This is a genomic window from Noviherbaspirillum sp., assembly GCF_036563305.1.
Lineage (GTDB): Bacteria > Pseudomonadota > Gammaproteobacteria > Burkholderiales > Burkholderiaceae_D > Noviherbaspirillum.
Window position 1 is genome coordinate 56613 of the sequence record NZ_DATCMQ010000016.1, and the last position, 55829, is coordinate 112441.

The window sequence follows — 55829 nt, forward strand, 5'->3', positions numbered from 1 at the left end:
CAGCATCAGGAACATGTAGGCCAGGAACAGCGTGGACATTTCTGCCGGCTGCTTGCGGAATAGCGCAAAGCCCTGCTTTACCCAGAGCCAGCCGGAGCGTGCGGCGGTTTTTTCCATTGTCAGAACAGGTCCGGCACCGGGTTGTCGATACGCTGGCGCAGGATACGCTCGAAGTGCGTCGGATCGTGCGGCGTCAGCATCTCGGCTTCGCGCGGCAGGTGGAGGTCGTACAACCGCGACAGCCAGAAGCGCAGCGCGCCTGCCTGCAGCATCGGGCGCCAGGCATCGGCTTCCGCCGCCGTGAACGGCCGCACCGCGTGATAGGCGTCGAGCAGCGCGCGTGCCCGCGGCTGGTCGATGGCGCCGGTGGCAAGGTCGATGCACCAGTCGTTGACCGTCACCGCAACGTCGAAGATCCAGGTATCGCAACCGGCAAAATAGAAATCGAAGAATCCCGTCAGGCGTTCGCCGTCGAACATGACGTTGTTGCGGAACAGATCGGCGTGGATCGGTCCGCGCGGCAGTTCACGGTAGGCGGCGCTGCCGGCGAATGCTTCCTGGTTGTGGATCTCTGCACGCAGCAGGTGCCGGTTGTCTTCCTGCAGGAAGGGCAGCACCGCCGGCGTGGTCGCCCGCCACCAGTCGAGACCGCGCAGGTTGGGTTGCCGGATGCCGAAATCCTGTCCTGCCAGGTGCATGCGGGCCAGCATGGCGCCGACCGCCGCGCAGTGGACCGGGCGCGGCGCAAGCTGCGAAATTCCCTCGAGCTTGGTGACGATGGCGGCCGGCTTGCCATGCAGCGCGTGCAGGATTTCGCCGTCGCGGTTGGGGACCGGCGCCGGCACCAGCACATCGCGGTCGGCCAGATGGCGCATCAGGTGCAGGTAGAACGGCAGCTGTTCGAAGCCGAGCTGTTCGAAGATCGTCAGGACATACTCGCCGGTCCCGGTCGTCAGGAAGAAGTTGCTGTTCTCGATGCCGGACGAGATGCCCTTCACGGCGAGCGCCTCGCCGAGGTCGAACTGTGCGATCCAGTCTGTCAGGTCGTCCAGGCTGACCGGAGTGAATACTGCCATGTGCGGAAATCCGGGTGATTTGAGTGGGGCTTGGTTCTGGGCTTACTTCGCTTCCTGCGCTGCCGGCGGGGCGGGCGTCGCCTCCTGCGCCGCCCGTTCCGCCTGGGCTTCCTGCGGATCGCGGTGCGGGATCAGGTCGAAGGTCTTGACCTCCCACTGCGCGGCGCGCGCCGTATTGCTTTGCGCCTCGCCCGGCAGCGCGCTGCCGGCCTGGTCGTTCGGCTTGAGGTAGTAGGTGCTGCCGCCGGTCGTCACCTTGACTTCGGTGACCTTGCCGCCCGGTCCGCGTTTTTCCTCGATGCGCTTCTGCTGCTCCGGCTGGCGGATGGTCACCGCCGGCTCTTCGCCCTCTTCGAGCTTTTCCATCTGGGGCGGCGGCGGGGCGTCGGCGCCGGGCTGCTTCTGCGCCAGCGCCGGAGTGGAAATTGCATAAGCGGCAATGCAGGCCGCAGCCAGTGCCGGAAGCGATAGGGAGCGCATGTTCATGTTCTTTTCTTGTGTGTAGGAAGGCGGCCGGGGTGCGCAGGCTGTCGCAGGCCCCGCAGGCATCTGCAGGGCGCGGGTCGGCCGCACCATCACGCGCATTTTAGCAAACCGCACCTCGCGCAAGCTGCGCCGCTACAAATACGCGCCGCTTTGTCTGCCGGTGTCGGAACCGAGCAACTCGCTGTTGGCCTCGTAGAAAGCGAAAATCGCGTCGACGACGTTGGCCGGTTCGTCGATCAGCTGCACCAGGTCCATGTCCTCCGGCGCGATCATCCCGTCGCCGACCAGGCGTTCCCGCATCCAGCCCAGCAGGCCGCGCCAGAACGCGGTGCCGACCAGGATGATCGGAATGCGTCGGGTCTTGCGTGTATGGATCAGCGTCAGGGCCTCGAAGAACTCATCCAGCGTGCCGAAGCCGCCCGGCATCACCACGTACGCGTCCGCGTATTTGACGAAGGCAACCTTGCGGGCGAAGAAGTGGCGAAAGCTGACGGAGATGTTCTGCCACGTATTGCTGGCCTGTTCGTGGGGCAGTTCGATGTTGAGGCCGACCGACGCCGACCGGCCTTCGAACGCACCCTTGTTGGCGGCTTCCATGATCCCGGGTCCGCCGCCGGAGACGACGGCGAGCCCTTCGTCGGACAGGCGGCGCGCAATATCGAGGCAGGTCTGGTAGTAGGGATTGTCCGGCTTGATGCGGGCCGAACCGAAGATCGATACCGCCGGCTTCAGCTCCGACAGGCGTTCGGTCGACTCGATAAACTCTGCCATAATCGTGAGCATATGCCATGACTCGCGCGCCTTCTTCGCGGTCGCGCGTTCCAGGTCAGCCAACTGCCGCAGGCGCGGCACGTTTTTTCCTTTAGACACCATATGAATAGAACCCTGTTGTTAGTGGACGGCTCCAGCTACCTGTACCGGGCATTCCATGCGATGCCGGACCTGCGGAACGCGGAAGGGGCGCCGACCGGGGCGATCTACGGCATGATCAACATGCTGCGCAGGCTGCGTAATGACTATCCGGCAGCATACCTCGCATGCGTATTCGACGCAAAAGGCAAGACCTTCCGCGACGACCTTTACCCGGAGTACAAGGCGAACCGGCCTCCCATGCCGGAAGACCTTGCGCGCCAGGTCGAGCCGATCCACGAGGCGGTGCGGGCAATGGGCTGGCCGATCCTGATGGTCGAGGGCATCGAGGCCGACGACGTGATCGGCACGCTGACGCGGCAGGCCGTCGAGCACGGCATGCAGGCCGTGGTGTCGACCGGCGACAAGGACATGGCGCAGCTCGTCAACGACGACGTCATGCTGATCAACACGATGAGCAACGAGAAGCTCGACCGCGCCGGCGTCATCGAGAAGTTCGGCGTGCCGCCGGAACGCATCATCGACTACCTGACGCTGATCGGCGATACGGTCGACAACGTCCCCGGTGTGGCCAAGGTCGGTCCGAAGACCGCGGTCAAGTGGCTGACGCAGTACGGCTCCCTCGACAACATCATCGAGAAGGCGGGCGAGATCGGCGGCGCCGTCGGCGAGAACCTGCGCAAGGCGCTCGACTGGCTGCCCATGGGCCGGCGACTGATCACCATCCGCCAGGACTGCGACCTGGTCCAGCACATGGTGTCGATTCCCGAGTCGCTGGTTGCCAGGCCAATGGACAAGGACGCCATGGTCGACTTCTTCCGCCGCTACGGTTTCAAGACCTGGCTGCGGGAGCTGGCGGGCGACGCGACCGCGGCACCGGCGGCCGGCACCGAGGCGCAGGGCGGCCTGTTCGACGCAGCCGCCGCATCATCGGCGCCGGCCGCACCGGCGGTCACCGAGTACGAGACGGTGCTCAACGACGAGCAGCTGGACCGCTGGCTCGGCATGATCAGCGAAGCCGAGCTGACCGCCGTCGATACCGAGACCACCTCGCTCGATCCGATGCGCGCGCAGCTGGTCGGCATCTCGCTCTGCTGCACGCCGGGTCGCGCCGCCTACATCCCGGTGGCACATCGCTACCCGGACGCGCCGAAGCAGCTCGCGCGCGACCATGTGCTGGAAAGGCTGCGGCCCTGGCTGGAGGATGCGGCCAAGCCCAAGCTCGGCCAGAACCTGAAGTACGACAGCCATGTATTCGCCAACCACGGCATCCAGCTGCGCGGCATCGTGCATGACACGCTGCTGCAGTCCTACGTGTTCGAGTCGCATCGCCCCCATGACATGGACAACCTGGCGCTGCGCCACCTGAATCGAAAGACCGTGACCTACGAGGAAGTGTGCGGCAAGGGGGCGTCGCAGATCTGCTTCGACGAGGTGGCGATCGACCGCGCCACCGCCTACGCGGCGGAGGATGCCGACGTCACGCTGCAACTGCACCAGGCGATGTGGCCGCGGGTGGCCGGCAACCCCGGCCTCACGCATGTGTATGCCAACATCGAGCTGCCGACCTCGGTGGTGCTGCAGAAGATCGAACGCAACGGCGTGCTGGTCGATGCCGAGCTGCTGGCGACGCAATCGCACGAGCTCGGGACGCGCATGCTGGAAATCGAGAAGCAGGCCTACGAGCTGGCCGGCCAGCCGTTCAACCTGAACTCGCCAAAGCAGATCTGCGAGATCTTCTTCGATCGCCTGCAGCTGCCGGTGGTGAAGAAGACGCCGTCGGGCACACCGTCCACCGACGAGGAAGTGCTGCAGAAGCTGGCGGAGGACTATCCTCTGCCGAAGCTGCTGCTCGACTACCGCAGCCTGTCGAAGCTGAAGTCGACCTATACCGACAAGCTGCCCAGGATGGTCAATCCGAACACCGGGCGCGTGCACACCAACTACGCGCAGGCGGTGGCAGTGACCGGCCGCCTCGCCTCCAACGATCCCAACCTGCAGAACATCCCGGTACGCACCGCGGAGGGACGGCGCATCCGCGAGGCGTTCATCGCGCAGCCCGGCAGCGTGATCGTGTCGGCCGACTATTCGCAGATCGAGTTGCGGATCATGGCCCACATCTCGGGCGACGAGAACCTGCTGCGCGCGTTCGCCGAGGGCGAGGACGTGCACCGCGCAACCGCCGCCGAAATCTTCGGTGTCGCGCCCGCCGAGGTGAGCAGCGAGCAGCGGCGCTACGCCAAGGTGATCAACTTCGGCCTGATCTACGGCATGAGCGCGTTCGGCCTGGCGAGCAACCTTGGCATCGAGCGCTCCGCCGCGCAGATGTACATCGACAAGTACTTCCAGCGCTACCCGGGGGTCGCGCAGTACATGGCCGACACCCGCACCCGGGCCAAGGCGCACGGCTACGTCGAAACCGTCTTCGGTCGCCGGCTCTGGCTCGCCGAGATCAACTCGCCGAACGGACCCCGCCGCCAGGCGGCCGAGCGGGCGGCGATCAACGCGCCGATGCAGGGCACCGCAGCCGACCTGATCAAGCTGTCGATGATCGCGGTGCAGGATTGGCTGGAGCGGGAGCGGATGGCGACGCGGATGGTGATGCAGGTGCACGATGAACTGGTGTTCGAGGTGCCCGAGGCGGAACTGCCGGCCCTGCGCGAAACGCTGCCGGCGCTCATGCGCAGCGCGGGGCAGCTGAAGGTGCCGCTGATCGCCGAGGTTGGCGTCGGGCGCAACTGGGAGGAGGCGCACTGACATCGCGCGTAGGCAAAGTCTGCTATTTTATGGCGCTGCTGTAGAGGGTCCCTTGAGCCACTTTCCGGAGAAACGCATGCAGATCGTAAAAGAAGATTTCGACAGCCTGGTAGGCCAGTCCACACTGGGCGGCAACACCGACCGCCGCGGCTTCATCAAGACCGCCCTCGGCACCGGCTTTGCCGCCGCCGTGCTGCCGGTCGCCGCACAGAACGTGATCAAGACGGATACCAGTGGCCTCGCCACCGGCGAGACCACGATCACGGTCAACGGCCAGAAAGTCCCGCTCTACCACGCCAAGCCGGAAGGCAAGAAGGACCTGCCGGTGGTGCTGGTCATCTCCGAGATCTTCGGCGTCCATGAACACATCGCCGATGTCGCCCGCCGCTTCGCCAAGCTCGGCTACCTGGCGCTGGCGCCGGACCTGTTCGTGCGCCAGGGCGATGCGACCAAGTACACCAGCATCCCCGACCTGATGAAGGAGATCATCTCCAAGGTGCCCGACGCCCAGGTGATGGCCGACCTCGATGCCGCGGTCGCATGGGCAAAGGACAACGGCGGCAATACCGACAAGCTCGGGATCACCGGCTTCTGCTGGGGCGGCCGCATCACCTGGCTGTACGCGGCCCACAATCCCAAGGTCAAGGCGGGTGTGGCCTGGTACGGCCGCCTGGTGGGCGACAAGACCGAACTGACGCCAAAACATCCGGTCGATATCGCCGCCAGCCTCAAGGCACCGGTACTCGGCCTGTACGGCGGCAAGGACGCCGGCATCCCGCTGGAAACCGTGGAGCGGATGAAGGCCGAGCTGGCGAAAGGCAGCAGCAAGTCGACGTTCCATGTGTTCCCGAATTCCGGTCATGCGTTCCACGCCGATTACCGGCCCAGCTATGTCGCCGCCGATGCCGAGGAAGGCTGGAAGCGCTGCGTCGCCTGGTTCAAGCAGCATGTGGAGGCCTGAGGCGCCGGCAGATCCTGCGTGAACCGACCCCGTCCCGATCCCGGCCTGCGCCGGGATTTTTTGTGCCCGGGACGGGCCGCATGGCAGACGGGTTTGCTGAAAACGCGAGTCTGTGCTTTAATTTGCAACTTTGTTGCATTTGTCTGGAGTTCAAAATCGACACCGCGCTGCTATCCATCCTATTTGCGACCGCCATCGCCGGCGCCTTGAGCATTTCGGCCGCCGCCATCCTGTCGTTCTCGCTGCTGTCGCGGATGGTGGAGCGGATGGTCAGCCTTTCGGTCGGCATCCTGCTCGCCACGTCGCTGCTGCACGCGCTGCCGGAAGCCTTCGAGTCGGACGCGGATGCGCATACGCTGTTCGCCGTCCTGCTGGCCGGCCTGCTCGGGTTTTTCCTGCTCGAGAAGTTTGCGATCCTGCGCCACTCGCACCACTATGAAGGCGACGGTCACGGGCATGAGCACGGGCATGACAAGCACGAGGCCGGGCGGGCGGGATGGATGATTCTGGTGGGCGACGGCCTCCACAATTTCACGGACGGCATCCTCATCGCCGCGGCCTTTCTCGCCGATCCGCATCTCGGACTGATCACCGCGCTCGCCATCATCGCGCATGAAATTCCGCAGGAGATCGGCGACTTCATCATCCTGCTGAATGCCGGATTCAGCCGCGCCCGCGCCTATGTGTACAACCTGGCCTGCAGCCTGATGGGCGTGGTCGGCGGCCTGGTGGGGTACTTCACGCTGGACCAGGCGACGCAGTGGATTCCCTACGTGCTGGTGTTCGCGTCATCCGGTTTCATCTATATCGCCGTCAGCGACCTGATGCCGCAGATGCAGCGCCGCGCGACGCTGCGCGACACCATCCCGCAGATCATCTTCATTACCGTCGGCGTCGGCCTGGTGCTGTTCCTCACCGGGATGACGCACGGCCACTGATCAGGCGCCGCGCGCCACCGGCCGGCGGCTGTCGGCGCACCATTCGCTCCATGAACCGGGATACAGCGCCGCGCCGCGCAGGCCGGCGACCTCCATCGCCAGCAGGTTGTGGCAGGCCGTGACGCCGGAGCCGCATTGGGCGATCGCCTTTGCCGGGTCGTCCACCAGCGCCGAAAATTCCCTCCTCAGCTGGCCGGCTTCCTTGAAGCGGCCGTCGGCCTGAAGGTTGTCCTTGAAGAACCGGTTCTTCGCGCCGGGAATATGGCCGCCAACCGGGTCCAGGGTCTCGTTCTCGCCGCGGAAGCGGTCCGGCGCCCGGGCATCGAGCACGACGCGCGACGGCTGTCCGATATTGGCCAGCACCTGGCCGGCGTCCACGGTGGCGACCAGCGGCGCCTGCAGTGCGATGTCGCCGGGCGCGGGCGCCACGGGATCCAGCGACAGCGGCAGGCCGAGCGCCTGCCAGGCCGGCAGTCCCCCGTCCAGCACCGCCGCCTGTGCATGCCCGACCCACCGCAGCATCCACCAGAGGCGGGCGGCGAACATGCCGCCCTGCGCATCATAGGCGACCACCTGCGCGTCGTGCCGCACGCCCCAGCGGCGCAGCGTGTCGATGAAATCCTCGCGACCGGGCAGCGGATGGCGGCCGCGGAAGCTGCCGTCGGCGGCAGGGCGCTTGTCCGAGAGTGCCGTGTCGAGGTGGGCGAAGCGCGCGCCCGCGATATGGCCGGCGGCGTACGCGCGCGATCCGGCATCCGGGTCGGCGAGATCATGCCGGCAGTCGATCACGACCCAGTGCGGGTCCTCCAGGTGGGCGGCGAGCTCAGTGGCGGAAATCAGGGTGGTGTACGGCATTCATACCTCGGTGGCGATCGGGTCGTTGGCCTTGGCGACGGTCGGCCTGGCGGCCGGCACGGCGGGCGTGCGGGTATTGTAATAGGTGGCGACGCTGCCGCTGGCGAGGATGATGGCGATGCCCAGCCAGCTCATCCAGCCGAGCACGTCGCCCCACAGCAGGATGCCCCACATGCTCGCGAATATGATGCCGCTGTACTGCAGATTGGCGGTCACCAGCGTCTTGCCGAGGCGGTACGCCCGCGTCATGGCGATCTGCGCGACGGTGGCGGTGAGGCCGATCGCCAGCAGCAGGCCCGCGCCGCGCAGGTCATGCGGCAACCAGCCGCCGGCGCCCGCGGTGCCGTCGACCAGCGAGCCGGCGAAACCGGCGACGACGCCGATCAGTGAGAAATAGAAGACCACCCGGTACTCGGGTTCGCCAAGCTGCCCCAGCTTGCGCACCTGCAGGTAGGCAAAGGCCGACAGGACGCCGGAGCCCAGCCCGACCAATCCCGCAAACCACTGTTCGGCATCGAACGAGGGGCGCAGCAACAGCGTGACACCGGCAAAGCTGCACAGGATGGCGATTGCCAGGCCCCACTCGAAGCTGCGCCGCCCCTTGCGCAGGCCGGCCGCAAGCAGGATGCCGGCCATCCAGATCGGCGCCATGTAGTTGAGCGTCATGCCGGTCGCGATCGGCAGCCGGCCGATCGCGTAGAACCACATCCAGAGCGCCGTGACGCCGACCGCGCCGCGCCACAAGTGGTCCCTGGCATGCACGGTGCGAAAGCTGCCGCCGCGCACCAGGATCAGGCCGGCAAGAAACAGCACGCCGACCAGGTTGCGGTACATGACGATCTGCGAGATCGAATAGCTGTCGGAGGCAAGCTTGACGCCGACCCCCATGATGGAAAACAGGAAAGCGGCAAACAGCATCCAGAGTGATTGCATACGACGGGGATTGGAAGAAACCGGGCAGGAAGCTGGAGATGATACCCGGGTTGCGGGAAGGCGGCAGGCGGGGCGCTTCGGTGCAAAAAAAACGGGCAGCCTGGCTGCCCGTCCGCGTCGCTACGCATGCGGTCGCCGAGGCCGGCCCGCCGGCCGCGGGCATCCGGCGTCGGCCGCCGCGTTCAGAGCGCAATCCGCTTGCGGTACCACTCGTGGAAATGCTGCATCCCGTCTTCCATGGGGGATTGGTACGGGCCCGCCTCGCTGACCCCGCGCTCGAACAGGATGCGGCGGCCCATGTCCATGCGGGCGCCGATCTCGTCATCCTCGACGCAGGTCTCCATGTAGGCATCGCGTTCCGCTTCGACGAACTCCCGCTCGAACAGCACGATCTCTTCCGGGTAGTAGAACTCGACCACGTTCGTGGTCTTGCCGGTACCGTTCGGCCACACCGTGGATACCGCCAGCACGTGCGGGTACCACTCGACCATGATGTTCGGATAGAGCGTCAGCCAGATCGCGCCGTACGGCGGCGGCACGCCGTTGCGGAACTTGAGGACCTGTTCCTGCCACTTGCGGTACTTCGGCGAACCGAACTTCGACAGCGCGCTGTTGACGCCCACCGTCTGCACGCTGTAGTTGTCGCCGAACTCCCAGCGCAGGTCGTCGCAGGTGACGAAGTTGCCGAGTCCCGGATGGAACGGTTCAACGTGGTAGTCCTCGAGGTAGACCTCGATGAAGGTCTTCCAGTTGTAGTCGCACTCGTGCACCTCGACGTGGTCCAGCATGTAGCCGCTGAAATCCAGGTCCTTCGTCACGCTCAGGTTCGCCATCATGCCGGCGACGTCCACACCGTTCTGCTCGAACAGCAGACCGTTCCAGCCCTGCAGCGGGGTCCTGGCCAGGTTCATGCAAGGCGTGTCGCCGAAATGCGGCGCGCCGATCAGCTCGCCCTTGAGGTCGTAGGTCCAGCGATGCAGCGGACAGACGATGTTGCGGGTGTTGCCGCGGCCGTCCAGCATCTTGGCCTGGCGGTGCCGGCACACGTTGGACATCAGTTCGATGCCCTGCGTCCCGCGCACCAGCATCCGTCCTTCCTTTTCCCACGGCAGCGTCGCATAGTCGCCGGCGTTGGGCACCATCAGCTCGTGGCCCACGTAGCGCGGGCCCTGGCGGAACAGTTGTGTGATTTCCTTTTGCAGCAGCGCGTCGTCGAAGTAGACGCCTACGGGAAGTTGCGCGTTGGAACGCGCCATTTTGGCAAGTTGCGCCAGATCGGACATCCCCACCCCCAAATTAATTTGCACCAACCTAAGAGAGAAAGAATCCGCAAAAACCAGTATTCAACGAATGAAACGGAAATTTTGGACAGAACCGGGGATTATAACCCAGGCATTGCTTCAGAGTCCGTGGGGAGGGCCGTCGCGCGGCAGCGGGATAAAAGCCTTGGCAGGCATGTCAGACCTTTCGGGAAGGGGGGCGGCTGCGGCGAGGCATGCCGGTTCCGAAAATATACCGGAAAGGGCAAAGGGCGGCTCCTGGAGGCGACAGGGAATTGTCACTTTCTCAAGCCGCATTGACCGGAATCACATCGGCGGTCATTTTGCGGGGCCCCGGCGACCTCCCTGGTTTCTGGCACTCAACCGAGGATACGGATTGCTCTAAAATAGCGCGCTAAACTTCATCACCCCACTATGTCAAAGAAAATTACGGCTGCAGAACAGCCCGCCTCCTTCGAGGACGCGATGGCCGAACTCGAAAAGCTGGTCGCCCAGATGGAGGCGGGTGAGCTGCCGCTGGAAGCCTCGGTCGCGGCCTACAGGCGCGGCTCGGAACTGGTCAGGTTCTGCACGGCACAGCTCGACAAGGTAGAAAGCCAGGTCAAGGTGCTGGAAGGCGAGATGCTGAAGCCTTTCAATGCGGAGCCGCCGGCGGAGGGAGGGGAATGACGGCGGGGCAGCCATTCGCCGAGTGGATGAAGGCAGTCCAGTCCGGCATCGAGCATGCGCTCGACGGATTCCTTCCGCCCGTTTCCGAGGCGCCTGCGCGCCTGCACGCGGCGATGCGTTATGCGGTGCTCGACGGCGGCAAGCGGGTCCGTCCGCTGCTGGTCTACGGTGCCGGGGAGCTGTTCGGCGCCGATTCTGCCGTGCTGGCGCGCGCGGCGGCGGCCGTCGAGATGATCCACGCGTACTCGCTGGTGCATGACGACATGCCGTGCATGGATGACGACGCACTGCGCCGCGGCAAGCCCACGGTGCACGTGGAATTCGACGAGGCGACCGCGCTGCTGGTCGGCGACGCGCTGCAGTCCCAGGCGTTCCAGGTGCTGTCGGAAGGGGAAACCCTGGCCGATCCGGAACGCCAGCTGGCGATGCTGCGCCTGCTGGCACGGGCGGCCGGCGCCGGCGGCATGTGCGGCGGCCAGGCGATCGACCTCGCCAGCGTCGGCTTGACGCTGGCGCTTGGCGAACTGGAACGCATGCACCAGCTGAAGACCGGCGCGCTGCTGCGCGCCTCGGTGCTGCTCGGCGCACTGGCCGGCAAGCGGCTCGAAGCAGCCGAGGTGGCGGCGCTGGAAGCCTACGCGGAAGCAGTGGGCCTGGCCTTCCAGGTGGTCGACGACGTGCTCGATGCGACCGCCGACTCGGCCACGCTGGGCAAGACCGCCGGCAAGGACGCGGCGGACAACAAGCCGACCTATGTCTCGATACTCGGCCTGGCCGAGTCGAAGGCGCTGGCGGAGAAACTGCGGGACGATGCGCATCGCGCGGTCGTGCCGTTCGGAGAGAAGGCACGCCGGTTGCGCGAGATCGCGGACCTGGTCGTGCAACGGAAAGCCTGACATGGACCTGCTGAAAAATATCGATGCGCCCGCCGATCTGCGAGCACTGAGCCGCGCGCAACTCAGGCCGCTGGCCGACGAACTGCGCGCCTTCGTGCTCGATTCGGTGTCGAAGACCGGCGGCCACCTGTCATCGAATCTCGGCACGGTGGAGCTGACCATCGCGCTGCACTATGTGTTCAACACCCCGGAAGACCGCATTGTCTGGGATGTCGGCCACCAGACCTATCCCCACAAGATCCTGACCGGACGACGCGACCGCATGCATACGCTGCGGCAGCTGCACGGCATTTCCGGGTTCCCGCGCCGGGACGAGAGCGAATACGACACTTTCGGCACCGCGCATTCCTCGACCTCGATCTCCGCGGCGCTCGGCATGGCGCTGGCCGCCCGCGCCAAGGGCGAGAACCGGCATGCGATCGCGGTGATCGGCGACGGCGCGATGACGGCGGGAATGGCCTTCGAGGCGCTCAACAACGCCGGCGTCTGCAACGACGTCAACCTGCTCGTGATCCTCAACGACAACGACATGTCGATCTCGCCGCCGGTCGGCGCGCTCAACCGCTACCTGGCGCGCCTGTTGTCGGGCAAGTTCTACGCCGCCGCCAAGAACGTCGGCAAGCAGGTGCTGCCCGGCCCGATGCTGGAGCTGGCCAAGCGCCTGGAGGAGCATGCGAAGGGCATGGTCATGCCCGCCACCATGTTCGAGGAGTTCGGTTTCAACTACATCGGCCCGATCGACGGTCATGACCTCGATGCGCTGGTGCCGACCCTGCAGAACCTGAAGAACCTGAAGGGGCCGCAGTTCCTGCACGTGGTCACCAGGAAGGGACAGGGCTACAAGCTGGCGGAGGCCGACCCGGTGCTTTATCACGGCCCGGGCAAGTTCAACCCGGCCGAAGGCATCAAGCCGGCCACGGCGGGCAAGCTGACCTACACCCAGGTGTTCGGCGACTGGCTGTGCGATATGGCGGCACACGACAAGCGCCTGTTCGCGATCACGCCCGCGATGCGCGAGGGTTCCGGCATGGTGCAGTTCGAACAGCGCTTCCCGGACCGCTACTTCGATGTCGGCATCGCCGAGCAGCACGCGGTCACCTTCGCCGCCGGCCTGGCCTGCGAAGGGCTGAAGCCGGTGGTCGCGATCTACTCGACCTTCCTGCAGCGCGGTTACGACCAGCTGATCCACGACGTCGCACTGCAGAACCTCGACGTCACGTTTGCGCTCGACCGCTCCGGCCTGGTCGGCGCGGACGGTGCGACACATGCCGGCAACTACGACATACCCTACCTGCGCTGCATCCCCAACATGGTGCTGATGGCGGCGTCCGACGAAAACGAATGCCGCCAGATGCTGACCACCGCCTACCAGTACCCGGGACCGGCGGCGGTGCGGTATCCGCGCGGGGCGGGCGTTGGGGCCGCGGTGGCGAAGGAGCTGACGGCGCTGCCGCTCGGCAAGGGCGAGGTGCGGCGTGAAGGCAAGGGCATTGCGATCCTGGCCTTCGGCACGATGCTCGCGCCCAGCCTCGCTGCGGCGGAGGAGCTTGATGCAACCGTCGCCAACATGCGTTTCGTGAAGCCGCTCGACGCGGCGCTGGTCAGGCAACTGGCGCAGAGCCACGATGCCATCGTCACGGTGGAGGAGGGCGCCCTGATGGGCGGCGCGGGCTCCGCGGTGGCCGAAGCGCTGGCCGAGGCCGGCATCACCAGGCCGCTGCTGCAGCTCGGCCTGCCCGACAAGTTCATCGACCACGGCGACCCGGCCCTGCTGCTGTCGATGTGCGGGCTGGACGCGGGCGGCATCGCCGCCTCGATCCGCAAGCGTTTCGGCAAGGACGAGCCGCGGCTGGTCGTCAACAACTGAAGCGGACGCCGTCGCCCGCTGGCGCGGGCGGGCGTCCCTTCTTCCCGCAGCGCGCCGCAGGGTGCTTCAGGCGTCGCGCTTCCTGTCTTTCTCCCACAGCACGTCGCCGCCCCCTGCGTAGCGGTTCAGCACGCGTGACAGCACGAACATCAGGTCGGACAGCCGGTTGGTATAGCGGCGCGGGTTGTCATGTATCGCCTCGCTGTTGCCGAGGCTGACGATCGCGCGTTCCGCGCGGCGGCAGATGGTGCGGCAGACATGGGCCAGCGCCGCGGAACGCGCGCCGGCCGGCAGGATGAAGTCCTTCAGCGGCGGCAGGTCGGCATTGTATTTCTCGAGGAGGCCGTCGAGGCGGGCCACGTGGGCGTCGGTGATCAGCTGATAGCCGGGAATGCAGAGTTCGCCGCCCAGGTCGAACAGATCGTGCTGGATGGAGACCAGTTCCTCGCGCAGGTCGGGTGGCAGCGTCTCGCACAGGAGCAGGCCGATGTGGGAATTGAGTTCGTCCACGTCGCCCATTGCATGCACCCGCAGGCTGTCCTTCGGCACGCGGCTGCCGTCGCCCAGTCCGGTGCTGCCGTTGTCGCCGGTGCGGGTGGCGATCTTCGAAAGTCGGTTTCCCATGGTCGCGAAAGAGTCGTAAAAGCGCCAAGCATACGGCAAAAGACCGGGGCGGGCTGTCGCCGGGATGCCAATGCAAGGCCGGAGTAGAATCGCTGGAAGATGCTGCGGAAAAGGCGGCACAGGAAGCGTCACAAGAAGCGGCAGCAGGTGCCGTACCCACGGCGGGATTGGCATGAACCAACGGAGACGAGCATGGACCAGGTGACCAGCATCGGCGCATTGCGCAAGCCGCTTCCCGAAGAACTCCGGCTGGCGCTTGCGGCGCTGTTCGAGGACCGCTTCTCCACTGCCGCCGCGATCCGCGAGCATCACGGCCGCGACGAGTCCTCCTATGACCCGATGCCGCCGGACGCCGTCGTGTTCGCCCAGGACACCGAGGAAGTCGCGCAGGCGGTGAGCCTGTGCGCCGCCCATGGCGTTCCCGTCATTCCATATGGCACCGGTACCTCGCTCGAAGGCCATGTGCTTGCGCTGCGAGGCGGCGTCACCATCGACCTGTCCCAGATGAACCGGGTGCTGGCCGTCCATGCCGATGACCTGACCGCCACCGTCCAGGCCGGCGTCACCCGCAAGCAGCTGAACCAGGAAATACGGGACACCGGGCTGTTCTTCCCGATCGATCCCGGCGCCGACGCCTCGCTCGGCGGCATGGCGGCTACCCGGGCGTCCGGCACCAATGCCGTCCGTTATGGCACGATGCGCGAGAACACCCTGGCGCTGACGGTGGTCACGGCCGACGGCAATGTCATCAAGACCGGCACCCGCGCCCGGAAGTCCTCCGCGGGCTACGACCTGACCCGCGTCTTCGTCGGCAGCGAAGGCACGCTGGGCATCATCACCGAGGTCACCGTGCGGCTGTATCCGCAGCCGGAGGCGGTGTCGGCGGCAGTCTGTTCCTTTCCGTCCACCGCGGCAGCGGTGAACTGCGTGATCCGCACCATACAGATGGGTATCCCGGTGGCCAGGGTGGAATTCCTCGACGAGAACAGCGTGCGCTCCATCAATGCGCACGACAGTCTGGCGCTGCCGGAAAAGCCGCTGCTGCTGTTCGAATTCCACGGCAGCGAGCACGGCGTCCGCGAGCAGGCGCAACTGGTCCAGGACATCGCCGCGGAACACGGCGCCGACGGCTTCGAATGGGCGACCCGCCCAGAGGACAGGACGCGCCTCTGGACGGCGCGCCACAATGCGTATTTCGCGATGCTGCAGATGCGTCCGGGCGCCCGGGCCATCTCGACCGATTGTTGCGTGCCGATCTCGCGCCTGGCGGAATGCATCCTCGACACCCAGGCGGACTGCGAGAAGCAGCAGATGGTGTACGCGATCATCGGTCACGTCGGCGACGGCAATTTCCACGTGCTGATGATGATCGACCCGCATGACCCGGTGGACGTCGCGAAGGCCGAGGGCGTCAATGCGCGCATGGTGGCGCGGGCGCTGAGCATGGACGGCACCTGCACCGGCGAGCATGGGGTGGGCATGCACAAGATGGACTTCCTGCTTCAGGAGCATGGCGCGCCGGCGATCGACATGATGCGCCTGCTCAAGCGGGCATTCGACCCCGCCAATATCATGAACCCGGGCAAGATCGTCCGCTGGTAGGATGTGGGCTGCGGCTTACCGTAGCCCGGCGTCTTCACTTTCTCCTGTTCCCATGGCAATTCGTCTTCCCCCGGTACACGCACTGTCCGCTTTCGAAGCGGCGGCCCGCCATGGCTCGTTCGCGCTCGCCGCGGAAGAGCTGTGCATCACGCCGTCCGCGCTGTCGCACCGGATCCGGCTGCTCGAGGATTTCCTCGGCGAACGCCTGTTCGTGCGCGACGGCCGCAGCGTGACTTTGTCGGAATTCGGCCGCCGCTACCTGGACGTGGTGCGCAACGCGCTGCGCACGCTGTCGGACTTCCCGTTGCCGCACCGAAGCGCGCCGGCGCAGCCGCGCATCAAGGTGACGGTGCCGCCCACCTTTGCCCGCTGCCTGCTGGTGCCGCGCCTGGCCGAGTTCGCCGCGCTGCATCCGGACATCGTGGTCGAGCTCTTCCTGTCGGTGCCGCTGTACGACCTCGGCCTCGGCGAGAGCGACGTCGAGGTTCGCTTCGGTGCCGGCCGCTACCCGGACATCGTCACCGAAAAGCTGTTCGAGGAGCCGACCTTCGCCGTCGCCAGTCCCACCTACCTGGAGCGCATCGGGGGCATGCAGGCGCCGCGTGACCTGTCGCGCGCGACGCTGCTGCGCTCGGCCCTGGAGCCATGGCAGCCCTGGTTCGAAGTGGCAGGACTGGACTGGCCCGAGCCTTCCGCCAGCCTGCGCCTGGACGACCTCGGCCTGCTGCTGGAGGCGGTGCGCAACGGGCTGGGCGTCGGACTCAGCCGCAAGCATTTCGTGCAGGACCTGATCGCGCGCGGCGAGATCGTCCACCTGTTCCCGGAAGTGCAGCTGAAAACGCCGCCGCACGCCTACTACGTGGTGTACGAGCAGGCGGTGCGGCGCCGTCCGGAAGTCGCCGCATTCGTCGACTGGATGCTCGGCGCCTTCCGCCGGCTCTAGGTTGACAAGCTGGCAAGTGCGCGCCCGGGTGAAAATTATTCACCGCGCGTGCACAAGCTTTTCAGGCCGCGACGGGCCTGGCCGCCCCTGCGCGCAGGCGGATTTCGCTACACTCTCAGGCTCGACGAGGACCGCCCATGAATGCCCCATCCCATCCCGCCCAGCCGTCCTTCACCCTTGAGCGCCAGCGCCAGGTGGTGGATGCGCTGAACCGACTGCTGCCGGAAGGCTGCGTGTTGTTCAATGAAGAAGACACCCGGCCCTACGAATGCGACGGCCTGTCCGCCTACCGGCAGCTGCCGATGGTGGTGGTGCTGCCGCAGACCGAGGCCCAGGTGGTCGAGGTGCTGAAAACCTGCCGTGCGCTGCAGGCGCCGATCGTACCCCGCGGCGCCGGCACCGGCCTGTCCGGCGGCGCCATGCCGATCGCCGACGGGGTGGTGCTGTCGACCGCAAAGCTGAACAAGATCCTGAAGGTGGACGCCTATTCCCGCACGGCGGTGGTGCAGCCCGGCGTGCGCAACCTTGCCATCTCGGAGGCCGCGAATCCGCACGGGCTCTATTACGCGCCGGATCCGTCGTCGCAGATCGCCTGCACCATCGGCGGCAACGTCGCCGAGAATTCCGGCGGCGTGCATTGCCTGAAGTACGGCCTCACGGTGCACAACGTGCTGCGGGTACGGATGGTGACGATCGAGGGCGAGATCGTCGAACTCGGCGGCGGCGCGCTCGACGCGCCCGGCCTCGACCTGCTGGCCGTGTTCATCGGCTCGGAGGGCATGCTTGGCGTCGTCACCGAGGTCACGGTGCGGCTGGTGCCGAAACCCCAGGTGGCGCGGGTGATCATGGCGTCCTTCGACGACGTGGTGAAGGGCGGCGACGCGGTGGCCGAAGTCATCGCCGCCGGCATCATTCCCGCCGGACTGGAGATGATGGACAAGACCTCGTCGCGCATGGTGGAGCCGTTCGTGAAGGCCGGCTACGACACCGAGGCGGAAGCCATCCTGCTGTGCGAGTCCGACGGCATCCCGGAAGAGGTGGAGGAGGAGATCGCGCGCATGAGCGAGGTGCTGAAGGCCTCCGGCGCGACCGCGATCGCGGTCTCCCAGAACGAGGCGGAGCGCCTGAAGTTCTGGTCCGGCCGCAAGAACGCCTTTCCCGCTGCCGGCCGCATCTCCCCCGACTACTACTGCATGGACGGCACCATCCCGCGCAAGCGCCTGGCCGAAGTGCTGATCCGCATCACCGAGATGGAGGGCAAGCATGGCCTGCGCTGCGCGAACGTGTTCCATGCGGGCGACGGCAACCTGCACCCGCTGATCCTGTTCGACGCCAACCAGCCGGGCGAATTCGAGCGCGCCGAAGCCTTCGGCGCCGACATCCTCGAACTCTGCGTCCAGGTCGGCGGCACCATCACCGGCGAGCACGGGGTGGGCATCGAGAAAATCAATTCCATGTGCGTGCAGTTCTCGCCGCAGGAGCTGGAAGCCTTCTTCGCGGTCAAGCGGGCGTTCGATACCGCTTTTCTGCTCAATCCGGATAAGGCGATCCCGACCCTGCACCGCTGCGCGGAGGGCGGAAAGATGCGGGTGTCGGCCGGGCTTTCGAAGTTCGCCGACCTGCCACGGTTTTAAGGGAAACAGATGGAACAGGCATTGCAAGAATTTCGCGACGTGGTGGCCTCGGCCGGCGCTGCCGGGAAGCCGCTGCGCGTCCGCGGCGGCGGCACCAAGGACTGGTACGGCCAGCAGATGGACGGCGAGATCCTCGACACGCGCGAATACAGCGGCATCATCGACTATGAGCCGACCGAGCTGGTGATCACCGCGCGCTGCGGCACCCCGCTGGCGGAGATCGAGGCGGTGCTGGCGCAACGCAACCAGATGCTGGCGTTCGAGCCGCCGCACTTCGGCCCCGGCAGCACCATCGGTGGTGTCGTGGCGGCCGGCCTTTCCGGTCCGGGCCGCCAGGCCTCGGGCGCGGTACGCGACTTCGTGCTCGGCGCTGCGCTGATGAACGGCAAGGGCGAGACCCTGCGCTTCGGCGGGCAGGTGATGAAGAATGTCGCCGGCTATGACGTGTCGCGCCTGCTTGCCGGTTCGCTCGGCACCCTCGGCCTGATCCTGGACGTGTCGCTGAAGGTGCTGCCGCGGCCATTGCGCGAGACCACGTTGCGCTTCGAGCTGAGCGAGGCCCGCGCGATCGAGCAGCTGAACGCGTGGGGCGGCCAGCCGCTGCCGGTGTCGGCCAGCGCCTGCCATGGCGGCGTGCTGATCGTGCGCCTGTCCGGCGCCGAGGCGGCCGTCCGCGCGGCAAAGCAGAAGATGGGCGGCGAGGAGGATGCGCAGGCCGGCCAGTTCTGGGGCGGGCTGCGCAACCAGGACAATGTGTTCTTCGCGGACGGCGACCTGCCCCTGTGGCGCCTCTCCGTGCCGTCGGTTGCGCCGCCGCTGGCGCTTGACGGCGAGCAGCTGATCGAGTGGGGTGGTGCGCAGCGCTGGCTGCGCACCGGTCTCGATGCCGGCACGATCCGTTCCGCCGCCGCGCAGGCCGGCGGCCATGCCACCCTGTACCGTGGCGGCGACAAATCCGCCGGCGTGTTCCATCCGCTGGCGCCGGCCGTCGCGAAAATCCACCGCAACCTGAAGAATGCCTTCGATCCGTCCGGGATCTTCAATCCGGGCCGGATGTATCCCGACCTGTAAGCATGCAAACCAATCTCGCTGATTTCATCAAGAACACCCGCGAAGGCGAGGAAGCCGACGCGATCCTGCGCAAGTGCGTGCACTGCGGCTTCTGCACGGCGACCTGCCCGACCTACCAGCTGCTCGGCGACGAGCTCGACGGCCCGCGCGGCCGCATCTACCTGATGAAGCAGGTGCTGGAAGGGAAGCCGGCGACGAAGAAGACCCAGGTCCATCTCGACCGCTGCCTGACCTGCCGCAATTGCGAGTCCACCTGTCCGTCCGGCGTGCAGTACGGCCGCCTAGTCGACATCGGCCGCAATATCGTCGAGAAACAGGTGCGCCGTCCCTTGTCCGAACGCATCGTGCGCACCGTGCTGAAGGAGGCGCTGCCGCGCAAGTGGCTGTTCCGCCCGGCGATGAAGGCGGGCCAGATGGTACGGCCGCTGCTGCCGGCGGTATTGAAGAACAAGGTGCCGGCACCGCAGGAGGCCGGCCGGTGGCCGCGCACCGCGCATGCGCGCAAGATGCTGCTGCTGGACGGCTGCGTGCAGCCGTCGATGGCCCCCAACACCAATGCCGCGACCGCCCGCGTGCTCGATGCCCTCGGCGTGCAGCTGGTGGTGGCGCCGAAGGCCGGCTGCTGCGGCGCGATCCGGTTCCACATGAACGATCAGGAAGGCGGCCTCGACGACATGCGCCGCAACATCGACGCCTGGTGGCCGGAAGTCGAGGCCGGCGCCGAGGCCATCGTAATGACCGCCTCCGGCTGCGGCGTCACGGTCAAGGACTACGGCCACCTGCTGGCCCACGATCCGAAGTATGCGGAAAAGGCGGCGCGCATTTCCGCCCTGACGAAAGACCTGAGCGAGATCCTGCCGTCCTTCACCGCGGAATTGCAGAAGAAGCTGGCCGGGAAGGCCGGTCCGCGGGTCGCCTGGCATCCGCCGTGCACGCTGCAGCACGGCCAGCAGATCCGCGGCAAGGTGGAAGACGTATTGCGCGCCATCGGCGTCGACGTGCAGTTGTGCGCGGACAGCCACCTCTGCTGCGGCTCGTCCGGCACCTACTCGGTGCTGCAGCCCGACCTGGCCTACCAGCTGCGGGACAACAAGCTGAAGAACCTGCAGGCGACGAAGCCCGACATGATCGTTTCGGCAAACATTGGCTGCCAGACCCATCTGCAGTCCGGGACCGACACCCCGGTCGCGCACTGGATAGAGCTGGTCGACCGGGCGCTTGCCGCCGATGCATTCGCGGCGTGAATACGCGTCATGGCCATTGGTGATTGGAAGGCAGGGAAGCCGGCACCACCTGTTCCCTGCAGCCCATTAACCAGGAAACCAGCCATGAGCCTGTTGTCCATTGCCGTCGTCGGCGCGCTCGCCGCCTTCGCCGCCGCAGAAGCCCTCGCATTCGCGATCCTCAAGGAGGCGCGCCCTGCCATGCGGCGCGTGCGGGCGGAATAAAAAAAGGGCGCCGACGGCGCCCCATTCTTCGTTGCCGCGGGATGTCCTATTCCGCCAGCAGCTTCTCGATGTCCGCAGCCAGTTCCCTCGGCGCGGTCTGCGGCGCGTAGCGCTTGTACACCGTGCCGTCCTTTTTCACCAGGAACTTGGTGAAATTCCACTTGATCGCTTCGGTGCCCATCAGGCCGGGCGCCGCCTTCTTCAGGTGGCGGTAGAGCGGGTCGGCATGCTCGCCATTGACGTCGATCTTGGCGAACATCGGGAAACTGACGCCGTAGTTCTTCTCGCAGAACGCCCCGATCTCGTCGGCGCTGCCCGGTTCTTGCGCGCCGAACTGGTTGCACGGGAAACCAAGCACCTCCAGCCCCCGCTGGCGGTACTGGCCGTACAACTCCTCCAGGCCCTTGTACTGCGGGGTGAAGCCGCATTTGCTCGCGGTATTCACGATGAGCAGGACCTTGCCGCGGAACGCGGCCAGGTCGACGGGCGCGCCCGCCAATGCCGGCAGGCTGAAGTCATGGACGGTGGTCATCAGACAATCCCCAGGTGTTCGGTGCCCTTGTTCAGGTCGCGGCCCTTTGCATCCTTGCTGTTGAGCTTGATCGACAGCCGCAGGTCGTTGACCGAATCCGCGTTGCGCAGCGCATCCTCGTAGGAAATCTTGCCGAGTTCATACAGGTCGAACAGCGCCTGGTCGAAAGTCTGCATGCCGAGCTCGCGCGACTTCTTCATGATTTCCTTGATCTCGTGCACCTCGCCCTTGAAGATCAGGTCGGAAATCAGCGGCGAGTTCAGCATCACCTCCACCGCCGCGCACCGGCCCTTGGTGTCCTTCAACGGCACCAGGCGCTGCGAAATCATGGCCTTGAGATTGAGTGACAAATCCATCAGAAGTTGCGCGCGCCGCTCTTCCGGGAAGAAGTTGATGATGCGGTCGAGCGCCTGGTTCGCACTGTTGGCGTGCATGGTGGCCAGGCAAAGGTGGCCGGTCTCGGCGAAGGCCACTGCATAGTCCATGGTCTCGCGGTCGCGGATCTCGCCGATCAGGATCACGTCCGGCGCCTGGCGCAGTGTGTTCTTGAGGGCGGCGAACCAATCCGCGGTGTCGACCCCGACCTCGCGCTGCGTGATGATGCAGTTCTTGTGCGGATGCACATACTCGACCGGGTCCTCGATCGTGATGATGTGGCCGTAGCTGTTCTCGTTGCGGTAGCCGATCATGCCGGCCAGCGTCGTCGACTTGCCGGAGCCGGTGGCGCCGACCATGATCACCAGGCCGCGCTTGGTCATCGCCACTTCCTTCAGCACCTCGGGCACGCCCAGGTCTTCCAGCTTCGGAATGGTCGTCGTGATGGTCCGCAGGACCATGCCGACCTTGCCCTGCTGGACAAAGGCCGAGACCCGGAAACGGCCGAGGCCGCCCGGGCTGATCGCGAAGTTGCACTCCTTGGTTGCCTCGAATTCGGCTGCCTGCTTGTCGTTCATGACCGCACGCGCCAGTTCCACCGTATGAGTGGCGCTCAGCGGCTGGTTGGAGACCGGCGTCATTTTGCCGTCGATCTTGAAGGCCGGCGGAAAGTCGGCGGTGATGAAGAGGTCGGAGCCGTTCTTGCTGAGCATCAGCCGCAGCAGGTCGTGCATGAACTTGGTGGCCTGGTCGCGTTCCATTCGCTGTCCTTGAGAACGCGCGGCCGTTGCCGCGCGGGTGTGGGCTTGTGACGGAGGCCGGGAATCAGCCCAGGAAGTTTTCCGGGATCTTCGCGGCCGAGCGTGCGGCCGCAGCCGAAATCACGTTGCGGCGCACCAGCTCGGTGAGGTTCTGGTCCAGCGTCTGCATGCCGACGTTGCTGCCGGTCTGAATCGACGAATACATCTGGGCGATCTTCGCTTCCCGGATCAGGTTGCGGATGGCGGGCGTGCCGAGCATGATCTCGTGCGCGGCCACGCGGCCGGTGCCGTCCTTGGTCTTCAGCAGCGTCTGCGAGATCACCGCCTGCAGCGATTCCGACAGCATCGCGCGCACCATTTCCTTTTCCTCGGCCGGAAACACGTCGACGATACGGTCGATGGTCTTGGCGGCGGAAGAGGTGTGCAGCGTGCCGAACACAAGGTGGCCGGTCTCGGCCGCGGTCAGCGCCAGGCGGATGGTCTCGAGGTCGCGCAGTTCGCCGACCAGGATCGCGTCCGGATCTTCCCGCAGCGCCGAGCGCAACGCATTCTGGAAAGAGATGGTGTGCGGTCCGACTTCACGCTGGTTGACCAGGCACTTCTTCGACTCGTGCACGAATTCGATCGGGTCCTCGACGGTCAGGATGTGACCGTACTCGGTCTCGTTCAGGTGATTGATCATGGCGGCCAGCGTGGTCGACTTGCCGGAGCCGGTCGGGCCGGTCACCAGCACCAGGCCGCGCGGCTTGAGCGCCAGCTCGGCGAAGATCTTCGGCGCATTCAGTTCTTCCAGCGTCAGCACCTTGGATGGAATCGTCCGCAGCACGGCGGCGGCGCCGCGGTCCTGGTTGTAGGCGTTGACGCGGAAGCGGGCCAGGCCGGGGATGGCGAAGGAGAAGTCGCACTCCAGGATTTCTTCGTATGCCTTGCGCTGACCGTCGTTCATGATGTCATAGATCATCCCGTGCACGTCGCGATGCTCGAGCGGCGGCAGGTTGATGCGCCGCACGTCGCCGTGGACCCGGATCATCGGCGGCAGGCCGGCCGACAGGTGCAGGTCGGACGCCTTGTTTTTCACGGCGAAGGCAAGAAGTTCGGAGATGTCCATTTATAATCCTTGGGCTGGCAAAAATGCCATGGTGAACCGGGCAGTATTGCCTGAGGCAAACGATTATGTCCTCAATTTCTCACAACTTGCAAGCCGTCAGGGACCGTATCGCCACAGCGGAAAAGGCCGCCGGAAGGGCTGCCGACGAGGTCGGCCTGCTGGCCGTGTCGAAGACCTTCGACGCGGCGGCGGTGCTGGAGGTGGCCGAGGCCGGACAGCGGCGTTTCGGCGAGAACTACCTGCAGGAGGCGCTCGACAAGATGGCCGAGGTCAGCCGCCTGCGTCCCGGCCTGTTGCTCGAATGGCATTTCATCGGACCGATCCAAAGCAACAAGACCAGGCTGATTGCCGAGCATTTCGACTGGGTCCATTCGGTGGACCGGTTCAAGATCGCGCAGCGGCTGTCCGACCAGCGTCCGGAGAGCCTGCCACCGCTGAACATCTGCCTGCAGGTCAACATCAGCGGCGAGGCGAGCAAGAGCGGCGTGCCGCCGCGGGAAGCGATTGCCCTGGCGATGCAGGTGGCCGCGCTGCCGCGCCTGCGCCTGCGCGGACTGATGACGATTCCCGAGCCGGCCGCCACCGAAGAACGGCAACGCGGGCCGCTGCGCGCGCTGCGCCTGCTGGCGGCCGACATGCGTGAACGCGGCATTGCCCTCGACACGCTGTCCATGGGCATGTCGAACGACCTCGAGGCCGCGGTCGCCGAGGGCGCGACCCTCGTCAGGATAGGAACGGCGATTTTTGGAAAAAGGAACTATGCACACTGACCTCAAGCTCGCCTTCATCGGCGGGGGCAACATGGCGGCCGCCCTGATCGGCGGCCTGGCGGACAAGCTCACTCCCGCCGCCAACATCCACGTGGTCGACCCGAACCCCGACACCCTCGACAGGCTGCGGCAGAAATTCGGCGTCGCGACTGCATCGTCCATTGACGCGGCGCTCGCGGCGCGCGACGTCGTCGTGCTGGCGGTGAAGCCGCAACAGATGAAGGACGTCGTCGCCGCCCTGCGTCCGCATCTCGGCGCGCAGCTGATCCTCTCGGTCGCGGCCGGCGTGCGGGCGGTCGACCTGTCGTCCATGCTCGGCGGGCACGGCGCCATCGTGCGCACCATGCCGAACACCCCGGCGCTGATCGGCAAGGGCATCACCGGCATGGCCGCGCTGCCGGGCGTTTCGCCGGCCCAGCGCGAGGCGGCCGACGCCATCATGCGGGCAGTCGGATCCACGGTGTGGCTGTCGGACGAAGCGCTGCTCGACCCGGTCACCGCCGTCTCCGGCAGCGGCCCCGCCTATGTCTTCTATTTCATCGAGGCGATGCAGCAGGCGGCCCAGGAAATGGGGCTGAGCCCGGAGCAGGGCGTGGAGCTGGCTGTCGCCACCTTCGTCGGCGCGGCGCAACTCGCCGCAGAAGCCGACGAACCGGTATCGGTGCTGCGGGAGCGCGTGACGTCCAAGGGTGGAACCACCCACGCCGCGCTGACCAGCATGGAAAGCGACGGCGTCAGGCAGTCGATCGTCAAGGCGCTGAAGGCCGCCGCGGCACGCGGCAAGGAAATGGGCGAGGAATTCGGGCGCGGCTAACGGCGCTGCAGGAACGCCTGCAGTTGCGGCGCCAGCGTGCGCCAGGTGCGCAAAGCCTGCGCTGTCCCCCGCAATGCCGCCGAAATGCGGCGCGGGGTGAGCATCACGACGCCGAGCGCCGCCAGCGCCAGCCACTCCGGATGCTGGCGTAGGCGTCCGGCGACCTGCAACCCGGCCTGCACCGACGTCAGCGCCTGGCCGACGGGTTCGAGTTGCGCGGCGAGGCGCGCACGCTGCAGATGGCATTGCGCCACCAACTGCTGCCGGCGCAGCATGACCTCGCGGGCGCGGTCATTGATCTTCATGGCTGGGGTCGAAGGGCTTCGCGGTCGCGCGCAAGTTCCATCATCGTATGCGCGAGCAGCGGCGGCTTGAGGCGATAGGCGCGGCGCAGCCGCAGGCCGAGCGCGGCCGCCGCGCCGCCGAACAGCGCGATCAGCAGCATCAGTACCGCAACCCGGTGCGTCTCCCAGAACAGCACCACCAGCAGCACCGCGGCGAGAACGACCGCAATGCCGAGGCAGAACAACGCCGCCAGCGACAGCATCAGGTAGGAAAAATAGCGGAGCGACTCTTCCTCCACCTCTGCCGCGGCAAGTTCGACCCGGGTTTGCAGGATGGCGAGCAGCGAGGCGGCGAGGCGTGCCGCCGAGTCGGCCAGGATCATGATGTCAGCGCCGCCCCAGCCACATCCCGAGCAGCACGCCGGCGACCGCCCCGATGCCGACCGCCTGCCAGGGATTCTGCTGCACATACCTGTCGGTGGTGTCGATTGCCTCGCGCGCCGCACCGCCCAGCAATTCTTCAAGCTCGGCCAGGCTGTCCTGCGCCGCACCGAGGGTAGTCTCGAAACGCGCGCGTGCGGCGTCATAGCCTTCGCCTGCCTGCTGGCCGGTGGCGCGCAGCATCTGCTCTGCATCCTTCATCACCAGCTTCAGGTCGTCCAGCAGCCGTTCGCGGCCGGTGCCGGTCTGTCCGTTGCCGTTGCCATTGCCTTCGGCCATGCGCATTCTCCCCGTGTCGTTGTCTGAATGGAGTGTAGGTAAGGGCCTTTGCCCGATCTTGCGCCTGGTCAAACCCCCGCCGGCCGCCGTTTAGCGGAAGGCGTAATCGAGGGCGATGCCGGCGAAGATCGCGGCGCCAAGCCAGTTGTTGTGGCGGAAGGCGGCAAAGCAGCGCATCCGGTCGCGCCCGCGTATCAGCGTGTAGTGATACACCGCGCAGCCGGCGGCGACCGCCAGTCCTGCGACGAACCAGGCCCGCAGCCCGTAGTGCCAGCCGACCAGGAACACCAGCGCGAAGCTGGCCGCGTAGCACAGCATCACCGCGGCGACGTCGAAGCGACCGAAGGTGATGGCGGAAGTGCGGATGCCGATCTTCAGGTCGTCGTCGCGGTCGACCATCGCATACTCGGTATCGTAAGCCACCGCCCAGAACACATTGGCAAGCAGCAGCAGCCAGGCCGCCGGCGGTACCGTGCCCTGCACCGCGGCGTAGGACATCGGGATGCCGAAGCCGAAGGCGATGCCCAGGTAGGCCTGGGGGATCGCGAAGAAGCGCTTGAAGTAGGGATAGCTGCCGGCGATCAGCAGCGCCGCCACCGACAGCTGCTTGGTCAGTGTATTGAGCGGCAGGATCAGCAGGAAGGCAATCAGAGACAGCACCGCCGCCACTGCCACCGCCTCCCAGGCGGCAATGCGGCCGCTGGTGAGCGGCCGTTCGGCGGTCCGCTTTACATGGCGGTCGAAGTCGCGGTCCGCATAGTCGTTGATCGCGCAGCCGGCGGAGCGCATCAGCACCGTGCCAAGCGTGAAGATCGCCAGCAGCGCCCAGTCGGGCCGTCCCTCCGAGGCCAGCCAGAGGGCGGCGAGCGTCGGCCACAGCAGCAGCAGTATGCCGATCGGCTTGTCCAGGCGGACCAGGCGGAAGTAAAGCGCAAGACGGTGCATGGGTCGGAAATCGGGCCGAAAGAAAACGCGCATTATAAGCGCGACGCAAGGCCGCCCCGGGCGGCTTGACAGCGCCGCGCGGCAGGGAGCGACGCGGTAAAGGGACGCGTCCTCAGGCCGCGGCCTGTTCGGCTTCGCCCAGCATCGTTACGCCGTGCAGGTCGCAGGACAGCACGGCGTCGCGGACGGCTTCGATGGCGGCGCCGCGGGTGAAGCTCTTGCGCCAGGCGATCACCACGCGACGCGACGGTCCGGGTTCGGCAAACGGGACGTAGCGCAGCATGCCGTCCCTGGGGTCGGTGTCGGCCACCGACGCGCGCGGCAGCACGGTGATGCCGATGCCGGAGGCGACCATGTGACGGATGGTCTCCAGCGAAGAGCCTTCGAAGGTGCGGGCAATGCCGTCGCCGCTGGTGGAGAAGCGCGCCATCTCCGGGCACACTTCCAGCACCTGGTCGCGGAAGCAGTGGCCGTTCCCGAGCAGCAGCATGGTCTCCGACTTCAGTTCTTCCGCATCGATCGACTTGCGCCCGGCCCATGGATGACTGCGGGGCAGCGCGACGATGAAGGGTTCGTCGTACAGCGGCGCCACCGACAGGCCCTGGTCGGCAAACGGCAGCGCCATGATTGCGGCGTCGAGTTCGCCCTGGCGCAGCAGTTCGATCAGCTTGCTGGTGAAATTTTCCTGCAGCACCAGCGGCATCTGCGGCACGTTCTCGATCATGGTCTTGACCAGGTGCGGCAGCAGGTAGGGTGCAATCGTATAGATCACGCCGAGGCGCAGCGGGCCGGCAAGCGGATCCTTGTTCTGTTTTGCGATCTCCTTGATGGCCGCGGTCTGCTCCAACACCCGTTCCGCCTGCGCCACGATCTGGGCGCCGATCGGCGTCACCGAGATCTCGGAGCCGCCGCGCTCGAAGATCGCGACGCCCAGCTCATCTTCCAGTTTCTTGATTGCAACCGAGAGGGTCGGCTGCGCAACGAAGCAGGCTTCCGCGGCATGCCCGAAGTGCTTCTCGCGGGCAACGGCCACGATGTATTTGAGTTCGGTAAGCGTCATGATGGGTATTCGCTCGGCCAGTTAGATGGCTATCTTGGGTCAACCTTCCATAGTATATGTCTATGGAGCCGTCGTTGCCAGCCCGGCTGTCCGGCTTTGAGCCGCTACACCTTGAGGAATTCCTCGCGTCCGCCGAGCCAGCGGGCGAGATGGGCGTCCACCGTCGCCGGGTCGTCGCGCAGCAACTGCCGGGCGATGTCCCGGGCCTTTTCCACCAGCCACTGGTCGGTCTCGAGATCGGCGAAGCGCAACATTGCCTGCCCTGACTGCCGGGCGCCCAGGAATTCGCCCGGGCCCCGGATGTCGAGGTCGCGGCGGGCGATCTCGAAGCCGTCCGTGGTCTCGCGCATCGTCATCAGCCGCTGCTTCGCGATCGGGCCGAGCGGGGCCTGGTACAGCAGCAGGCAGATGCTGGCCGCCGAACCGCGCCCGACACGGCCGCGCAACTGGTGCAGCTGCGAGAGCCCGAAGCGTTCCGCGTGCTCGATCACCATCAGCGACGCATTGGGCACGTCCACCCCGACCTCGATTACCGTGGTCGCGACCAGCACATGCGTGTCGCCGCGGATGAACGCCTCCATCACCATCTGCTTTTCGGCCGGTTTCATCCGGCCGTGCACCAGGCCGACGCGCAGGTCGGGCAGCGCCTCGGCCAGCGCGGCGTGGGTATCGGTCGCGGTCTGCAGCTGCAGCGCCTCCGATTCCTCGATCAGCGGGCATACCCAGTAGGCCTGCCGTCCTTCCAGGGCCGCCGCATGCACCCGTTCGATCACTTCCTCGCGCCGGTTCTGGTCGATGGTGCGGGTGACGATCGGCGTGCGCCCGGGCGGCAGCTCGTCGATCACCGAGACTTCCAGGTCGGCGTAATAGGTCATGGCCAGGGTGCGCGGGATCGGCGTCGCCGACATCATCAGCTGGTGCGGCACGGTCTGCGCGACCTGCTCCAGCCCCTTGTTGCGCAGCGCCAGCCGCTGGCCGACGCCGAACCGGTGCTGCTCGTCGACGATGACCAGGCCGAGGCGTCCGAACTCCACGCCTTCCTGGATCAATGCGTGGGTGCCGATCACCAGCTGGGCCTCGCCCGATTCGATCAGCGCCTGCGCGCTCTCCTTCTCCTTCTTCTTCAGGCTGCCGGTGAGCCAGGCGACCCGGACCCCGAGCGGCGCCATCCACTGCGCGATCTTGCGGAAATGCTGTTCCGCCAGGATTTCGGTCGGCGCCATCAGCGCCGCCTGGCAGCCGCTGTCGATCGCCTGGGCGGCCGCCAGTGCCGCCACCACCGTCTTGCCGCTGCCGACGTCTCCCTGCAGCAGGCGCTGCATCGGCCAGGACTGCCGCAGGTCCTCGCGGATCTCTTCCAGTACCCGCTGCTGCGCACCGGTCAGGCTGAACGGCAGCTGCGCCAGGAATTCCCGCGACAGCCTGCCGACCGCGGGCAGGGCCGTGGCGCCCCTGGCCCGGCGGGCGGCCTGGGCCCGCTTCAGCGACAGCTGCTGCGCCAGCAGCTCGTCGAATTTCATGCGTATCCAGGCGGGGTGCGAGCGGTCCATCAGCGCCGCCTCGCTGACCGCCGGCGGCGGGTTGTGCAGCAGCCGCACCGCGCCATCGAAAGGCTCCAGCCGCAGCGATTGCAGGATGGCGGGCGGCAGCGTGTCGCGCCAGTCGACGCGGCTCATCGCGTTGGCGATCGCGGTGCGGAGGTAGGCCTGCGACAGGCCCTCGCCGGCAGGATAGACCGGCGTCAGCGATTGCGGCAGGGGCGCGCCTTCATTGACGACCTTGTATGCCGGATGGACCATCTCCGCGCCGAAGAAACCGTGCCTTACCTCGCCCCGGGCGCGGATGCGGGTGCCGGCTTCCAGCTGCTTGAGCTGGCTGCCGTAGAAATTCAGGAAACGCATCACCAGCGGGCCGGAGTCGTCGGCAATGGTGACCACCAGCTGCCGGCGCGGGCGGTACTGCACGTCGCACTGCGTGACCACGCCCTCGACCTGGGCCGGCGCACCTGCCATGAAGCCGGCCTCGGCTATCGGCACCACCTGGGTTTCGTCCTCGTAGCGCATCGGCAGGTGCAGCACCAGGTCCATGTCGGTGCGCAGGCCCAGCTTGGCCAGCTTGGTGCGGGCGATTTCTGCTTTCGACTTGGCGGGACGTGCGGGCGTGCGCTTGGCAACGGGCATGAGTATTCGTGCGGCAGGGCGTAAAATAGCGGGTTTTGTTGATGTCGGCGACGCCGTCCGGGCGCGCACGCGTTTGCCATTGTATGGCAATCCTGCCAATGCGGAAATGCGCAAGTCGCCGGTCCGCCCCCGCCGTCCCGTCGCCGCTCCTTGTATGTATTCCCTGTCCGATTTCGATTTCCACCTGCCGCCCGAACTCATCGCGCAAATGCCGCTGGCGCAGCGCAGCGCGTCGCGCCTGCTGCATGTCGACGGCGTCGCGCTGTACGACCGCGCGTTTGCCGACATCGTCGACCTGCTGTCGCCGGGCGACCTGCTGGTCTTCAACGACACCCGCGTGCTGAAGGCGCGCTTCTTCGGCGCCAAGGAGACCGGCGGCAAGGTCGAGGTTCTGGTCGAGCGCGTGCTCGACGGCCGCAACGTGCACGCCCAGGTCAGGGCCTCGAAGACGCCGCAGCCGGGTAGCCGGATCCGCCTGGCCGATGCCTTCGAGGTCACGGTGGGCGAGCGCGCCGGCGAATTCTTCACCCTGCACTTTCCCTCCGACGTGTTCGACCTGATCGAGGCGCACGGCCGGCTGCCGCTCCCGCCCTACATCGCGCACGATGCCGACGCAATCGACGAGCAGCGATACCAGACCGTCTATGCGAAGGAGCCGGGCGCGGTCGCGGCGCCGACCGCCGGCCTGCATTTCGACCAGCCGCTGCTCGACCGCCTGCGCGAGCGCGGCGTGAACTTCGCCTACGTGACGCTGCATGTCGGCGCCGGCACCTTCCAGCCGGTGCGCAGCGAGAACCTGGCGGAACACAAGATGCACACAGAGTGGTACACGATGCCCGCCGCCACCGTGGATGCGGTGCGTGCGACAAAGGCCGCCGGCGGTCGCGTGGTGGCCGTCGGCACCACCAGCATGCGTGCGCTGGAGTCGGCGTCGCAGGGCGGCGCTTTGCAGCCCGGCAGCGGCGACACCGCGCTGTTCATCACCCCCGGCTACGCCTTCAGGACAGTCGACCGCCTGGTGACCAATTTCCACCTGCCCAAGTCGACGCTGCTGATGCTGGTCTCGGCGTTCGCCGGCTACGCGGAGATCCGCGCGGCATACGCGCACGCGATCGAACGGCGCTACCGCTTTTTCAGCTATGGCGACGCCATGCTCCTGACCCGAAAAGACTGATGCTCAATTTCAAACTGCTCAAGACCGACGGCAAGGCCCGCCGCGGCCGTCTCACGCTGAACCACGGCGTGGTCGAAACCCCGATCTTCATGCCGGTCGGCACCTACGGCTCCGTCAAGGCGATGTCGCCGCTGGAGCTCAAGGAGATCGACGCCCAGATCATCCTCGGCAACACCTTCCACCTCTGGCTGCGGCCCGGACTGGAGGTGGTCGGCAAGTTCGACGGCCTGCACCGATTCATCGGCTGGGACAAGCCCATCCTCACCGACTCCGGCGGCTTCCAGGTGTTCTCCCTTGGCGCCATGCGCAAGATCACGGAGGAGGGCGTCAAGTTCGCTTCCCCCATCAACGGCGACAAGCTATTCCTGTCGCCGGAGATCTCGATGCAGATCCAGAAGGTGCTCAACTCGGACATCGTGATGCAGTTCGACGAGTGCACGCCCTACGAGATCGACGGCCGCCCCGCGACCGCGGACGAAGCCGGCAAGTCGATGCGCATGTCGCTGCGCTGGGCGCGGCGGTCCCGCAATGAATTCGACCAGGGGCAGAACCCGAACGCGCTGTTCGGCATCGTGCAGGGCGGAATGTTCGAGGACCTGCGCGACGAATCGCTGGCCGGCTTGCAGGAGATCGGCTTCGAGGGTTATGCGATCGGCGGGCTGTCGGTCGGCGAACCCAAGGAAGACATGATGCGTGTGCTGGAGCACGTCGGTCCCCGCCTGCCTGCCGACAAGCCGCACTACCTGATGGGTGTGGGCACCCCGGAGGACCTGGTTGCCGGCGTGGCGAACGGCGTTGACATGTTCGATTGCGTGATGCCGACCCGGAATGCACGCAACGGCTGGCTGTTCACCCGTTTCGGGGACCTCAAGATCAAGAATTCCCGCTATAAAGATGAGGATAAACCGCTGGATGAGAGCTGTGACTGTTATACATGTCGCAACTTTTCCCGCGCCTACCTGTACCACCTCCATCGCGCCGGAGAAATTCTCGGCGCACGGCTCAACACCATCCACAACCTGCACTACTATCTGCAGCTGATGCGCGAGATGCGGGCGGCGATCGACGAAGACCGCTTCCAGGCCTTCGTGGTCCGCTTTCATGCCGACCGCGCCCGGGGCGTCTGAGGGTGTTCCTGCGCAAGGATTTCCGGGCCCGGATGCTAGAATGCCGGGCTGATCATCCCCCCATTGGAGAATAAAAAGTGTTCATTTCAAACGCCTATGCCCAAACCGCATCCGCGGGCGCCGAAGCCGGCTTCATGAGCTTCCTGCCGATCATCCTGATGTTCATCGTGCTGTACTTCCTGATGATCCGTCCGCAGATGAAGCGCCAGAAGGAACAGAAGGCAATGATGGAAGCCCTGGCCAAGGGCGACGAGGTGGTGACCGCCGGCGGCATCCTCGGCAAGGTCAGCAAGGTGAGCGAAGCCTATGTCACGCTGGAGGTCTCCGACGGCACCGAGATCGTCGTGCAGAAGGTGGCGGTTTCCACGCTCTTGCCGAAGGGCACGATCAAGTCGCTGTAATCGGCACGGGAGCAGCCCGCTCCCCTCCGGGCAGGCCCTGACGCTGCCCGCACGACAATGTTGAAAGCTATGAATCGCTATCCTCTCTGGAAATACATCATCATCGTCATCGCGCTGGTTTTCGGCGTGCTGTACATGGTGCCCAACTTCTTCGGTGAATCGCCCGCGGTCCAGATCAGCAGCGCCAAGGCCACCGTGAAGATCGACCCGCGCATGATCGATCGGGTTCAGGAAGTGCTGGGCAAGGGCGAGAACGCCCCCGACAGCGTGAGCTACGACATCAGCGGCAACCAGGGCTCGGTGCGGGCGCGTTTCCGCGATACCGACACCCAGTTCCGCGCCAAGGCGCTGCTCGAGAAGTCGCTCAATACCGATCCGGCCGACCCGACCTACATCGTCGCGTTCAACCTGATGCCCAATACGCCGAAATGGCTGCAGAGCATCGGTGCGATGCCAATGTACCTCGGTCTCGACCTGCGCGGCGGCGTGCACTTCCTGATGCAGGTCGACACGCGCGGCGTGCTCAACAAGCGCCTGCAGGGGCTGCAGGCCGGCATGCGCAACGCGCTGCGCGACAAGAACGTGCGGCACGCCGGCATCACGCGCAGCGGCGACACCGTCGAGATCCGCTTCCGCGACGCCGACACGCTTGGCAAGGCGCGCGAAGTGGTGACGGCGCAGTTCGGCGACCTGCTGCTGCAGGATGTCGCCGACGGCGCCGACCTGAAGCTGGTCGCCAGCTACAAGCCGGAATCGCTGAAGGGCACCGTCGAGGAAGCCGTCCAGCAGAACATCAGCACGCTGTCAAAGCGGGTCAACGAACTCGGCGTGGCCGAGCCTGTGATCCAGCGCCAGGGCGCCGACCGCATCGTCGTGCAGCTGCCCGGCGTGCAGGATGTCTCGCGCGCGAAGGACATCATCGGACGCACCGCCACGCTGGAAGTGCGGATGGTCGACGAGTCCGTGGTGCGCGGCACCGAGGAGACCGGCGCCGTGCCGTTCGGCTCGGAACTGTTCAAGGTCGGCAAGGGAGCGCCGGTGGTGCTGTACAAGGACCCGGTGATCACCGGCGAGTACATCTCCAGCGCGACCGCCAGCTTCGACCAGAACCAGCAGCCGTCGGTCAGCATCGACCTCAACGGCGACGGCGGCAGGCGCATGCGCGAGGCGACCCGCAACAAGATCGGCAAGCTGATGGCCATCGTCCTGTTCGAAAAGAACAAGGGCGAGGTGCTGACGGTCGCCACGATCCAGGACGAGCTCGGCTCCCGCTTCCAGATCACCGGCATGGGCACCTCCGAGGCAGCCAATGACCTGGCACTGCTGCTGCGCGCCGGCTCGCTGGCGGCGCCCATGGAGATCATCGAGGAACGCACGATCGGACCGCAGCTCGGCGCGGAGAACATCAAGAAGGGCTTCAACTCGACGCTCTACGGTTTTGCCGCCATCGCCGTCTTCATGATCGTCTACTACCATCTGTTCGGCTTCTTCAGCGTGTTCGCCCTCGCGGTCAACCTGATGCTGCTGATCGCGGTGCTGTCGACGCTGCAGGCAACGCTGACACTGCCCGGCATGGCGGCGATCGCCTTCACGCTCGGCATGGCGATCGACGCCAACGTGCTGATCAACGAACGGATACGCGAGGAGCTTCGGGCCGGGAACTCGCCGCAGGCGGCGATCGCCATCGGTTTCGACCGCGCATGGGCGACCATCCTCGACTCCAACGTGACGACGATGATTGCCGGCCTCGCGCTGCTGATCTTCGGTTCCGGCGCCATCCGTGGATTTGCGGTGGTGCACTGCCTGGGCATCCTGACGTCGATCTTCTCGGCGGTCTTCGTCTCGCGCGGCATCGCCAATCTGTGGTACGGCCGCAAGAAGAAGCTGTCCGGCATTTCGATCGGGCAGGTCTGGAAACCGAACAACTGAGTCGCGCGAGCTGACGGGAAAACGCGGCCCGTATCCTTGCGGGCCGCAACGAAAGGACAGTAATGGAGCTTTTCCGAATCAAGAGGGATATTCCCTTCATGCGCCACGCATTGATCTTCAATGCGATTTCGGTGCTCACCTTCGTGGCCGCGGTGTTCTTCCTGTTCTACAAGGGACTGCACCTGTCGATCGAGTTCACCGGCGGCACGGTGATGGAAGTCACCTACAGCAAGCCGGCCGACCTCGAAGGCATGCGCCGTTCCATCGAAGGCCTCGGCTATACCGACACGCAGGTGCAGAGTTTCGGCACCGCGCAGGACGTGATGATCCGCCTGCCGGCCCGCAAGGACGTCAGTTCCACGCAGCAGAGCGAGAAGGTGATGGGCGCCCTGAAGGCGCAGGACGACAGCGTGCGACTGCAGCGCGTCGAGTTCGTCGGGCCGCAGGTCGGGGACGAACTGACGCACGACGGCCTGATGGCGCTGGGCATGGTGGTGATCGGCATCGTGATCTACCTTGCCTTCCGTTTCGAATGGAAATTCGCCGTGGCCGCCATCATCGCCAACCTGCATGACGTGGTGATCATCCTCGGCTTCTTCGCCTACTTCCAGTGGGAGTTTTCGTTGACGGTGCTGGCGGCGGTGCTGGCCATCCTCGGCTATTCGGTCAATGAATCGGTGGTGATCTTCGACCGCGTCCGCGAGACCTTCCGCGACCGCCGCTACGGCAAGATGGACACCGCCGACGTGCTGAACCACGCGATTACCAGCACCATCTCGCGCACCATCATCACCCATGGCTCGACCCAGATGATGGTGCTGTCGATGCTGCTCGTCGGCGGCGCGACGCTGCATTACTTCGCGATCGCGCTCACCATCGGCATCCTGTTCGGCATCTATTCGTCGGTGTTCGTCGCCGCCGCCATTGCCATGTGGCTCGGCGTCAAGCGCGAGGACCTGATCAAGCCGGTCAAGGAAAAGAGCGAGACCGACGGCGCCGTCGTCTGAGTGCCGCTCGACCAGGAAGCCAGCCCGCGGGCTGGCTTTTTTTTCGGCTACACTTCGCGCATCGGCTGCTGGAGGAACAACGGATGAAGAAAGTGCGTGTCTGGGACTTGCCGCTGCGCCTGTTCCACTGGATCCTGGCGATCCTGATCGTGGTCGCGGTGGTGACGCAGAACATCGGCGGCAATGCGCTGGAATGGCATTTCCGGGCCGGCTACGCCGTGCTGACGCTGCTGCTGTTCCGCCTGCTCTGGGGCTTCCTCGGCACCCGCTACGCGCGCTTCGCCAGTTTCATCTACGGGCCTTCAACGATCGTCGGCTATCTTCGGGGCCGCAAGGATGGCGACGGACGGACGCGGCATGTGGCCGGCCACAACCCGCTTGGCGCGCTGTCGGTCTTTGCGATGCTCGGCATACTGCTGATGCAGGCGGTGTCCGGCATGATGGCAAACGACGATATCGCGAGCGAGGGACCGCTCGCCAAATTCATCAACAAGGACTTGTCGGACCAGCTCACCTGGCTGCACGCGGAAGTCGGTTCGCTGCTGATCTATGTGCTGGTCGGCCTGCATGTCCTGGCCATCCTGTTCTATCGCGTCGTGCGGCGCAAGCGCCTTGCCGCCGCGATGATCACCGGCGACCAGGAAGTCGAGGCCGAGGCGCCTGCGGCAAACGACTCCTGGGGCATGCGGCTTTTCGCCGGGCTATTACTTTCGGCCTGCGCCGGGTTTGTCTACTACCTGGTGACGCTGCCGCCGAAAGCGTTCTGATCAAGGATGCCCAAAAAGCAAACGCCCGGCAAGCCGGGCGTTTTTTCTGCGCAAGCCGTTCCTACTTGTTGCGGTAGTTGTCGTGGCAGGCCTTGCAGGACTGGCCAACGGCGCCGAAGGCCGCCTTGATGGCGTTCAGGTCGCCGGATTTCGCCGCGGTCGACAGCTTGGCCACTTCGGCCTGCATCTTGTCGCCGCCTGCCTTGAACTTGTCCTGTTCTTTCCAGATTTCCGGCTTGGCCTTGGAATTCTGCTCCGAGCCCTGCGGGAAAGCATTCCACGGCAGCCTGCTCATGGTTTCGATCACCGCCACATCGGCTTCCACCGCCGCCTTGTCATACGGCCGCTCACCCTTGACGACGGCGCCGACGCGGCCCATATGGTTGCCCATCACGGTGAACACGGACTGGCGGTACTTGACGGCGTCTTCGACCTTGGCGAACTGCGCCTGGGCGGCAAACGGAACGGTTGCGAGGGCGGTCAATGCAATGCTGGCGAGGATATGCTTCATGCGATTTCCTTGGCTGATGGGGAACGGACGGCGTCACGGTCGGCCGCCGCGGTGGCGGGCGGCCGCCTGCCCATTCTACAAGCGGCCTGCATAAGTTGCACAACGGACTTTATGAGGGCGCCGGCGGCGCAGGGGCGGCCGGCGTGGCGGGCCGCCCTGGGGCACTGTCAGATTTCCCGTGCCAGCTTCTCGGCGCGACCGATGTAGTTTGCCGGCGTCATCGCCAGTAACTGGTCCTTGGCGGACTGCGGAATGGCGAGGCCGTTGATGAATTCCTGCAGGCCTTCCCTCGAGATGCCCTTGCCGCGGGTGAGTTCCTTGAGCTGCTCGTAGGGATTCTCCACGCCGTAGCGCCGCATCACGGTCTGCACCGGCTCGGCGAGCACTTCCCAGGTCGCGTCGAGGTCTTCCGCCAGGCGCTGCGGATTGACTTCGAGCTTGTTCAGTCCCCGCAGGCAGCTGTCATAGGCCAGGATCGCGTAGCCGAATGCGACGCCGATGTTGCGCAGCACGGTGGAATCCGTCAGATCGCGCTGCCAGCGCGACACCGGCAGCTTCTCGGCGAGATGCTTGAGCACGGCATTCGCCATCCCGATATTGCCTTCCGAATTCTCGAAATCGATCGGATTGACCTTGTGCGGCATCGTGGACGAACCGATTTCGCCCGCCTTGGTGCGCTGCTTGAAATAGCCGAGCGAGATATAGCCCCAGATATCGCGATTCAGGTCGAGCAGGATGGTGTTGGCGCGCGCAACCGCATCGAACAGCTCCGCCATGTAGTCATGCGGCTCGATCTGGATCGTGTACGGGTTGAACACCAGGCCGAGGCGCTGCTCGATCACCGCGCGCGAGAAGGATTCCCAGTCGAAGTCGGGATAGGCGGACAGGTGAGCGTTGTAGTTGCCGACCGCGCCGTTCATCTTGCCGAGGATCTCTACGGCGGCGATTCGTTTCTGCGCACGGCGCAGGCGCGCCACCACGTTCGCGATTTCCTTGCCGAGCGTGCTCGGGCTGGCCGGCTGGCCGTGGGTGCGCGACAGCATCGGCAGCGCGGCGTGCGCATGCGCGAGTTCGGTGAGCCTGGTCGTCACGGCATCGAGTGCCGGCAGCAGCACGGTGTCGCGCGCCGCCTTCAGCATCATCCCGTGGGAGGTATTGTTGATGTCCTCCGAGGTGCAGGCGAAGTGGATGAACTCGGAAGCGGCGACCAGCTCCGGGACGTCCTTCACCTTCTCCTTGAGCCAGTATTCAACGGCCTTGACGTCATGATTCGTGACGGCTTCGATTTCCTTGATGCGCTCGGCGTCGTTCTCGCTGAATTCCGCCGCAAGCTTGTCCAGCAGCGCCGCCGCCGACGGCGAGAAGGGCTTGATCTCGGCAAAGCCGGCCTGCGCCAGCGCCTGCAGCCATGCGATCTCGACCTTGACGCGATGGTGCATGAAGCCCGCCTCCGAAAGGATAGGGCGGAGCTTGTCGGTCTTGGCGGCATAACGGCCGTCCAGCGGGGATAGGGCGGAAAGCGGGGAAAGCGGCATGATGGTCGGGCCAGAAGTAGTGAAAAAGCGCGCAACGTCGGGGAAAGCATCCCCAAGTGCAGAGTAGGCGGGCATTCTACCATTGACCATCGGGCATGGAACGCCGACTGTCGGCGGCGCCTCCCGTCGGGGAAGCTGAGGTTCCTCAATGTTATAATCGCAATCGATTCTTACCATACCCATCTATGAAACTCATCGGTGCCCTCGCCAGTCCCTATGTCCGCAAAGTCCGCGTCGTGATGGCGGAAAAGAAGCTCGATTACACGCTGATCCTCGAGAATGTCTGGGCGCCGGACACCAAGATCCAGCAGTCGAACCCGATCGGCAAGGTGCCCTGCCTGGTGATGGAGGACGGCGGCGCCATGTTCGATTCGCGCGTCATCGTCGAGTATCTCGACACCCTGACCCCGGTATGCAAGCTGATCCCGCCCAACGGCCGCGAGCGTGCCGAAGTCAAATGCTGGGAAGCGCTGGCCGACGGCGTGCTCGACGCCGCAGTGCTGGTGCGCCTGGAGCGCACCCAGCGCGCCGGCGAATTGCAGAGCCAGGCCTGGATAGACCGCCAGATGAGCAAGGTGCATGGCGGACTGAAGGCGATGTCGGCGGGCCTGAACGACACCCCCTACTGCTGCGGCAACCATTACACGCTTGCGGACGTCGCCGTCGGCTGCGCCCTTGGCTGGCTGTCCTTCCGCTTTCCGGAAATCGAATGGCGCGAGACTTATCCCAACCTTGCCAAGCTGTTCGACAAGCTGTCGGAGCGGCAGTCGTTCAAGGACACGCTGCCGCAGTAGGCAACAGGTGGTCGGCGGATACCGCCAATGAAAAAGGCAGCCGAGGCTGCCTTTTTTTACGGACCGGCGCTTACATGCCGACGTCGCTTATTCACCCATCTGCGATTGCAGGTAGTTCTGCAGGCCGACCGTATTGATCAGGTCGAGTTGCGTCTCCAGCCACTCGATATGTTCCTCGGTGTCGTCGAGGATTTCCACCAGCAGCTCCCGCGATACGAAGTCACGGGCAGTCTCGCAGGCGGCGATGCCATCCTTGACGGTCTGTTGCGACAGCTGTTCCAGCTTGAGGTCGCATTCCAGCATCTCTTGCGTGTTCTCGCCGATCATCAGCTTGTGCAGCGCCTGCAGATTGGGCAGGCCGTCCAGCATGAGGATACGGTCGATCAGCCGGTCGGCATGTTTCATCTCGCCGATCGATTCCTCGTACTCCTTCTTGCCGATCTTCTCGAAGCCCCAGTGCTTGTACATCCGTGCATGGAGGAAGTACTGGTTGATCGCGGTGAGTTCGTTGGTCAGTTGCGCGTTGAGCAACCGGATAATGTTCGGATCACCCTTCATGAAAACCTCGGCAGTAAGTGTAGTGGAGTCGCATCAGGCGGTCATGATAGCGCAGCGCTCCGGGTTCTTCACCGAGGTACATGCATTTCGTTAGCGAGAATCATTCGCAGGGGGTACGCCTGCTTTGAGAGGGAAGGTGTTCATTGCCGCACGCCACGGCATCGGCAGGCCGCTCGAAGGCGACCAGACTGCGCGGTGCGTCAGGCGGCGAACGCCTGCTGGAACAGTACAGGCTGCGGCTCGCGTGCACCCTCCTCGAGGCACTCGCGCAGCACGGTCTTCGCGCAGGAGTGGCATTTGCCGCAGCAGGTGCCGACGCTCAGTTCGGCGCGCAGCTCGGGCATGCTCGACACGCCCTCCCTGACGGCCTGGCGGATTCTTCGGTCGGAGACATTGTGGCAGACACAAACGATCATTGAAGCACCTTGCTGTTATCCGGGGAATGGACGGTTTGATGGAGGGATACTGTCAGGCCGCCGAGGGCTGCTTTGCCGCGTCCACCGCGGAGCTGCGACTGTTGGAAGCCCGGGTTGGCGGCTGTGGACCGAGGATGATCGACTGGTCTTGTCTGGACATGTGATGGGTTCCTTTTGCTAGGTCAGTGGGTGCGGTTGCCGGCAATCAGGCGCAGAAAAAGGCTCGGGCGCTGCGCAGGCCGGATGGTGCGGTCCACCAGGCTGGCCCACTGCTCCGACAGCTGCAGGCAGGTCGCCTGCAATACCGGGGCAAGCTCGGGCAGTTCCGCCAGCACCTTGAGGTGCCGCTCGATGACCGAAGCCAGGCGGGTACATGCCTGCGACTCCTGGGCGTGGGCGGTGTAATGCGACATCAGGTGCAGGACGGCGGACAGCAGCAGCTCCGGCTGCGTGCGCGCCGACGGTTCATAAAACGCGGGATCCATCGTGTCGGTGGCCATCAGGGTCTTCCTTTCTATGACGTGGCTGGCGTCGACATTCGCAGGCTGGCTGGTTGCGTGCAATTCGCTTGCTCCGGGCGCGGGCTGCCTTCAGGCAGTCAGGATCAGCTTGTTCAGCTGGGTCAGACGCAGGCGGTAGATCCGACCTTGATGCTCGATCTCGATTTCGCGCCGCTGCTGGAACAGGTCTTCGCTTTTCAGGCGCACGGCGTCCAGTGCAGGCGTCGCTGAACGAGCCTTCGCATCGGGCTTCTTCACTTGCGTCGGGAAATCCATTGCTGCTCCTTGTAAATGCGAACCATTCTTATTTCGATTATTGACTAACTCAATCGGCCGCGCAAGGTTTTTTTATCGATGCGGGACAAATGTCATGCACGTCTGTCGAGACGGAAAGCAAAGGTGTTGCCGAAGGGAAGAGAACAATGGAAAACCGGGCTCAAGAGCCCGGTTTCAGGAGGGGTAGGGGAGGAATAAGGCGCTGCGCGCTCAGGCGCGCGCCGTATCGATGATGCCGCCGCCAAGGCAGACATCCCCGTCATACAGCACGGCCGACTGGCCCGGCGTGACCGCCCACTGCGCGGAGGGAAAGGAGAGCGAGAATGCGGACGGCGCGGGATCCGCCAGCAAGCAGGGCGTGTCGGCCTGGCGGTAGCGCGTCTTGGCCGCAAGCGCCCCCGCGGCCGGCGGCTCGCCCGCGATCCAGCTGGCCTGGCCGGCCGCCAGCCGGGACGACAGGAGCCAGGGATGATCATGTCCCTGCACCACGTACAGGGTGTTGCTCTCGACGTCCTTGCGCGCCACGTACCAGGCGTCGCTGCTGCCCGCGGCATTCTGGTAGGACTTCATGCCGCCCAGTCCGATGCCCTTGCGCTGGCCAAGCGTGTAGAAACTGAGGCCGACGTGCTCGCCCACCACATTCCCTTCAGGCGTCTTCATCGGGCCTGGCTTGTAGGAAAGGTAGCGGTTCAGGAATTCACGGAACGGCCGCTCGCCAATGAAGCAGATGCCGGTTGAATCCTTCTTGCGCGCATTCGGCAAGCCGATCCTTTCGGCAATCCTGCGCACTTCGGTCTTCGGAATCTCGCCCAGCGGAAATAGTGTTTTGGAGAGCTGCGCCTGGTTCAGGCGGTGCAGGAAATAGCTTTGGTCCTTGGTCGCGTCGAGCGCCTTGAGCAGCTCGAAGCGCCCGTTGTCCGCCTGCCGGACCCGCGCATAATGGCCGGTCGCGATCAGGTCGGCGCCAAGCGCCATGGCGTGGTCAAGGAAGGCCTTGAACTTGATCTCGGCATTGCAGAGCACGTCCGGATTGGGGGTGCGCCCCGCCTGGTATTCGCGCAGGAATTCGGCGAACACGCGGTCCTTGTACTCGGCGGCGAAATTGACCGCCTCGATGTCGACGCCGACAACGTCGGCGACGCTTGCGGCGTCGATCCAGTCCTGCCGCGTCGAGCAGTACTCGGCATCGTCGTCGTCTTCCCAGTTCTTCATGAACAGGCCGATCACCTCGTAGCCCTGTTCTTTCAGCAGCCAGGCGGAAACCGACGAATCCACCCCGCCCGACATGCCGATCACGACACGTTTTCTAGCCACTCGTCGCTCCGGTGACGCTCGGGTGCGTATAGATCAGGGACAGGGGCGCACGGCGGCCCGCGAGATAGTCGTCGACACAGCGCAAGACCAGCGGGCTGCGGTGGCGGCTTTCGCAGGCGACCATTTCCTCGCGTGTCATCCAGACCGCGCGCAGTATGCCTTCGTCAAGCGGACGGTCGAGGGCGCGCCCGACTTCGCCGCAGAATGCGAAGCGAAGGTAGGTGACTTCCTTGCCGGTGCGCGAGGAGACATAGCTGGACATGTACAGGCCGACGAGGTCGGTGGGGAAGAATTCATGGGCAGCTTCTTCCAGCGTTTCCCGGGCCACGGCATCGGCCAGCGACTCGTTGGGATCGAGGTGGCCCGCAGGCTGGTTGAAGCGGATGCCGTCGCTGGTTTCCTCCTCGATGAGCAGGAAACGGCCGTTCCGTTCGATTATGGCGGCGACGGTGACAGAAGGTTTCCAGACTTCAGACATGGTGTTCCTTAAAGAGGGCGACATTTTACCTTGCATGGCGGTGCGGCGCTGTCCGCAAGTATTGAAGCTAGGCATCCTTTCACCAGGATGGGTGTAAGTTATTGATCTGCCACAATCGGGTGATTTCGGCCGGCGAGGGAGAAGCAAAATGAGGCTAGATTGAGACGCCGCCCGGCCTCCGCCTGACTGAATGAAAAGCGAACGGTTGTGCTAATTTTTGGTTTCCGTGTAAGATCGATGTAAGAATTGCCAGTGTCCGGCGGCCGCAAGCGATGGCGGCCAGGGCGCTGCGCCGACGTCCATCGGCGCAGCGCCACCCTGTCTGCAGAACGAATAATCAACAAAAGAGAAGGGGAAACACATGCCTCTGATGATCGGGGTGCCAAGGGAAGTCTTCCCGGGCGAGAAGCGGGTTGCGACTGTTCCCGATGTCGTGGAGAAGCTGATCAAGCTCGGCTTTTCCGTGATCGTCGAGTCGGGCGCCGGCGATGCGGCCAACTTCAGCGACGACAGTTACCGCGCGGCGGGCGCCAGCATCGCGGCGGGGGCGCCGGAACTGTGGGCGGCGGCCGACGTGGTGTTCAAGGTGCGCGGCCCCGATGCGACGGAAATCGGCTTGATGCGGCCGGGGACGACCCTGGTGAGCTTTATCTGGCCGGCGCAGAACCCGGAACTTATGCAGCAGATGGCGGCGCGCAATGTGACCGTCCTGGCAATGGACAGCGTGCCGCGCATGTCGCGCGCGCAAAAGATGGACGCCTTGAGCTCGATGGCCAATATCGCGGGCTATCGCGCGGTGATCGAGGCGGCGCATCACTTTGGCCGTTTCTTCACCGGACAGATCACGGCGGCGGGCAAGGTACCGCCGGCGAAGGTGTTCGTGATCGGCGCGGGCGTCGCCGGCCTGGCGGCCATCGGCGCCGCATCCGGCCTCGGCGCCATCGTGCGCGCCAACGACACCCGGCCCGAGGTGGCCGACCAGGTCAAGTCGATGGGCGGCGAATTCGTCGGCGTCGACTATACGGAGGAAGGCTCCGGCGTCGGCGGCTACGCAAAGGTGATGAGCGAAGGTTTCCAGCTGGCGCAGCGCGCCACCTTCGCGAAGCAGGCGAAGGAGGTCGACATCATCATCACGACCGCCCTCATCCCCGGCAAGCCGGCGCCCAAGCTGATTACCGCCGAGATGGTGCAGTCGATGAAACCGGGCAGCGTGATCGTCGACCTCGCCTCGGAGCAGGGAGGCAACTGCGAGCTGACGGTGCCCGGCGAGGTGGTGGTGCGTCACGGCGTGACCATCATCGGCTACGCGGACCTGCCGAGCCGCCTGTCGAAGCAGTCGAGCACGCTGTACGCGACCAACCTGCTGCGCCTGACGGAAGAACTGTGCAAGAACAAGGACGGCACGCTGAACGTCAACATGGACGACGAGGTGATCCGCGGCGCGACCGTCATCAAGGAAGGCAGCATCACCTGGCCGCCGCCGCCGCCGAAACTGTCGGCGGCGCCGGCTGCGGCACCCGCCGCCAAGCCGGTGGTGGCGCAGGCGAAAGGCCACGGCCACGGCGCAGGCGGGGCCCCCGCATCCGGCTCGCGCATCGCCGTCCTGTTCGGCGTGGCCGCGCTGCTGTTCTGGGCGGTCGGCGCGTATGCGCCGCCGGCCTTCCTCGGCCACTTCACGGTGTTCGTGCTGGCCTGCTTCGTCGGCTACATGGTGGTGTGGAACGTCACGCCCTCCCTGCATACGCCGCTGATGAGCGTGACCAATGCGATCTCCAGCATCATCGCCATCGGCGCCCTGGTGCAGGTGGCGCCGCCGCTTGACGCGGGGAGCGGACGACCGGACGACTGGATCCGCTGGCTGGCGGTGATCGGCATCGTGCTCACGGCGATCAACATGTTCGGCGGCTTTGCCGTCACCCGCCGCATGCTGGCGATGTTCCGCAAATAAGGGAGACAACAATAATGACTGCGAGTCTCACAACGGTCGCCTACATCGGGGCGATCATCCTGTTCATCCTCAGCCTGGGCGGCCTGTCGCACCCCGAGTCGGCGCGGCGCGGCAACCTGTACGGCATGATCGGCATGGCGCTGGCGGTGCTGGCGACGGTCTTCGGGCCTTCCGTCACCGGCGCCGGCATCCCGTGGATCATCGGCGCCATGGTCGTCGGCGCGGCGATCGGTCTGTATGCGGCGCGCGTCGTGCAGATGACGCAAATGCCGGAACTGGTCGCGCTGATGCACAGCCTGGTCGGCCTGGCGGCAACCCTGGTCGGCTATGCCAGCTATATCGATCCGGCTGCCTCTGCCGGTTTCAGCGGCGCCGAGAAGGCGATTCACGAGGTCGAGATCTACATCGGCATCCTGATCGGCGCGGTGACGTTTTCCGGTTCGATCATCGCCTTCGGCAAGCTGTCCGGCCGCATCGGCGGCAAGCCGCTGCTGCTGCCCGGCCGCCATCTGCTCAACCTGGCTGGCCTGCTGGTGGTGGTCTGGTTCGGCGCCCGCTTCCTGCAGGCCGAGTCCATCGATGCCGGCATGGTGCCGCTGGTGGTGATGACGGTGATTGCGCTGCTGTTCGGCATCCACATGGTGATGGCGATCGGCGGCGCCGACATGCCGGTTGTCGTCTCGATGCTGAACAGCTATTCGGGATGGGCCGCGGCGGCGACGGGCTTCATGCTGTCGAACGACCTGCTGATCGTGACCGGCGCGCTGGTCGGTTCCAGCGGCGCCATCCTCTCCTACATCATGTGCCGCGCGATGAACCGCAACTTCATCAGCGTGATCGCGGGCGGCTTCGGCAGCGACAGCGGCAAGGCGGCGCCGAAAGGCGATGCCGCCGTACCGGCCGGGGAAGTGGTTCCGGTCAGTGCCGCCGAGACCGCGGAGATGCTGCGCGACGCGAAGAACGTCATCATCGTTCCCGGATACGGTATGGCGGTGGCGCAGGCCCAGCATACCGTGTACGAGATCACGAAGCTGCTGCGCGAACGGAACGTCAACGTCCGCTTCGCCATCCATCCGGTGGCGGGGCGCATGCCGGGGCATATGAACGTATTGCTGGCGGAAGCCAAGGTGCCTTATGACATCGTGATGGAAATGGACGAGATCAACGAGGACTTCCCGGACTGCGACGTGTCGATGGTGATTGGCGCCAACGACATCGTCAATCCGTCGGCCGCCGAGGATCCGACCAGTCCGATCGCCGGCATGCCGGTGCTGGAGGTCTGGAAGGCGAAGACCTCGATCGTCATGAAGCGCAGCATGGCTTCCGGCTATGCGGGCGTCGACAATCCGCTGTTCTACAAGGAGAACAACCGGATGCTGTTCGGCGACGCCAAGAAGATGCTGGACGAAGTGCTGGTGGCGTTGAAGTCTTCCTGACGCCGATTCGCCCACGGGTGAAAAGCCGCGCATGCGCGGCTTTTTTCATGTCCGGCGGCCGAACATCATGTGGTCGGCGAGCAGCCGTTGCGCCGGCTTGAAGCTGTCCAGCAGCGCCAGGGACAGGCCGAGGGCGGCCTGCGAAGGCGAACCTGCCGGCCCCGACGCGAAGATGCGGGCCATGGTGTCGGTGAGGCTGATGGTCATTCCGCGGTCGTCTCGGCGCGCCGCCGCATAGCGGGCAAGCTTGTCGGGCGTGGCATCGGACGCCAGCAGCCGGGCCAGCACCGCCGCGTCGCGCAGGCCGAGATTCAGGCCCTGGCCGGCGACCGGATGCAGGGTCTGCGCCGCGTTGCCGATGGCGACCATGCGGCGGGTCAGCGCCTCGTGGGCATTCAGGCCGAGCGGAAAGGCAACGCGCGGCGTCACTGCAATGACGCTGCCGAGCCGACCGCCGAACGCCCGTTCCAGCGCCGGGATGAAATCGCTGTCCGGCAGCGTCTGCAGCCGCGATGCCGTGTCCGGGCGCACGCACCACACCATCGCGTAGCCGTCATCCTGCGGCAGCATCGCCAGCGGGCCTTCATCGGTAAAGCGCTCGTAGGCGCGGTGAGGGACGGGCGCGCTCATCGTCACGGTGGCGATCAGCGCCGTCTGGCCGTAGTCGCGCCGCTGCGCGCGCGCATCCTGGTCGGTGAACACGCCTCCCTCCGCCTGCACCAGGATGCCAGCGGTGATCGACGTGCCATCCGCAAAGCGGAGTTCGACCTCGTCCTCGCGTTCCTGGGCGGAGCTTGCGAGGGACGGGCGCAGGCTGACGATGCCGCAGCGTTCCGTGGCGCCCGCCAGCACCGACGCCAGCATGCCGTAGCGGGCGACGTAGCCGAGCGCTTCGACCTGGTAGTCGTCGCGGTCGATCAGCGTGCGGCCGAACTGCCCGCGGCGTGACACGTGGATCTGGTGGATGGGATCGGACGGTACCGGCCAGCAGCCGATGTCCTCGAGGATCTGCCGGCTGCCATAGGAGAGGGCGATCGAGCGAGGATCGCTGCGCACCTGGTCCACGGTCTTGGCATCGACCAGGGCGATCCTGTCGGGCCGCAGGCCCCGTGCAGCGAGCATCAGGCCGAGCGACATGCCGACGGGCCCCGCGCCGCTGATCGCAATGTCGAAGTCCGTTCCCGCCATGACCGCCTCAGCCGCGTATCACGGCTTCGATATCGGCAACCGTCTTCGGCGCCGATTCGGTGATGATGTCGCAGCCCTCGGCGGTCACTACCGCGTCATCCTCGATGCGGATGCCGATGTTCCAGAACTGTTCCGGCACCCCGGGCTCGGGGCGGACGTAGATGCCTGGTTCGATCGTCAGCACCATTCCCGGCTGCAGCGTGCGCCAGGGCTTCTCGCCCTCGACCACCGAGGCTTCGCGGTATTCGCCGACATCGTGCACGTCCATGCCGAGCCAGTGGCCGGTGCGGTGCATGTAGAACTGGCGGTAGGCGCCTTTCTCGATCACGTCGTCGAGGCTGCCGACCTTGTCCTTGTCGAGCAGGCCGGTATCGAGCATGCCCTGGGCCAGCACCCGTACTGCCGCGTCATGGCCGTCCATGAAGCGCTTGCCGGGCGCGGTTTCGGCGATCGCTGCCGCCTGCGCCTCCAGCACCAGTTCGTACAGCGCCTTCTGCGGGCCGCTGAAGCGACCGTTGGCGGGAAAGGTGCGGGTGATGTCGGAGGCGTAGCTGTGCAGCTCGCAGCCGGCATCGATCAGCACCAGGTCGCCGTCGCGAATCTCGGCGTCGGCGGCGCGATAGTGCAGCACGCAGGCGTTTGCGCCGGTGGCGACGATGGAGCCGTACGCCGGGAACTGCGACCCGTTGCGACGGAACTCATGCAGCAGCTCGGCCTCGAGGTGGTACTCGCGCAGCCCCGGCCGCACCGCCTGCATCGCCCGCCGGTGCGCCGCCGCCGAAATCTCCGCGGCCTGCTTCATGAGGGCGATCTCGTCGGCATCCTTGACCAGCCGCATCTCGTCCAGCAGCACGTGCACGTCGTGCACGACGGAGGGCGCGACCACCCCGGCCCGGCCCTGCATGCGCACGTCCTGCAGCCAGTCCTGCACTTGCGCGTCCAGCCTGCTGTCCGCGCCCAGTGCATAGAAAAGCGCGGGCGCATTCGCGAGCAGCTTCGGCATCTCGGCAGCCAGCGCCGACACCGGATAGGCAAGGTCGAAGCCGAAGGCCTCGCGCGCCGCTTCCGGGCCATAGCGGTAGCCGTCCCAGATTTCCCGCTCGAGGTTCTTCTCGCGGCAGAACAGGATCGACTGGTTGCGCTTGCCGGCGACAAGCACGATCACCGCCTCCGGCTCGCTGAAGCCGGACAGGTAGTAGAAATAGCTGTCGTGCCGGTAAGGATAGTCGGCATCGCGGTTGCGCATGACTTCGCGCGCCGTCGGGAGGATGGCGACGCCGCCGCCTTTGGCCTGCATCTGCGCCATCAGCGCGGCGCGGCGGGCTGCATAGGATTTCATCATTTTCCTTTCAAGCGTTCAGTTGCGCCAGGCGTTCCGGGGTGCCGACGTCGGTCCAGTCGCCGCGATACAGCTCGCCGCCAACCTGGCCGCGGGCCGCGTACTCGCGCAGGATGGGCGCAAGCTTGGCGGGGGTGCCGGCGGTGATGGCGTCGAAGATCTCGGGGCGGTAGACGCCGATGCCGGAGAAGGTATGGCGAGGGTCGCCTTCATTGGCGACGGAATAGCTGTTAAGCGCAAAATCGCCGAGCGGATTGTGCGCTGGATTACGCACCAGGTAGAGCCAGGCGACGTCGCGCTTGTCCGGGGCATGCGGGTTTCCCCAGACGTCGTTGTCCTGCAGCGCGTCGAGGACCTGGGTGAAATCGAAATGCGGGCAGTAGATGTCCGCCGCGACGGCCACGAACGGATCGTCCCCCAGCAGGTGGCGGGCATAGGCAATGCCGCCGGCGGTCTCGAGCGCGGCGCCTTCGGCCGAGTAGGCGATGCGGGCGCCGAATTTCGTGCCGTCGCCGAGGGTTTCCTCGATCATGCCGCCGAGATGGGCATGGTTGATGACGATCTCGTTGATGCCGGCGCGTACCAGGTTCAGCACGTGCCAGACGATCAGCGGCCGTCCCCGCACCTTTAGCAGCGGCTTGGGGCAGGTGTCGGTCAGGGGGCGCATCCGCTCGCCACGGCCCGCAGCGAAAATCATGGCTTTCATCGTTTGCAGTCGAATCGTTGTCAGAAGGTATAGCCGACGCCCGGACCCTTTTCCTCCAGCTCGTCGAGCAGCTTCACCAGCGGCGCGAGCGCGTTGTAGCGCCCCGCGGCCTTGCGCGTGTATTCCATCACCAGCGGCAGGTCCTTCAGGTAGCCGTCCTTGCCGTCCCGGTGATACAGGCGGGCGAAGATGCCGAGTACCTTGAGATGGCGCTGCAGGCCCATGAACTCGAAGTCGCGGTAGAAGCTGTCGACGTCGGGATTGACCGGCAGCCCGGCGCGACGCGCCCGCTCCCAGTAGCGGATCGCCCAGTCCAGCACCATTTCCTCGTCCCACTGGATATAGGCGTCGCGCAGCAGCGAGACCAGGTCATAGGTGATCGGCCCGTACACGGCATCCTGAAAATCCAGGATGCCGGGATTGCCCTGTCCCAGCACCATCAGGTTGCGGGAATGATAGTCGCGGTGCACGAAGACCTGCGGCTGCGCGAGATTGTTGGCCAGCAGGGTGTCGAACACCTGGTTCAGGGCAGCCGTCTGCTTGTCGCTCAGCGTGACGCCCAGGTGCTTGCCGACGTACCAATCCGGAAACAGCATCAGCTCGCGGTGCAGCAGGGCGCGGTCGTACTCGGGCAGTACGTCGGGCCTGCTCTGGGCCTGGATCAGCACCAGTGCATCGATGGCGTCGAGGTACAGCTTGTGCGCGGTGTCCGGGGTCAGCTGCTGCAGGTAGGTGGTCGTGCCGAGGTCGGACAGCAGGAGGAAACCGCGTTCCACGTCCCGCGCCAGCACTTTCGGCACCGATGCGCCGGTCTGCCCGAACAGGTCGGCCACATGGATGAACGGGCGGACGTCTTCCTGGGGAGGCGGCGCATCCATGACGATATAGGTCGTGCCATCCTCGCCATCGACGCGGAAATAGCGGCGAAAGCTCGCGTCGGAGGAGGCCGGGCGGACCGACGCCGGATCGAGCCGGATGCCAGCATCGGCGGCAAGCCATTCCTGCAGTTGCTGAAGACGGATATCGGGTGAAGTATTTACAGACATGAAACGTTCGGATTGGACAGTAGGGAGTTCCCCTATAATAAGGGATTCATTTCAAAAAAGCGCTCGCGGGTCCTCCTTTTCATGAAACGGCAACCAGCATTTCCACCCTCGCAACGCCTGCTTCGCCTGATCGCCACGCTGGTCACTGCCGCCTCGGTGCCGGCACTTGCTTCGGCACAGGCGCAGCCGAAACGTTCCGACGACGAGAAGAACCTGCCTGCCAACGTCAGCGCCGAACAGATGAGCGGCCGGCCCGACCGCGAAGTGATCCTGGAGCGCGACGTCGAAATCATCCGCGGCCCGACGACCCTGAATGCCGACCGGGCGACGTACCGGGTCGTGGAGGACGAGGTCGAGGCGCAGGGCAACGTGAGGATGCGCCGCTTCGGCGACACCTATACCGGCGACGAGCTGCGGTTCAAGATGGAGGCGCAGGAAGGCTACGTCACCAATCCGACCTATCACCTGCAGCTGAACAATGCGCGGGGGACCGCCGACCGCATCGATTTCGAGGGCGAGAACCGCGCCACGGTCACCGACGGCTCCTACAGCACCTGCGAAGGCCCCGATCCCGACTGGTACCTGCGCGCGGGCCGGCTGAACCTCGACGGCGACCGCGACGAAGGCATCGCCCGCAACGCGCTGCTCTACTTCAAGGACGTGCCGATCCTGGCTGCGCCGGCAATGTCCTTCCCGCTGTCCGACGCGCGCAAGAGCGGTTTTCTGCCGCCCACCATCGGCACCACCAGCAAGGGCGGTTTCGAAGTGATGGTGCCCTATTATTTCAACATCGCGCCCAACCGGGACCTGACGCTGTTCCCGCGCGTGTATGCACGGCGCGGGGTGCAGCTCGGGGCGGAAGCGCGCTACCTGGGCGAGACCTATTCCGGCATCACCCGGGTCGAGGTGCTGCCGAGCGATCGCGAGACCCATACCGACCGCTACGCGCTGAGTTCCACGCACACCCAGACGCTGGCGCCAGGATGGGGACTCTCCTGGAACCTCAATACCGCCTCGGACGACGAGTATCCGGACGATTTCTCCAGCACGCTCACCACCAGCCGCCAGCGGCTGATGGCGCGCGACGTCGCGGTCGGCTACTCCGGGTCGTTCTGGAGCGCGAGCGCACGGGCTTCCAACTACCAGGTGCTGCAGGACCCGGATGCGCCGATCGCCCGGCCGTATGACCGGCTGCCGCAGATCACCTTCGCCTCCGGTCAGCAGGACATCAAGGGATTCGACTGGAACGCCGATTCCGAGCTCACCCGCTTCTATCATCCGGACCTGGTGCGCGGCGACCGTTTCATGCTCAATCCGCGGGTCGCCTATCCGATCATCGAACCAGGCTACTTCATCACGCCGCGGTTCAGCATCCATCACACCTCCTACGCCCTGCAGAACAACGCGGTCGGTTCGCCGGACTCGCTCACGCGCACCTTGCCGACCTTCTCCGTCGACAGCGGCCTGGTGTTCGAACGGGACGCGAATTTCCTCGGCAAGGAGATGATCCAGACGCTCGAGCCCCGGTTGTTCTATGTCTACACGCCCTACAGGGACCAGAGCGATTTTCCGGTGTTCGACAGCGCGGAAGCCGACCTCAGCTTCGCGCAGCTGTTCAGCGAGAACCGTTTCATCGGTTTCGACCGCATCAGCGATGCGAACCAGCTGACCGCGGCGCTCATCTCCCGCTACATCGAGCAGGACGGCGTGGAGCGGATCCGCTTCGCGGTCGGCCAGCGCTATTACCTCAACGAGCAGCGCGTCACGCTGCGCGGCGCCCGCAATGACAGCCGGTCAGACCTGCTGCTGTCCGCCTTCGGCCGCATCACCCGCCAGTTCAGCCTCGACGGCAATGTGCAGTATAGCCAGACCAACAACACGGTCAGCCATGCGAATTACGGCGTCCAGTGGGCGCCGGCACCCAGGAAGGTGCTCAACCTGAGATACCGCCGCGACCGGTTGAACGACCTCGAGCAGGTGGACGTGTCCGGGCAATGGCCGCTCTCGCGTCGCTGGTACGGCGTGGCGCGGGTCAACTACTCGCTGCCCGAGAGCAAGGTGGCGGAAAGCCTGTTCGGCGTCGAGTACATGGCCGACTGCTGGGTGCTGCGCGTAGTCGCCCAGCGCACGCCGACCTCGTCGGAGCGAGCCAACTCGTCGATCTTCTTCCAGCTCGAGTTGAACGGCCTGACCAAGTTGGGCTCCAATCCGCTCGACGCGCTGCGCCTGAACATTCCCGGGTACCATCTCGTCAATCAACCCAGCACTCCCTAACGAAGCACGATGATCATGATGAATCTACAGTTTCCGCGACCCGTCAACCGCCGCACCGCCGGCATTGCGTTCGCTGTTGCGCTGACGTGCGCGGGCGCGCTGCCGCAGGCCTGGGCGCAGTACGCACCGGGCATGGCACCCGCGCCGCGACCGGCGCAGGGATTCCAGGCGCCGCAGGCGGGGCAGCAGTCGCAGCGGGTGTATCTCGCCGACGCGATCATCGCCGTGGTCAACAACGAGGTGATCACCCGGCAGGAGCTGTTGGAGCGGCTGCGCACCGTCGAGCGCCGCATGCGCGCCCAGAACATCGCGCTGCCGCCGCAGGGCGATTTCCAGCGCCAGCTGCTGGAACGGATGATCGTCGACCGCGCACAGCTGCAACTCGCCAAGGAATACGGGATTCGTGTCGACGACTCGATGCTGGACCGGGCGGTGGCGCGCATCGCCGAGCAGAACCGGCTGACGATGCCGCAGTTCCGCGCCGAGCTGGAACGGCAGGGGACGCCGTATGCACGCTTTCGCGAGGACATCCGCGAAGAGATCATGATGCAGCGGCTGCGTGAGCGCGAAGTCGACAACAAGATCCAGATCAGCGAGTCCGAGGTCGACAACTATCTGGCCGCGGAGAAGGGCACCACGCCGAACCAGCAGGAGTTCAACGTCTCGCATATTCTGGTGCGCATTCCCGAGAACGCGACGGCCGAGCAGCTTGCCGAGCGCCGGGCGCGGGCCGAGAACGTGCGCCAGCAACTGCAGGCCGGCGGTGACTTCGCCAAGCTGGCCGCCACCTACTCCGACGCCACCGATGCACTCAGCGGCGGTGATCTCGGCTGGCGCACCACGGAGCGCCTGCCTCAGCTGTTCGTCGATACCGTCGGCAACCTGAAGGAAGGGGAGATCTCCCCGGTGATCAAGAGCGCAAGCGCATTCCATATCGTCAAGCTTGCGGGGAAGCGCACCGCAAGCATCATGAAGACGCCTGGCACCGCAGCTGTCCAGCAGACCCGGGTCAGGCATATTCTGATCAAGGTCAACCAGATCGTCACGCCCGACGACGCGCGTCGCAAGCTGATCGACATCAAGCAGCGGCTGGACAACAACGCGGCCAAGTTCGAGGACCTCGCCAAGCTGTTCTCCAATGACTTGTCGGCATCCCGCGGCGGCGAGATCGGCTGGGTCTACCCGGGCGACACCGTGCCTGAATTCGAAAGGGCGATGAACGCCCTCGAGCCGGGTCAAGTGAGCGAGCCGATCGAATCCCCGTTCGGCTACCATCTGATCCAGGTGCTGGAGCGCAAGAAGGATGACGTGTCCGCCGAGCGCCAGCGCCTGATCGCGCGCCAGGCGATCCGGGAACGCAAGCTGGAAGAGGCGACCCAGGAATGGCTGCGCCAGTTGCGCGACCGCGCGTACGTCGAGTACCGCTTCGACACCGCCGACGCCCGATAGGAACATGGCGATGGACAGGCCGACCATGGCCGTGACCTGCGGCGAACCGGCCGGCATCGGTCCGGAGATTTCCCTACGCGCCGCCTGGGAGCTGCGCGGGCAGGTCAACAGCGTGCTGGTCGGCGATGCCGCGCTGCTCGCTTCCGCGGCGTCCGAGATCGATCCCGCGATCCGGCTCGTCGCACTGTCGACCCAGGCCCTGCGCAACAGCGGGCTGCCCCGGCTCCCGCAGAACGCGCTGGCGGTCATCGATTGCCCGCTGTCGGAGCCGGCAGTGGCAGGTCGCCTCGATGCCCGCAACGGACGGGCGGTGCTGCAGACGCTCGATGTCGCGATCGACGGCGCGCTGGACAGGCTATTCGAGGCCGTGGTCACCGCGCCGCTGCAGAAGAGCACGATCAACGACGCCGGCATCCCGTTCACCGGTCACACCGAATACCTTGCCGAGCGCACCGCAACGCCACAGGTGGTGATGATGCTGGCCGGCGGCGACCCGCTGCTGCGGGTGGCGCTGGCGACGACGCACCTGCCGCTGAAGGATGTTGCCGGCGCAATCCGCTTCGACACGCTCTCCCGCACCATCGATATCCTGCAACAGGACCTGCAGAACAAGTTCGGCATTGCGCGGCCCCGCATCCTGGTCACCGGCCTCAATCCGCACGCGGGTGAAGGCGGCTACCTCGGACGCGAGGAAATCGAAGTGATCGCGCCCGCGCTGCAAGCGGCGCAGGCACGCGGTATTGACGTGCGCGGCCCTTACCCGGCCGATACGCTGTTCCAGCCGAAATACCTGGATGATGCCGACTGCGTGCTGGCTATGTTCCACGATCAGGGCTTGCCGGTGCTCAAGCACGCCAGCTTCGGCCGCGGCGTCAACATCACGCTCGGCTTGCCGCTGATCCGCACCTCGGTCGACCATGGCACGGCGCTCGACCTTGCAGCCGCCGGCGTCGGACGCGCCGATCACGGCAGCATGCTGGAAGCGATCAGGGTGGCGGCGCAGATGGCCCGCGCATCCAGGAAAACAACGCCATGAAACACATTCCGCGCAAGCGCTTCGGTCAGAACTTCCTGACGGATGACGGCGTGCTGCACGACATCATCCGCGCCATCGATCCGCGTCCCGAGGACGTGATGGTCGAAATCGGTCCCGGCCTCGCGGCGATGACCCGGCTGCTGCTGGAGTCTTTGCGGCAC

General features: G+C 65.5%; 55 protein-coding genes (2 of these 55 cut by a window edge). 26 read left to right on the forward strand and 29 right to left on the reverse strand.

The features are described 5' to 3' along the window. From VIM12_RS16660 to VIM12_RS16675, 4 genes are all read right to left on the reverse strand, one after another. On the reverse strand, positions 1-117 hold the beginning of the coding sequence (locus VIM12_RS16660; RefSeq protein ID WP_331942793.1) for a BPSS1780 family membrane protein. Its footprint begins 687 nt before the window's first position; 117 of the gene's 804 nt are visible here — the first part of the coding sequence; the start codon lies at positions 115-117; its stop codon lies off the left edge, out of view. Between the two features lie 2 nt (positions 118-119). Then, positions 120-1076 (reverse strand): homoserine kinase, encoded by a 957-nt coding sequence (locus tag VIM12_RS16665; protein ID WP_331942794.1) that lies wholly within the window; start codon positions 1074-1076, stop codon positions 120-122. 42 nt (positions 1077-1118) lie between these two features. Then, a complete protein-coding gene (locus VIM12_RS16670; protein WP_331942795.1) occupies positions 1119-1562 on the reverse strand; it encodes a DUF2782 domain-containing protein in 444 nt (147 codons plus the stop codon). A gap of 132 nt (positions 1563-1694) precedes the next feature. Further along, positions 1695-2435, reverse strand: a complete 741-nt coding sequence (locus VIM12_RS16675) for a TIGR00730 family Rossman fold protein (protein ID WP_331942796.1) — start codon at positions 2433-2435, stop codon at positions 1695-1697. Between VIM12_RS16675 and polA the strand changes: the two genes are divergently transcribed. From polA to VIM12_RS16690, 3 genes are all read left to right on the forward strand, one after another. After that, on the forward strand, positions 2436-5189 hold the full coding sequence (gene polA, locus VIM12_RS16680; RefSeq protein WP_331942797.1) for a DNA polymerase I: 2754 nt from the start codon (positions 2436-2438) through the stop codon (positions 5187-5189). Between the two features lie 76 nt (positions 5190-5265). Then, positions 5266-6150 carry a dienelactone hydrolase family protein gene (locus VIM12_RS16685; RefSeq protein ID WP_331942798.1) on the forward strand — a complete coding sequence of 295 codons (885 nt, stop codon included), beginning with the start codon at positions 5266-5268 and terminating at the stop codon, positions 6148-6150. Between the two features lie 254 nt (positions 6151-6404). Further along, positions 6405-7088, forward strand: coding sequence for a ZIP family metal transporter (locus tag VIM12_RS16690; RefSeq protein WP_331943854.1), 684 nt, complete (start codon positions 6405-6407; stop codon positions 7086-7088). On the opposite strand, the gene VIM12_RS16695 is transcribed toward VIM12_RS16690, so the two are convergent. The 3 genes from VIM12_RS16695 to VIM12_RS16705 form a co-directional block, all read right to left on the reverse strand. Beyond that, entirely contained in the window at positions 7089-7943 is an 855-nt protein-coding gene (locus VIM12_RS16695) for a sulfurtransferase (protein WP_331942799.1), read from the reverse strand. Further along, complete coding sequence (locus tag VIM12_RS16700; protein ID WP_331942800.1) at positions 7944-8876, reverse strand: DMT family transporter; 933 nt, start codon at positions 8874-8876, stop codon at positions 7944-7946. It abuts the gene before it with no gap. Between the two features lie 182 nt (positions 8877-9058). Then, on the reverse strand, positions 9059-10159 hold the full coding sequence (locus tag VIM12_RS16705; protein WP_331942801.1) for an aromatic ring-hydroxylating dioxygenase subunit alpha: 1101 nt from the start codon (positions 10157-10159) through the stop codon (positions 9059-9061). Positions 10160-10570: 411 nt separating this feature from the next. On the opposite strand from VIM12_RS16705, the gene VIM12_RS16710 reads away from it, so the two are divergent. The 3 genes from VIM12_RS16710 to dxs are packed head-to-tail and all read left to right on the forward strand — an operon-like array spanning position 10571 to position 13588. Further along, positions 10571-10825, forward strand: a complete 255-nt coding sequence (locus VIM12_RS16710; RefSeq protein WP_331942802.1) for an exodeoxyribonuclease VII small subunit — start codon at positions 10571-10573, stop codon at positions 10823-10825. Beyond that, entirely contained in the window at positions 10822-11721 is a 900-nt protein-coding gene (locus tag VIM12_RS16715) for a farnesyl diphosphate synthase (RefSeq protein WP_331942803.1), read from the forward strand. The genes VIM12_RS16710 and VIM12_RS16715 overlap by 4 nt, the downstream gene beginning before the upstream one ends. Before the next feature lies 1 nt (position 11722). Beyond that, positions 11723-13588 carry a 1-deoxy-D-xylulose-5-phosphate synthase gene (gene dxs / locus VIM12_RS16720; protein WP_331942804.1) on the forward strand — a complete coding sequence of 622 codons (1866 nt, stop codon included), beginning with the start codon at positions 11723-11725 and terminating at the stop codon, positions 13586-13588. A 66-nt stretch (positions 13589-13654) separates the two neighbouring features. Here the strand turns inward: dxs and VIM12_RS16725 are convergent, their stop codons facing one another. Continuing rightward, positions 13655-14212 carry a cob(I)yrinic acid a,c-diamide adenosyltransferase gene (locus tag VIM12_RS16725; RefSeq protein WP_331942805.1) on the reverse strand — a complete coding sequence of 186 codons (558 nt, stop codon included), beginning with the start codon at positions 14210-14212 and terminating at the stop codon, positions 13655-13657. A gap of 192 nt (positions 14213-14404) precedes the next feature. On the opposite strand from VIM12_RS16725, the gene VIM12_RS16730 reads away from it, so the two are divergent. The 5 genes from VIM12_RS16730 to glcF all read left to right on the forward strand — a co-directional run bounded on the left by VIM12_RS16730 (position 14405) and on the right by glcF (position 20706). Next, entirely contained in the window at positions 14405-15814 is a 1410-nt protein-coding gene (locus VIM12_RS16730) for an FAD-binding oxidoreductase (protein ID WP_331942806.1), read from the forward strand. Between the two features lie 52 nt (positions 15815-15866). Beyond that, on the forward strand, positions 15867-16757 hold the full coding sequence (locus VIM12_RS16735) for a LysR substrate-binding domain-containing protein (protein WP_331942807.1): 891 nt from the start codon (positions 15867-15869) through the stop codon (positions 16755-16757). 137 nt (positions 16758-16894) lie between these two features. Continuing rightward, on the forward strand, positions 16895-18391 hold the full coding sequence (locus VIM12_RS16740; protein ID WP_331942808.1) for an FAD-linked oxidase C-terminal domain-containing protein: 1497 nt from the start codon (positions 16895-16897) through the stop codon (positions 18389-18391). 9 nt (positions 18392-18400) lie between these two features. Further along, on the forward strand, positions 18401-19462 hold the full coding sequence (gene glcE, locus VIM12_RS16745) for a glycolate oxidase subunit GlcE (protein WP_331942809.1): 1062 nt from the start codon (positions 18401-18403) through the stop codon (positions 19460-19462). Between the two features lie 2 nt (positions 19463-19464). Next, the gene (gene glcF / locus VIM12_RS16750; RefSeq protein WP_331942810.1) at positions 19465-20706 is read left to right on the forward strand and encodes a glycolate oxidase subunit GlcF; all 1242 of its coding nucleotides are present in this window, start codon (positions 19465-19467) and stop codon (positions 20704-20706) included. 250 nt (positions 20707-20956) lie between these two features. Here the strand turns inward: glcF and VIM12_RS16755 are convergent, their stop codons facing one another. The 3 genes from VIM12_RS16755 to VIM12_RS16765 all read right to left on the reverse strand — a co-directional run bounded on the left by VIM12_RS16755 (position 20957) and on the right by VIM12_RS16765 (position 23686). Then, positions 20957-21442: a glutathione peroxidase gene (locus tag VIM12_RS16755; RefSeq protein WP_331942811.1), complete on the reverse strand. Its 486-nt coding sequence runs from the start codon at positions 21440-21442 to the stop codon at positions 20957-20959. Beyond that, positions 21442-22578 (reverse strand): PilT/PilU family type 4a pilus ATPase, encoded by a 1137-nt coding sequence (locus tag VIM12_RS16760; protein ID WP_331942812.1) that lies wholly within the window; start codon positions 22576-22578, stop codon positions 21442-21444. The genes VIM12_RS16755 and VIM12_RS16760 overlap by 1 nt, the downstream gene beginning before the upstream one ends. A gap of 64 nt (positions 22579-22642) precedes the next feature. After that, the gene (locus VIM12_RS16765) at positions 22643-23686 is read right to left on the reverse strand and encodes a type IV pilus twitching motility protein PilT (protein WP_331942813.1); all 1044 of its coding nucleotides are present in this window, start codon (positions 23684-23686) and stop codon (positions 22643-22645) included. A 65-nt stretch (positions 23687-23751) separates the two neighbouring features. Here VIM12_RS16765 and VIM12_RS16770 point away from each other — a divergent pair, with 65 nt between their 5' ends. Further along, the gene (locus VIM12_RS16770) at positions 23752-24456 is read left to right on the forward strand and encodes a YggS family pyridoxal phosphate-dependent enzyme (protein ID WP_331942814.1); all 705 of its coding nucleotides are present in this window, start codon (positions 23752-23754) and stop codon (positions 24454-24456) included. Further along, on the forward strand, positions 24446-25270 hold the full coding sequence (proC, locus tag VIM12_RS16775; protein ID WP_331942815.1) for a pyrroline-5-carboxylate reductase: 825 nt from the start codon (positions 24446-24448) through the stop codon (positions 25268-25270). The genes VIM12_RS16770 and proC overlap by 11 nt, the downstream gene beginning before the upstream one ends. Here the strand turns inward: proC and VIM12_RS16780 are convergent. From VIM12_RS16780 to recG, 6 genes are all read right to left on the reverse strand, one after another. Next, positions 25267-25575 carry a YqjK family protein gene (locus tag VIM12_RS16780; RefSeq protein ID WP_331942816.1) on the reverse strand — a complete coding sequence of 103 codons (309 nt, stop codon included), beginning with the start codon at positions 25573-25575 and terminating at the stop codon, positions 25267-25269. The genes proC and VIM12_RS16780 overlap by 4 nt on opposite strands. Further along, positions 25572-25937 (reverse strand): phage holin family protein, encoded by a 366-nt coding sequence (locus VIM12_RS16785; RefSeq protein ID WP_331942817.1) that lies wholly within the window; start codon positions 25935-25937, stop codon positions 25572-25574. The genes VIM12_RS16780 and VIM12_RS16785 overlap by 4 nt, the downstream gene beginning before the upstream one ends. A gap of 4 nt (positions 25938-25941) precedes the next feature. After that, positions 25942-26274: a DUF883 family protein gene (locus tag VIM12_RS16790; RefSeq protein WP_331942818.1), complete on the reverse strand. Its 333-nt coding sequence runs from the start codon at positions 26272-26274 to the stop codon at positions 25942-25944. A 90-nt stretch (positions 26275-26364) separates the two neighbouring features. Next, positions 26365-27219, reverse strand: coding sequence for a 4-hydroxybenzoate octaprenyltransferase (gene ubiA, locus VIM12_RS16795; protein ID WP_331942819.1), 855 nt, complete (start codon positions 27217-27219; stop codon positions 26365-26367). A gap of 112 nt (positions 27220-27331) precedes the next feature. Then, the gene (locus VIM12_RS16800) at positions 27332-28279 is read right to left on the reverse strand and encodes a hydrogen peroxide-inducible genes activator (RefSeq protein WP_331942820.1); all 948 of its coding nucleotides are present in this window, start codon (positions 28277-28279) and stop codon (positions 27332-27334) included. A 104-nt stretch (positions 28280-28383) separates the two neighbouring features. Further along, positions 28384-30459, reverse strand: a complete 2076-nt coding sequence (recG, locus tag VIM12_RS16805) for an ATP-dependent DNA helicase RecG (protein WP_331942821.1) — start codon at positions 30457-30459, stop codon at positions 28384-28386. 154 nt (positions 30460-30613) lie between these two features. Here recG and queA point away from each other — a divergent pair, with 154 nt between their 5' ends. From queA to VIM12_RS16835, 6 genes are all read left to right on the forward strand, one after another. Further along, positions 30614-31633, forward strand: a complete 1020-nt coding sequence (gene queA, locus VIM12_RS16810; RefSeq protein ID WP_331942822.1) for a tRNA preQ1(34) S-adenosylmethionine ribosyltransferase-isomerase QueA — start codon at positions 30614-30616, stop codon at positions 31631-31633. After that, positions 31633-32760 carry a tRNA guanosine(34) transglycosylase Tgt gene (tgt, locus tag VIM12_RS16815; protein WP_331942823.1) on the forward strand — a complete coding sequence of 376 codons (1128 nt, stop codon included), beginning with the start codon at positions 31633-31635 and terminating at the stop codon, positions 32758-32760. The genes queA and tgt overlap by 1 nt, the downstream gene beginning before the upstream one ends. A 134-nt stretch (positions 32761-32894) precedes the next feature. Then, positions 32895-33161, forward strand: a complete 267-nt coding sequence (gene yajC / locus VIM12_RS16820) for a preprotein translocase subunit YajC (protein WP_331943856.1) — start codon at positions 32895-32897, stop codon at positions 33159-33161. A 69-nt stretch (positions 33162-33230) separates the two neighbouring features. Further along, a complete protein-coding gene (gene secD / locus VIM12_RS16825) occupies positions 33231-35090 on the forward strand; it encodes a protein translocase subunit SecD (RefSeq protein ID WP_331942824.1) in 1860 nt (619 codons plus the stop codon). 62 nt (positions 35091-35152) lie between these two features. Next, positions 35153-36097 (forward strand): protein translocase subunit SecF, encoded by a 945-nt coding sequence (gene secF / locus VIM12_RS16830; RefSeq protein ID WP_331942825.1) that lies wholly within the window; start codon positions 35153-35155, stop codon positions 36095-36097. Positions 36098-36180: 83 nt separating this feature from the next. Beyond that, the gene (locus VIM12_RS16835; RefSeq protein ID WP_331942826.1) at positions 36181-36864 is read left to right on the forward strand and encodes a cytochrome b/b6 domain-containing protein; all 684 of its coding nucleotides are present in this window, start codon (positions 36181-36183) and stop codon (positions 36862-36864) included. 61 nt (positions 36865-36925) lie between these two features. Here the strand turns inward: VIM12_RS16835 and VIM12_RS16840 are convergent, their stop codons facing one another. Both VIM12_RS16840 and purB read right to left on the reverse strand, forming a co-directional pair. Then, positions 36926-37375, reverse strand: coding sequence for a cytochrome c (locus VIM12_RS16840; RefSeq protein ID WP_331942827.1), 450 nt, complete (start codon positions 37373-37375; stop codon positions 36926-36928). Positions 37376-37542: 167 nt separating this feature from the next. After that, positions 37543-38910 carry an adenylosuccinate lyase gene (purB, locus tag VIM12_RS16845; RefSeq protein ID WP_331942828.1) on the reverse strand — a complete coding sequence of 456 codons (1368 nt, stop codon included), beginning with the start codon at positions 38908-38910 and terminating at the stop codon, positions 37543-37545. A 185-nt stretch (positions 38911-39095) separates the two neighbouring features. On the opposite strand from purB, the gene VIM12_RS16850 reads away from it, so the two are divergent. Next, complete coding sequence (locus tag VIM12_RS16850; protein WP_331942829.1) at positions 39096-39704, forward strand: glutathione S-transferase family protein; 609 nt, start codon at positions 39096-39098, stop codon at positions 39702-39704. An 87-nt stretch (positions 39705-39791) separates the two neighbouring features. Here the strand turns inward: VIM12_RS16850 and bfr are convergent, their stop codons facing one another. The 6 genes from bfr to VIM12_RS16880 all read right to left on the reverse strand — a co-directional run bounded on the left by bfr (position 39792) and on the right by VIM12_RS16880 (position 43246). After that, a complete protein-coding gene (bfr, locus tag VIM12_RS16855) occupies positions 39792-40262 on the reverse strand; it encodes a bacterioferritin (RefSeq protein WP_331942830.1) in 471 nt (156 codons plus the stop codon). A 200-nt stretch (positions 40263-40462) separates the two neighbouring features. Further along, positions 40463-40678, reverse strand: a complete 216-nt coding sequence (locus tag VIM12_RS16860) for a (2Fe-2S)-binding protein (protein ID WP_331942831.1) — start codon at positions 40676-40678, stop codon at positions 40463-40465. Between the two features lie 182 nt (positions 40679-40860). Continuing rightward, positions 40861-41178 carry a hypothetical protein gene (locus tag VIM12_RS16865; RefSeq protein ID WP_331943858.1) on the reverse strand — a complete coding sequence of 106 codons (318 nt, stop codon included), beginning with the start codon at positions 41176-41178 and terminating at the stop codon, positions 40861-40863. 90 nt (positions 41179-41268) lie between these two features. Next, entirely contained in the window at positions 41269-41454 is a 186-nt protein-coding gene (gene hemP, locus VIM12_RS16870; protein WP_331942832.1) for a hemin uptake protein HemP, read from the reverse strand. 210 nt (positions 41455-41664) lie between these two features. Beyond that, positions 41665-42768 (reverse strand): tRNA 2-thiouridine(34) synthase MnmA, encoded by a 1104-nt coding sequence (gene mnmA, locus VIM12_RS16875; RefSeq protein WP_331942833.1) that lies wholly within the window; start codon positions 42766-42768, stop codon positions 41665-41667. Further along, positions 42761-43246 (reverse strand): NUDIX hydrolase, encoded by a 486-nt coding sequence (locus VIM12_RS16880; RefSeq protein WP_331942834.1) that lies wholly within the window; start codon positions 43244-43246, stop codon positions 42761-42763. The genes mnmA and VIM12_RS16880 overlap by 8 nt, the downstream gene beginning before the upstream one ends. A gap of 361 nt (positions 43247-43607) precedes the next feature. Here VIM12_RS16880 and VIM12_RS16885 point away from each other — a divergent pair, with 361 nt between their 5' ends. Further along, complete coding sequence (locus VIM12_RS16885) at positions 43608-45194, forward strand: Re/Si-specific NAD(P)(+) transhydrogenase subunit alpha (RefSeq protein WP_331942835.1); 1587 nt, start codon at positions 43608-43610, stop codon at positions 45192-45194. Positions 45195-45208: 14 nt separating this feature from the next. After that, a complete protein-coding gene (gene pntB, locus VIM12_RS16890; protein WP_331942836.1) occupies positions 45209-46630 on the forward strand; it encodes a Re/Si-specific NAD(P)(+) transhydrogenase subunit beta in 1422 nt (473 codons plus the stop codon). A gap of 45 nt (positions 46631-46675) precedes the next feature. On the opposite strand, the gene VIM12_RS16895 is transcribed toward pntB, so the two are convergent. The 4 genes from VIM12_RS16895 to VIM12_RS16910 are packed head-to-tail and all read right to left on the reverse strand — an operon-like array spanning position 46676 to position 50909. Continuing rightward, entirely contained in the window at positions 46676-47818 is a 1143-nt protein-coding gene (locus tag VIM12_RS16895; RefSeq protein ID WP_331942837.1) for an FAD-dependent monooxygenase, read from the reverse strand. Between the two features lie 7 nt (positions 47819-47825). Continuing rightward, a complete protein-coding gene (locus tag VIM12_RS16900; protein WP_331943860.1) occupies positions 47826-49157 on the reverse strand; it encodes an aminopeptidase P N-terminal domain-containing protein in 1332 nt (443 codons plus the stop codon). Positions 49158-49167: 10 nt separating this feature from the next. Then, entirely contained in the window at positions 49168-49863 is a 696-nt protein-coding gene (gene murU, locus VIM12_RS16905; protein WP_331942838.1) for an N-acetylmuramate alpha-1-phosphate uridylyltransferase MurU, read from the reverse strand. Positions 49864-49883: 20 nt separating this feature from the next. Next, positions 49884-50909, reverse strand: a complete 1026-nt coding sequence (locus VIM12_RS16910; RefSeq protein WP_331942839.1) for an aminoglycoside phosphotransferase family protein — start codon at positions 50907-50909, stop codon at positions 49884-49886. Between the two features lie 81 nt (positions 50910-50990). Between VIM12_RS16910 and VIM12_RS16915 the strand changes: the two genes are divergently transcribed. The 4 genes in view from VIM12_RS16915 to rsmA are tightly spaced (at most 15 nt apart) and all read left to right on the forward strand, a layout consistent with a single transcriptional unit that may run on beyond the window. Then, entirely contained in the window at positions 50991-53183 is a 2193-nt protein-coding gene (locus tag VIM12_RS16915) for an LPS-assembly protein LptD (protein WP_331942840.1), read from the forward strand. 15 nt (positions 53184-53198) lie between these two features. After that, positions 53199-54632, forward strand: a complete 1434-nt coding sequence (locus VIM12_RS16920; protein ID WP_331942841.1) for a peptidylprolyl isomerase — start codon at positions 53199-53201, stop codon at positions 54630-54632. A gap of 10 nt (positions 54633-54642) precedes the next feature. Then, on the forward strand, positions 54643-55668 hold the full coding sequence (gene pdxA, locus VIM12_RS16925; protein WP_331942842.1) for a 4-hydroxythreonine-4-phosphate dehydrogenase PdxA: 1026 nt from the start codon (positions 54643-54645) through the stop codon (positions 55666-55668). Further along, positions 55665-55829, forward strand: partial view of a 16S rRNA (adenine(1518)-N(6)/adenine(1519)-N(6))-dimethyltransferase RsmA gene (gene rsmA, locus VIM12_RS16930; protein ID WP_331942843.1) — the beginning only. It continues 603 nt past the right edge of the window; the window shows 165 of its 768 coding nt (coding positions 1-165); the start codon lies at positions 55665-55667; the stop codon falls past the right edge of the window. Before pdxA ends, rsmA begins: the two co-directional genes overlap by 4 nt.

Excerpts from the sequence above, each read along its gene's own strand:
- VIM12_RS16665 (WP_331942794.1), bottom strand. The coding sequence starts at position 1,076 with ATGGCAGTATTCACTCCGGTCAGCCTGGACGACCTGACAGACTGGATC.
- VIM12_RS16670 (WP_331942795.1), bottom strand. The coding sequence starts at position 1,562 with ATGAACATGCGCTCCCTATCGCTTCCGGCACTGGCTGCGGCCTGCATT.
- VIM12_RS16675 (WP_331942796.1), bottom strand. The coding sequence starts at position 2,435 with ATGGTGTCTAAAGGAAAAAACGTGCCGCGCCTGCGGCAGTTGGCTGAC.
- polA (WP_331942797.1), top strand. The coding sequence starts at position 2,436 with ATGAATAGAACCCTGTTGTTAGTGGACGGCTCCAGCTACCTGTACCGG.
- VIM12_RS16685 (WP_331942798.1), top strand. The coding sequence starts at position 5,266 with ATGCAGATCGTAAAAGAAGATTTCGACAGCCTGGTAGGCCAGTCCACA.
- VIM12_RS16690 (WP_331943854.1), top strand. The coding sequence starts at position 6,405 with ATGGTGGAGCGGATGGTCAGCCTTTCGGTCGGCATCCTGCTCGCCACG.
- VIM12_RS16695 (WP_331942799.1), bottom strand. The coding sequence starts at position 7,943 with ATGCCGTACACCACCCTGATTTCCGCCACTGAGCTCGCCGCCCACCTG.
- VIM12_RS16700 (WP_331942800.1), bottom strand. The coding sequence starts at position 8,876 with ATGCAATCACTCTGGATGCTGTTTGCCGCTTTCCTGTTTTCCATCATG.
- VIM12_RS16705 (WP_331942801.1), bottom strand. The coding sequence starts at position 10,159 with ATGTCCGATCTGGCGCAACTTGCCAAAATGGCGCGTTCCAACGCGCAA.
- VIM12_RS16710 (WP_331942802.1), top strand. The coding sequence starts at position 10,571 with ATGTCAAAGAAAATTACGGCTGCAGAACAGCCCGCCTCCTTCGAGGAC.
- VIM12_RS16715 (WP_331942803.1), top strand. The coding sequence starts at position 10,822 with ATGACGGCGGGGCAGCCATTCGCCGAGTGGATGAAGGCAGTCCAGTCC.
- dxs (WP_331942804.1), top strand. The coding sequence starts at position 11,723 with ATGGACCTGCTGAAAAATATCGATGCGCCCGCCGATCTGCGAGCACTG.
- VIM12_RS16725 (WP_331942805.1), bottom strand. The coding sequence starts at position 14,212 with ATGGGAAACCGACTTTCGAAGATCGCCACCCGCACCGGCGACAACGGC.
- VIM12_RS16730 (WP_331942806.1), top strand. The coding sequence starts at position 14,405 with ATGGACCAGGTGACCAGCATCGGCGCATTGCGCAAGCCGCTTCCCGAA.
- VIM12_RS16735 (WP_331942807.1), top strand. The coding sequence starts at position 15,867 with ATGGCAATTCGTCTTCCCCCGGTACACGCACTGTCCGCTTTCGAAGCG.
- VIM12_RS16740 (WP_331942808.1), top strand. The coding sequence starts at position 16,895 with ATGAATGCCCCATCCCATCCCGCCCAGCCGTCCTTCACCCTTGAGCGC.
- glcE (WP_331942809.1), top strand. The coding sequence starts at position 18,401 with ATGGAACAGGCATTGCAAGAATTTCGCGACGTGGTGGCCTCGGCCGGC.
- glcF (WP_331942810.1), top strand. The coding sequence starts at position 19,465 with ATGCAAACCAATCTCGCTGATTTCATCAAGAACACCCGCGAAGGCGAG.
- VIM12_RS16755 (WP_331942811.1), bottom strand. The coding sequence starts at position 21,442 with ATGACCACCGTCCATGACTTCAGCCTGCCGGCATTGGCGGGCGCGCCC.
- VIM12_RS16760 (WP_331942812.1), bottom strand. The coding sequence starts at position 22,578 with ATGGAACGCGACCAGGCCACCAAGTTCATGCACGACCTGCTGCGGCTG.
- VIM12_RS16765 (WP_331942813.1), bottom strand. The coding sequence starts at position 23,686 with ATGGACATCTCCGAACTTCTTGCCTTCGCCGTGAAAAACAAGGCGTCC.
- VIM12_RS16770 (WP_331942814.1), top strand. The coding sequence starts at position 23,752 with ATGTCCTCAATTTCTCACAACTTGCAAGCCGTCAGGGACCGTATCGCC.
- proC (WP_331942815.1), top strand. The coding sequence starts at position 24,446 with ATGCACACTGACCTCAAGCTCGCCTTCATCGGCGGGGGCAACATGGCG.
- VIM12_RS16780 (WP_331942816.1), bottom strand. The coding sequence starts at position 25,575 with ATGAAGATCAATGACCGCGCCCGCGAGGTCATGCTGCGCCGGCAGCAG.
- VIM12_RS16785 (WP_331942817.1), bottom strand. The coding sequence starts at position 25,937 with ATGATCCTGGCCGACTCGGCGGCACGCCTCGCCGCCTCGCTGCTCGCC.
- VIM12_RS16790 (WP_331942818.1), bottom strand. The coding sequence starts at position 26,274 with ATGGCCGAAGGCAATGGCAACGGCAACGGACAGACCGGCACCGGCCGC.
- ubiA (WP_331942819.1), bottom strand. The coding sequence starts at position 27,219 with ATGCACCGTCTTGCGCTTTACTTCCGCCTGGTCCGCCTGGACAAGCCG.
- VIM12_RS16800 (WP_331942820.1), bottom strand. The coding sequence starts at position 28,279 with ATGACGCTTACCGAACTCAAATACATCGTGGCCGTTGCCCGCGAGAAG.
- recG (WP_331942821.1), bottom strand. The coding sequence starts at position 30,459 with ATGCCCGTTGCCAAGCGCACGCCCGCACGTCCCGCCAAGTCGAAAGCA.
- queA (WP_331942822.1), top strand. The coding sequence starts at position 30,614 with ATGTATTCCCTGTCCGATTTCGATTTCCACCTGCCGCCCGAACTCATC.
- tgt (WP_331942823.1), top strand. The coding sequence starts at position 31,633 with ATGCTCAATTTCAAACTGCTCAAGACCGACGGCAAGGCCCGCCGCGGC.
- yajC (WP_331943856.1), top strand. The coding sequence starts at position 32,895 with ATGAGCTTCCTGCCGATCATCCTGATGTTCATCGTGCTGTACTTCCTG.
- secD (WP_331942824.1), top strand. The coding sequence starts at position 33,231 with ATGAATCGCTATCCTCTCTGGAAATACATCATCATCGTCATCGCGCTG.
- secF (WP_331942825.1), top strand. The coding sequence starts at position 35,153 with ATGGAGCTTTTCCGAATCAAGAGGGATATTCCCTTCATGCGCCACGCA.
- VIM12_RS16835 (WP_331942826.1), top strand. The coding sequence starts at position 36,181 with ATGAAGAAAGTGCGTGTCTGGGACTTGCCGCTGCGCCTGTTCCACTGG.
- VIM12_RS16840 (WP_331942827.1), bottom strand. The coding sequence starts at position 37,375 with ATGAAGCATATCCTCGCCAGCATTGCATTGACCGCCCTCGCAACCGTT.
- purB (WP_331942828.1), bottom strand. The coding sequence starts at position 38,910 with ATGCCGCTTTCCCCGCTTTCCGCCCTATCCCCGCTGGACGGCCGTTAT.
- VIM12_RS16850 (WP_331942829.1), top strand. The coding sequence starts at position 39,096 with ATGAAACTCATCGGTGCCCTCGCCAGTCCCTATGTCCGCAAAGTCCGC.
- bfr (WP_331942830.1), bottom strand. The coding sequence starts at position 40,262 with ATGAAGGGTGATCCGAACATTATCCGGTTGCTCAACGCGCAACTGACC.
- VIM12_RS16860 (WP_331942831.1), bottom strand. The coding sequence starts at position 40,678 with ATGATCGTTTGTGTCTGCCACAATGTCTCCGACCGAAGAATCCGCCAG.
- VIM12_RS16865 (WP_331943858.1), bottom strand. The coding sequence starts at position 41,178 with ATGGCCACCGACACGATGGATCCCGCGTTTTATGAACCGTCGGCGCGC.
- hemP (WP_331942832.1), bottom strand. The coding sequence starts at position 41,454 with ATGGATTTCCCGACGCAAGTGAAGAAGCCCGATGCGAAGGCTCGTTCA.
- VIM12_RS16880 (WP_331942834.1), bottom strand. The coding sequence starts at position 43,246 with ATGTCTGAAGTCTGGAAACCTTCTGTCACCGTCGCCGCCATAATCGAA.
- VIM12_RS16885 (WP_331942835.1), top strand. The coding sequence starts at position 43,608 with ATGCCTCTGATGATCGGGGTGCCAAGGGAAGTCTTCCCGGGCGAGAAG.
- pntB (WP_331942836.1), top strand. The coding sequence starts at position 45,209 with ATGACTGCGAGTCTCACAACGGTCGCCTACATCGGGGCGATCATCCTG.
- VIM12_RS16895 (WP_331942837.1), bottom strand. The coding sequence starts at position 47,818 with ATGGCGGGAACGGACTTCGACATTGCGATCAGCGGCGCGGGGCCCGTC.
- VIM12_RS16900 (WP_331943860.1), bottom strand. The coding sequence starts at position 49,157 with ATGAAATCCTATGCAGCCCGCCGCGCCGCGCTGATGGCGCAGATGCAG.
- murU (WP_331942838.1), bottom strand. The coding sequence starts at position 49,863 with ATGAAAGCCATGATTTTCGCTGCGGGCCGTGGCGAGCGGATGCGCCCC.
- VIM12_RS16910 (WP_331942839.1), bottom strand. The coding sequence starts at position 50,909 with ATGTCTGTAAATACTTCACCCGATATCCGTCTTCAGCAACTGCAGGAA.
- VIM12_RS16915 (WP_331942840.1), top strand. The coding sequence starts at position 50,991 with ATGAAACGGCAACCAGCATTTCCACCCTCGCAACGCCTGCTTCGCCTG.
- VIM12_RS16920 (WP_331942841.1), top strand. The coding sequence starts at position 53,199 with ATGATGAATCTACAGTTTCCGCGACCCGTCAACCGCCGCACCGCCGGC.
- pdxA (WP_331942842.1), top strand. The coding sequence starts at position 54,643 with ATGGACAGGCCGACCATGGCCGTGACCTGCGGCGAACCGGCCGGCATC.